We start from the raw sequence: 57671 nt of genomic DNA on the forward strand, positions 1-57671 counted from the left end.
CCCGTCGTGATCCCCAACTCAGAGGGCGGACGGACGACCCCCTCGGTCGTCGCCCACACGAAGGACGGTGAGCGCCTCGTCGGTCAGATCGCGCGTCGCCAGGCGATCACGAACCCGGAAAACACGGTGTCCTCCATCAAGCGGTTCATGGGTCGCAAACACGACGAGGTCGCCGAAGAAGAGAAGCTCGTCCCGTACGAAGTCGGCCACGACGCCAGCGGTCGGGTGACCGTGAAGATCCCGAACGCGGACAAGACGTTCACGCCGCCGGAGATCAGCGCGATGATCCTCCAAAAGATGCGGCAGACGGCCGAAGACTACCTGGGCACGAAAGTGAGCCAGGCGGTCATCACGGTCCCTGCGTACTTCAACGACGCTCAACGCCAAGCGACCAAGGACGCGGGCAAGATCGCGGGCCTCGATGTGCTGCGTATCATCAACGAGCCGACCGCAGCCGCGCTCGCATACGGCCTCGACAAGAAGACCGAGGAGAAGATCGCGGTCTTCGACCTCGGAGGTGGTACGTACGATATCTCGATTCTCGAGCTCGGTGACGGCGTCTTCGAGGTGAAGTCGACCAACGGCGACACGCACCTGGGTGGTGACGACTTCGACCAGCGCGTCATCAATTGGCTCGTGCAAGAGTTCAAGAAGGATCAGGGCATCGACCTCGCGAAGGACTCGATGGCGCTTCAGCGTCTCAAGGAAGCGGCAGAGAAGGCGAAGATGGAGCTGTCCACCACGTTGACGTCGGACATCAACCTTCCCTTCATCACCGCGACGCAAGACGGCCCGAAACACCTGAACTACAGCCTCTCGCGGTCCAAGTTCGAGCAGCTCGTCGACGACCTCATCCAACGGACCATCCCGCCCATGAAGATGGCTCTCGAGGACGCCGGGCTGACGACCGACGACATCGACGAGGTCATCCTCGTGGGCGGCTCGACCCGGATTCCGAAGCTGCAGGAGATCGTGACCGACTTCTTCGGCAAAGACCCGCACAAGGGCGTGAACCCGGACGAAGTGGTGGCGGTCGGTGCCGCGATCCAGGGTGGCGTGCTGGCCGGTGACGTTACCGACGTCCTCCTGCTCGACGTGATTCCCCTTTCGCTGGGAATCGAGACGCTGGGCGGCGTCATGACGGCGCTCATCGAGCGAAACACCACGATCCCGACGAAGAAGGCCGAAGTTTTCTCCACGGCGGAGGACAACCAGACCACGGTCGAGATCCACGTGCTCCAGGGTGAGCGGAAAATGGCGGTGGACAACAAGACCATCGGCAAGTTCCAGTTGACCGGCATTCCGCCGGGGCCGCGCGGGATGCCCCAGGTCGAAGTGACCTTCGACATCGATGCGAACGGCATCCTGCACGTGTCGGCGAAGGACCGGGCAACGGGCAAGGAGCAGAAGATCCGGATCGAGGCGTCGAGTGGCCTCTCCGACGCCGAGATCGACCGCATGGTCAAGGACGCGGAGGCCCACGCGAGCGAGGACGAGGAGCGGCGGGAGAAGGTCGAGTCCCGCAACCAGCTCGACTCGCTCGTCTATCAGGTCGAGAAGGATACGGGCGAGTGGGGCGAGATGGTCTCCGAGGGCACGAAGGAGCGTCTCGACGGGGCGGTCGAACAGGCCAAGGAGGCACTCAAGGGCGATGAACTCGCCACCCTCAACTCTGCCCGCGACGAGTTGATGCAGGCGTTCAGCGCCGCGGGACAGGAGATGTACCAGTCTCAGGCCGCAGAGGCAGAAGCCGGTGACGGCGATGCAGAGGGCGAAGGAACGGAGAAGGGCGCCGACGAAGACGGTGGATCCGAAGCCGCTGCCGACGACGTTGTCGAGGCCGACTACGAGATCGTCGATGAAGAGGCGTAAGCCGCGTCCAGCGCCAATCGGGGGACGCCGGGGCAACCCGGCGTCCCCCGAGGCGCATCTCAAACAGGTGTAGAAGGGCCGGACCCGGGTCCGGCCTTCCCGTGTAACAACTTTATCGGCTCGCGACGTGGGCCGATCACCATATTCAGAATGCTTCGGGAGGGCGCCGAGATGTACGACCCCCTTCGTACAAAGACCAAGGTCGTTTTCTACAGCGCAGTCGCGTTCGTCATCGGTCTGGGGATGGCGAGCGGACTCGGCTGGACCAGTCCGACCTACGCGATGCCAACGCTCATCGAGACACCACAGGTCGCCGCTGAGGCGGTGCAGCCGGCGCTGGATCTCAGTGAGGCGTTCACCAACCTGGCGGATGCGGTGACGCCTGCGGTGGTGCGGATCGAGGCTCGCCGTCCCCCGACCCAGGCAGCGCAGCAGCTTCCGAGGGGATTCCGGGACTTCTTCGACATGCCTCAGGATCGGCGTCGACCCCCGTCGCAGGGCATGGTCGCCGGCGGCAGTGGCTTCGTGGTGTCCGCGGACGGCTACATCCTGACCAACAACCATGTGGTCGAAGGCGCGGACCAAGTGACGGTCTACTTCCCGGACCGTCAGCACTTCGAGGCCGAGATCGTCGGGAGCGATCCGTTCACAGACGTTGCGCTGCTCAAGATCGACGCCGGTGAGCCACTACACGCGATGTCGCTCGGCGATTCGGACGAGACCAAGGTCGGCGAATGGATTCTGGCGATCGGCAACCCTGGCTTTGGCCGCTCGGCGCAGCTCGACTTCACGGTGACGGCTGGAATCATCAGCGCCCTCGGACGGGGGCTGCGGCTGCTCCAGAACGACCTGCGGAACGATCCCCGATACGGCCCCGAGGCAGCCGGTTTCGCGATCGAGGACTTCATTCAGACCGACGCGGTCATCAACCCCGGTAACTCGGGTGGCCCCATGGTGAACCTCAGGGGCCAGGTCATCGGCATCAACTCCGCCATCGCCTCCACGACCGGCGCGTATCAGGGCTACGGCTTCGCGATCCCGATCAACCTCGCGCGGCGCGTCATGGAGGACCTGATCGAGTACGGGCATGTGAAGCGGCCCCGCATGGGCGTGGCTATCACGGACGTGAGCGCGGAAGACGCCGAGCTGTACGAACTGCCGTCCGTATCGGGCGTTCTCGTGCAGACGGCCAACCCCGGAGGCCCCGCCGAGGGCCAGCTCGAGAGCGAGGACGTGATCGTGGCGCTCGATGGGAAGCCGGTCGGTTACGTCGCCGAGCTCCAGGCGCGCATCGCGCAGCACAGGCCTGGAGACAGAGTAACCGTCACGGTGTATCGGGACGCCCGACCGATCGATGTCAGGATCACGCTGGACGAGGCGCCGATCAATGAGATCGCGACCGTGGTCGCGGCGCGTGCGGTCCACGCCGAAGAGCGCCTGGGTATCAACGTCGAGACCATGGACCTCGAGCTCGCACAGATGTGGAGATTCCAACGAGCCGGTGGAGTGATTCTCACCCAAGTGGCTCGCGGTAGTCCTGCGGATCGGCGCGGGGTGGGGACCTATATCGGATCCAAGCTCGTCCAGGTCCAGGACAAGTCGATCGCTAACCCGGACGATGTGCGCCTGGCGCTCGACGGGGTCAACGGCGGCCAGATCGTCTCACTACACTTCGAGGACAATGTCGGCGCCGTTCAAGTCGTGAACGTGCGCATGCCCAACTAGCACTAGCGCTAGCGCTAGCTGCTAGACGCGGAGAAAATCGGCCGGGCTGTGGGCGCGGGCGGCGGCTGGTCGCCCGCGCTTGCTATTGGGGAGAAGAAGCGCTGCCGTTGAACGCCTCTCGGCCCCGGGTTTATCTTTTGCCGGGCCTAGCGAAAGTGGCGGAATTGGTAGACGCGCGGGATTTAGGATCCCGTGGCTAAGTGCCGTGGGGGTTCGAGTCCCCCCTTTCGCATTTCGGGGCTCTTTAAGGCCGGCTTTCGACCCCCCTGAGGGTATGACCGTAGACGCATCGAACCTGCAGGTTTCCGTCGAGAAGCAAGAGCGGTGGCGCCGTAGTATGAGCGTGACCGTTCCCGCCTCCGTGGTCCAACAGGAGGAAAGACGTGCGGCCAAGCAATTGGCGTCGCGCGCTCGCTTGAAAGGCTTCAGAAAGGGCCGCGTGCCCACGAAGGTGATCGAGTCCCGTTTCGGCGGCGCGCTCCGCCAAAAAGCCCTCGACAAGCTGATCGGAGAGGCCTACCGCACCGCGCTGGCGGCTCAGGACCTCAAGCCGATCAGTGAGGGAGAGATTCAGGTGCTGAGCTACGAGCCTGAGCAGGATCTCGTTTTCTCGATCTCCTTCGACATCCAGCCGCGGATCGAGATCGCCCGGCTAGGTGGGTTCGCCGTCGAGCGCCCGGTGACCGAGGTGAGGGACGAGCACGTCGACAAGGTGCTCGCCCGGATCCAGCAGCAGAACGGGGCGTGGAAGCCTGTGGAGCGGGGTCAGCCAGAGGATCGCGACCTGGTCTCCGTGCTGATCAAGAAGCTGCAGGGAGAAGCGACGGACGAGGGCAAAGAGAAAGAGTACGAGTTCCTTCTTGGTCAGGGCGACGCGCCGCCCGATATCGAGATCGCGATCAAGTCGCTGGAGGCCGGAGCGTCCGGCGAGTTCGACGTCTCTTTCCCGGAGGACTTTCCGGATGAGGCCCGAAAAGGGGATAGCGAGCGCATCCGGATCACCCTCGTCGCACGCAAGATCCAGGAACTTCCACAACTCGACGACGATTTGGCGAAGCAAGTCGGCGATTTTGAGACGTTGGATGACCTGAAGACTCGGGTTCGGGAGGACCTCGACAAGGAGGCCGGGCAGGAAGCCGACAACGTCGTCCGCGGTCGCTTGCTCGACATGCTGCTCGATGCGAATCCGTTCGAGGTTCCGGCATCGATGGTCGACCGATACGTCGACGGCGTCATCGGAGATCAGCCCGATCTCGACCCCGAGCGGCTCGAGGAGATTCGCGCTTCGATCCGAGTGGAGGCGGAGCGTGCGGTCAAGCGCATTCTATTCATCGAAAAGGTTGCCGAGACTCAAGGCTTGGTGGCCACGGAAGACGACATCGACGCTCGTGTCGAGGAGATCGCCGAGGCCAACGCCAGCACGGCCGCGAAGGTGTACGCGAATCTGCAAAAAACCGGACGCCTCGAGATGCTCGAACGGGAGCTCACCGAGCGGAAGGTGTTCGACTTCCTGAAGGAACAATCCGAGATTACTGACAGTTCGGCCCCCTGACCTAGCTCGACGAGAGAGCACTGATATGCCGATTTTCCCACCGTACGTGATCGAGCGGACGAGCCGCGGTGAGCGCAGCTACGACATCTTCAGCCGGTTGCTCATGGACCGTATCGTCTTCCTGGGCAGCGGCATCAACGAAGATGTGGCAAACATCATCCTCGCCCAACTGCTCTTCCTCGACGCCGAGGACCCGGAACGCGACATCTTCATGTACATCAACTCGCCCGGCGGCAGCATCTACGCGGGAATGGCGATCTACGACACCATGCAGCACCTGCGGGCACCGGTGTCCACCTTCTGCGTAGGCATGGCGGCCTCGATGGGCGCGGTGCTGCTAGCGGCGGGCGCCGAAGGCAAGCGGAATGCTCTGCCGAATGCGCGTATCATGATCCACCAGCCCTCCGGCGGCTTCCAGGGCAGCGCAGCCGACATCGAAGTCGCGGCCAAAGAGATTCTGCACATGCGGCGACGACTCAACGAGATCATCGCAAAGCACACCGGGAAGACCGTGGAAGAAGTCGAGAGCGACGTCGACCGCGACCGCTTCATGGATCCCGTGGAAGCGGTCGAGTACGGTCTCATCGATCGTGTCCTGGAAGGCCCCGTTTCGCAGACCAATGGAAAACCTGCGGACTCGGATAGCGGCGAGTAGCCGAACACGTGATATTTAGCCATGACGAGTGACAAACACCTTCGCTGCAGCTTCTGCGGAAAGTCCAAGGAGAGCGTCAAGAAGTTCATCTCCGGACCGAACGTGTATATCTGCAACGAGTGCATCTCGCTTTGCAACGAGATCCTCGCGGAGGAGGAGGAGCGGGAGGCTCAGGAACAGACTGCTCCCAGCCCGACCCCCGAGGAGATCAAGACGGTCCTCGACCAATACGTCATCGGTCAGGAAGCAGCGAAGAAGACGTTGGCCGTCTCCGTCTACAATCACTACAAGCGCGTAAACCATCAGGGCGTTCTCGACGACGTCGAGATCGACAAGGCGAACATCCTGCTCATCGGTCCGACGGGTGTGGGAAAGACGCTGCTCGCTCTGACTCTCGCCCGCATGCTGGACGTGCCCTTCACCATAGCGGACGCGACCACGCTCACTGAAGCCGGGTACGTCGGCGAGGACGTCGAGAACATTCTCGTCCGGCTGCTCCAGGCAGCCGACTTCAACGTCGCCGAATGCGAGCGCGGCATCGTATACATCGACGAGATGGACAAGATCGCGCGTAAGTCGGAGAACCCCTCCATCACGCGCGACGTCTCCGGCGAGGGTGTGCAGCAGGCGCTGCTGAAGATCCTCGAAGGCACCGTCGCGAGCGTGCCGCCTCAGGGCGGGCGCAAGCATCCGCAACAGGAGTACATCCAGATCGACACCCGCAACATTCTCTTCATCTGCGGGGGAGCCTTCGACGGGCTCGAAAAGATCGTCGAGGGTCGGATCGGCAAGCGTCGCATAGGCTACACCCGTGAGGACGTCGAGCGGAAGGAAGGCAACGTCATGCAGTGGCTCGAGCCGGAGGACCTCCAGCGCTACGGCTTGATCCCTGAGCTCGTGGGTCGTCTCCCGGTGAGCGTCTACCTCGACGAGCTCGACGAAGATGCGCTGGAGCGCATCCTCGAAGAGCCGAAAAACGCCCTCGTGAAGCAGTACAAGAAGATGTTCGAGCTCGAGGGAATCGGGCTCACCTTCGACCGCGAGGCAATCAAGGCGATCGCGACGAGGACGATGGCGCGGAAGACGGGCGCGCGCGGCCTTCGGTCGATCATTGAGCTCATCCTGCGCGACGTCATGTTCGAGATCCCATCCCGGAACGACGTGCGGGAGGTGGTGGTCACCCCGGAGAGCGTCGAGCACGGCGTGGCGCCCCTGCTCGTCCTGCACCCGGAAGAAGAGAAGCTCGAGGCGTAGAGCCACTTTCCGGTCATCGACTTGTTGTCCGCACGACAAAAAAATCCGTGACGTCGATCTCCGGGGCGCGTCCCTGTTGCGGGAGCGGCACAAGGGGTACGATAGGCGCTGACGCCCCTCGCTGCACAAGCTGCTTCGCATGGCGAACCTCATCAGGGTAGAGGACCAGGTCGACCTGCCCGACCGCCTTCCGGTGATCCCGCTGCGGGATCTCGTTTTCTTCCCCTACATCGTGCTGCCCCTGCTCATCGGGCGGCAACGTTCGTTGGCCGCGCTCGATGAGGCTCGTGATCGAGACGATTTCGTCCTGCTGGTCGCGCAGCGCGATGCGGCGATCGACGAGCCTGGCAGCAATGACCTCTTTCGCGTCGGTACCGTCGCGCGGGTGGTGCAGGTTTCCCGCCTGCCGGACGGCACGCTGCGTGTGGTTCTGGAGGGTCTCGGACGGGCACGGATCCGCCGGCTGACCACAACGACGGCGGCTCTCCGCGCATCCGTGGAACTGCTGACGGACCGGGAAACCGAAGAGGAGGGTCCAACGTCCAACGAGTTGCAGTCGCTCACGCGAACCGTGGTGAGCCTCTACGCGGAATACGCGCGCCTGCACGAACGAGTTCCGGAAGTTCTCTCGGGTATCCTGTCGGCCGAGGGCGACCGAGTGCGCTTCGCCCATCTCGTCGCCGGGCACTTGATCCTGCCGTCGCTGGAGAAGCAGGAGCTGCTGGAAGCAACCGGTGCGATGGACCAACTCGAGCTGCTGCGGCAATGCCTGGTACGGGAACTCGAGATCATGCGCATCGAGGCCAAGCTCGACCGCCAGATCCGGCTTCAACTGGGCAGCGAGCAAACGCCCGACTTTGGGCCTGCCTTCAGCACGATCCACCGGGAGCCCACAGAGACCGACGACGACGAGTGGCTGGAGATCGAGGACGCCGTCCGCAACGCCGACCTGCCTCCGCACGCCCGAGAGCGGGCGCAGAAGGAACTCTCGCGCCTCAAGAAGCTGAATCCGATGGCGCCCGAGGCAGCGGTCATTCGATCACACCTCGACTGGATCGTAGCGCTGCCGTGGACGGCACGCTCGGACGACAACCTCTCCGTCGAACATGCGTCGGACATCCTCGAGTCGGAGCATTTCGGCCTGGGTGAGGTCAAAGAGCGGATCCTCGATCACGTGGCGGTGCTGTCGCTGGTCCAGGAGATGCGGGGGCCGATCCTTTGCCTGGTTGGCCCACCCGGCGTCGGAAAGACCTCCCTGGGCCGAAGCATCGCTCTGGCGCTGGGACGCGAGTTCGTCCGAGTGAGCCTTGGTGGCGTGCGAGACGAGGCCGAGATCCGAGGCCATCGACGCACCTATGTGGGAGCACTGCCCGGCCGTGTCGTGCAAGGCATGCGGCGGAGCGGGACCCGGAACCCGGTCTTCCTGCTCGACGAAGTCGACAAACTCGCCCAAGACTTCCACGGGGATCCCGGCGCCGCACTGCTAGAAGTGCTCGATCCGGAGCAGAACCGCACCTTTTCCGACCACTATCTGGAGCTGGAGTACGACCTGTCCGAAGTCCTGTTCATTACCACCGCGAACACGCTCCAGGGGATCCCGGAGCCGCTTCGCGACCGCATGGAGATCATCCGCCTCCCCGGATACCTGGATACCGAAAAGCGTGAGATCGCGAGTCGGTTCCTGTGGCCGAGGCAAGTCGAGCGGCACGGGCTCACGCCCGGTCAGCTTTCGTTGTCAGGGGCGGCGATCCACGCTGTGATCGAGCGATACACCCGAGAGGCAGGCGTACGCGAACTGGATCGCCGTCTCGCGCGTATCGCACGTAAAGTGGCACGACGCGTGGCCGACGACGTGGCGGTGGAGGCGACTCTCGAGCCGGAGGGGCTAAAGGAGCTGCTAGGCCCGCCGCCCTACTCTCGGCCCGACCGCGACCGGGACAGCGACCGCATCGGTATCGCCAACGGTCTCGCCTGGACGGCGGCGGGAGGCGAGGTTCTCGACGTCGAAGTCGCGGTGATACCGGGGGGCGGCGATCTGCGACTTACTGGCACTCTCGGTGATGTGATGAAGGAGTCGGCCCACGCCGCCGTCACCTATGCCCGCTCCAGATCGGAGGTGCTCGGACTCGATCCCCACTTCCACTCAAAGATCGACGTGCACATCCACATCCCTGAGGGGGCAACACCCAAGGACGGACCTTCCGCCGGTATCACGATTGCGGTCGCGTTGATCTCTGCGCTCATCGGCACGCCCACCCGAGCCGACGTCGCGATGACGGGTGAGATCACGCTCCGCGGTAGGGTGCTCGGCGTTGGCGGAATCAAGGAGAAGGCGGTCGGCGCGCTCCGGAGCGGCATACGCAGGGTCGTGCTTCCCGCCGCGAACGCGTCGGACCTAGAGCTCCTGCCCGAGGAGGTGAAGGAGAGCGTGGCGTTCGACCTCGTACGTACCATGGACGAGGTGATGGACGCCGTACTGCTCGAGAGTCCCCTCCGGCGCCGCCGCGCGCCTCACCCGGTCGGGCTCGGATCGCCACTCTCGCACGGATGAAGATCAAGACGGTCGAGTACGCGGGTACGATCGCTCAACCGGGCGGAACATCGCCCGGTACTCTTCCTCAAATCGCGTTCTCCGGCCGGTCCAACGTCGGGAAGTCGTCGCTCATCAACACGCTGCTGCGCCGTACGCGAAAGAAGATCGCGCGAGTCTCCGCAAGTCCAGGAAAGACGAGAACGATCAATTTTTTCCTGGTGAACGAGCGGTTCTTCCTCGTCGACCTGCCGGGGTATGGGTACGCGAAGGTGCCAAAGGGCATGCGCGACACATGGTCCGAGCTGATCGAGTGGTACCTCGGTGCCTCCGGTAGGGTGCACGGCCTCGTGCATCTGATGGACGCACGGCGAGACCCCACGGATCACGACCTCCATATGATCTCATATCTTTCAGAGTTGGGCGTGCCGACTTTGTTCGTGCTCACCAAGATGGACAAGCTGAAAAGGACTCAACGTGAGAAAGCCATCCACCGCACGTGCGAGGGTCTGAGCATCGGGGAAGACCAGGTCCTACCCTTCTCGTCGAAGACGGGAGAGGGACGAGAGACGCTGCTCGAAGCTCTCGACGAGCTCGTCGTGAAAGCGGAGGGGCGAGCGGAAGGGACAACCCCAGGAGAAGAGGCGTGATGCGGCCCGCTTCGCGCGCATTGCTGGTCTTCGCACTTGTCGCGCTCTTCCTCCTGAGCGGCTGCGCGGTTCCGCCGGGCATGGAGGGCGGCAGTGCGACCAACACGGATTCGTTCGAAACGCTGCCTCCTCCAGGATATGGTACGCTCCGGCAGGACGAGATCTCACTCTCGCTCACGAGCGGCGCGCTGCGAATTCTCGTCACCCCTCTCGAAGAGTCCGCGACGCGGGTGACGGCACCGGACACGTATCGCCGCTTGTCCAGCATGTCCAACGCCCATCGGAATGCTCCCGGCATCGGAGAGTCCGCGACACTCTTTCTCGTCTCGTTCTTCTCCGAACAGCCCGACGAGCGATTCGTGCCCGAAGAGGTGCAACTGGTGTCGCGCGGCATAAGGCTCCGGCCCAGTGCGATCATCGCGGTTACACCCAGTTGGGGCGAACGCCGCCTCCGCCAACGCGTCACCGAAATGGCCGTCTACGCCTTCAGCAGCACCGTCGATCTCGAATCGGACCTCACGCTGGTGTACGGCCTGGACCAGACGTCGGCGTGGAGTGTGATCCTTCGGCGTATCCAGGCCGAACGAGCACGTGCGCGCGCCCGAGCCGGCGGACGGGGAAACGGGTGAATCGACCGTCAGTCGTCCAGTTCGTACTTGGAGATCTTCCGATACAGCGTGCGCTCGCCGATGCCGAGCAGCTCCGCAGCTTTCCGACGATTCCCGTTCACCGACGAGAGCACTGCGGCGATCGCCTGACGCTCGAGGTCCTCCATCGTCATGCCGGGACGGAAGACCACAACGTCGTCTGAGTCGGAGGACGATACGCTCTGTGGCACGGGTTCCGCCGAGATGACCACATCGTCGAACCCGCTGGAGTCCGCGCCGGGAGAGTACGCCCCGATCTCGATCCCCCGGCCGGGGGGGAGCACCGGACCCACGCGTCCGACCACGGCCTCACCGGGCAGCGTGATGCCCTCCCCCCGCCGATACACGTCGAACTCTCGGCGCAGATCGTCCATGTCGACTCGGAGGTCGACGAGAGTCCGGAATACGAATTCGAGTTCGGGTCTGAGATCCGACGCGCCTTTCCGGTTACCGGTCACCCTGGAGATCGGCGCCGGCAATAATGACGGGCCCCGGCCCAGGCGGACCTCATCCGGAATGTCTTCGGGTCGAATGATCCGACCGGGCGCGAGCACGACCATCGACTCGACGAGGTTACGCAACTCGCGCACGTTTCCCGGCCAGGAGTACGCGGTGAGCATCTCCATCGCCTCGGACGAGATCCCCGGGAAGTCCCGGTCGTGACGCTCTGATACTTCCTTGACGAATGACTGGATCAGGAGCGGGATATCATCACGGCGGTCCCGGAGCGCTGGAAGCTCGATACCCAGGACGTTCAATCGGAAGAAGAGATCGCGCCGGAACTCCCCGATCGCGACGAGTTGCCTCAGGTCCTGGTTGGTCGCCGCAACGATGCGGACGTCGACCTTGATGCTCTGCTCGCCACCGACACGGTGAAACTCCCGTTGCTCCAGCACCCTGAGTAGCTTCGTCTGCGTGGAGAGCGGCATGTCGCCGATTTCGTCCAAGAATGTCGTGCCGCCGTCGGACAGCTCGAACAGGCCCTTGCGCGTGGCGATCGCGCCCGTGAAGGCACCTTTCTCGTGCCCGAACAGTTCGGACTCGATGAGCGTGTCGGAGAGTGCCGCGACGTTGACCGCGATGAAAGGCTTGTGCCGCCGTGGCGAAAGCAAATGGATGCCGCGGGCGACGAGCTCCTTCCCGGTGCCAGACTCGCCCGTGACGAGCACGGTCGAAGCAACTGGTGCGATTTGCACCACGCGCTCCAACACCTGACGGATCGCGTCGGTCTCACCGATGATGCCCGTCAGAGCCTGCAGCCGCCCACGCTCGATGAGTCGACTGCCCACGAGCACCACGTCGTCGACGTGCGACGTGTTCGGGAAGACCTCGTCGAATCCGGGTCGCAGAGCCGGCACCAACTCCGCGGCCGAGGCGATCGCGAAGATCGGAATGTGGAGCGCCTGCCTCGCTTGTCTCGCCAGTGCTCCCCCGCCCTCGGCGAGCCCTCCAGTGAGCACGAGCAGGACCGCGCCGTCGTCGGTCGTCAACTCTTCAGCCGGTGTCACCAGATCGGTCGAGTAGCCAGCGGACTTGAAGCCGTCCCTGAGTTGCCCAGCGCGCGCTAGGTCGTGCGTCGAGATGAGAACGCGATCCTCCGTCATGACCCGTCCGGCGGAGGCTCGTGGGTCCCACCTCCACCGCCAAGAAGGTCCACGGCATGCGCGAGCAGGGGATCGAGCACCGCCAGACCGTCTCGGACGCCCCCGGGGCTTCCCGGCAAGTTCACGATAAGGGTTCGCGCTCGGGTGCCGGCGACCCCCCGAGACAGCGCCGAGTATGGCGTGTTCTCGAGCCCTACCGCGCGGATCCGCTCTGCGATTCCCGGCGCCTCGCGATCGAGCACGGACCTGGTCGCCTCCGGCGTGACGTCGCGGGGTGTGAGACCCGTGCCTCCCGTGGTCAGGATCACATCCAAGCCGAGATCGTCGCACCAGGACACGAGACAGCGGACGATGTCCGTGGTCTCATCAACGACGACGTCTCGAGCCACGGTCTCGTGTCCCTTCTCAGCACACCATGAGCCGATGAGCGCGCCACTCCGGTCCTCGCGCTCACCACGCGCGCATCCGTCGCTCACCGTGAGGATACCGATGCGGATCACCGTTTGATCGAGCCCCCGGTATAGAACGGCGGGCGCTGCACGACCACGTCGATCAGGCGGCCCCGCACGTCGATCTGGAGCCCGGTGCCGGGCTTGGACAGCTCGGTGGGCACATACCCCATCGCGACTCCGACTCCGAGCGTGGGGCTGACCGTACCGCTCGTGACGTTGCCGACCACCTCACCCTCATGCCTCACGTCATAACCCGGTCTCGGGAAGCCCCTTGCCTCGAGGCGCATCGCAACGAGCCGGCGCGCAACTCCAGCCTCCTTCTGAGCGGCGAGCGCATCGCGACCGACGAAGTCCCCCTTGCCCAGCTTCGTGACCCAGCCGAGGCCCGACTCGAACGTGGTATGCTGCTCATCGAGATCGTTGCCATAGAGCGCGTATCCCATCTCCAGGCGCAGCGAGTCGCGTGCTCCGAGCCCGGCAGGGATGAGACCGGCGCCGGCGCCCTGTTGCAGCAGAGCGTCCCACAACCCCGGCGCGTCGTCCGCGTCGACGTACAGTTCGAACCCGTCCTCACCCGTATAACCGGTCCCGCTGATGACGGCGGGAACCCCGGCGACCTCCCCCACGGTGAAGCGGTAGTACTTCACACCATCGACGTCGATGCTCGTGAGCGGTCGGAGGATTTCCCGTGCGGCAGGGCCCTGTAGCGCGAGCAGTCCGGTGCGGTCCGACACGTCTTCCAGCTCGCACTCGAACGCCTCCGACTGGCCCTCGATCCAGGCCCAGTCCTTGGCGAGGTTCGAGGCATTTACGACCAGCATGTAGTGGTCCGGGAAGCGATAGATCAGGAGGTCGTCGACGACGCAGCCGTCCTCCAGGCACATCGCCGAGTACTGCGCCTGCCCGACCTCGAGTCCGGCCGCATCGTTCACCGACACGTGCTGGACCAGCTCGAGCGCCTGAGGGCCCCGTACGACGAACTCACCCATGTGCGAGACATCGAAGAGGCCTGCAGCCTCTCGGACTGCGCGGTGTTCCGCGGTAATCCCCGTAGGGTACTGAACAGGCATCTCGAAGCCGGCAAAGGGAACGATCTTCCCGTCGGCAGCGACGTGACGGCCGTAAAGAGGAGTGCGCTTGAGCGCGGCGGTCATCCCATGAGCTCCAGCAAGATCGCCTTCTGAGCGTGCAGGCGATTCTCAGCCTCGTCGAAGATGCGGGACTGGGGGCCGTCGATGACGCCCGCGGTGACTTCCTCCCCGCGGTGCGCCGGCAAACAGTGCAAGAAGATGGCCGACTGCGCGGCCTGACCCATGAGAGCCTCATCCACCACGAAGCCTTCGAACGCCGCCATGCGCTCCGCAGCCTCCTCCTCCTGGCCCATCGAAGCCCACACGTCGGTGGAGACGACGTCCGCGCCCTGTACCGCCTCTGAGGGGTCACGGGTCAACACGACGTCGGCTTCGCCCTGTGCCCTCGCCAGAATCTCGGGATCGGGGTCGTACCCCTCGGGACACGCCAAGCGCACCGAGAAGCCCAGGCGGTACGCGGCATTCAGCCACGAGTTGGCCACGTTGTTGCCGTCCCCGATCCACGCCACCGTGCGCGATGCGTGCTCGCTCCCGAATTCCTCGGCGATCGTCTGCAAGTCGGCGATGATCTGGCACGGATGCAAGAGGTCCGTGAGCGCATTGATCACCGGAACCGACGCGTACGCCGCGAACTCCTCCACCTCGGCGTGGGCGAACGTGCGAATCATGATGCCCTCGACATAGCGCGAGAGCACCTTGGCGGTGTCGTGCACGGTCTCGCCACGACCGATCTGGCTGTCCCCATCCGAGAGGAAGAGCGCGTGCCCCCCGAGTTGGGTCATGCCCACCTGGAACGACACTCGTGTGCGCGTGGAACTCTTGCGGAAGATCATCGCCAGGGTCATCCCGGTCAGCTGCGCTCTATCGACGCCCGCCTTCAGTAAGCGCGCACGCTCGAGCAGCTGAGTGAGCTCGTCACGACTGAAGTCCGCGATCGCGAGGAAGTCTCGCTTCTTGGCCACGTCTCAGAAGGCTGTTGAAGGAGTACAGCGGGCCGCCACCCGTGGTAACGCACGGGTCCCCGGGACGCCACGGCCCCAGAGGGCACCCGCGCATCGCGCGGGTCGCGGAGCTTCGAAGTCATAGCCGTCGCGGGCACCGCCGCCGAAGGCGGTGGTCCGAGGAGCTCCAACGACGGAGATGGGGCCGTGCCACCCCAACCCGCAAACTCGTCTGTTCATTTCATTCCGGTGTTGGGCACATGGCGACCAACGCTTTCGCGTCGGTGCCCGCGCGGTTGATCCAGCGTCTCTCCTCGTCGGACCACCGCCTTCGGCGGCGGTGCCCGCTCGGCTACGACTCCTCGTCGTTCCTTGCCTGAACGCGCGCAAGCACGGGGCACCCACGCCATGGCGTGGGTCGCGCGGCCCACTGTACTTCTTCAACAGCCTTCACAGGATGTAGCGGATGAGGTCTTCGTCCTCGGAAATCTTGGCGAGTCGGTCATGTACGAAGGCGGGGTCGACGAGGATGGCGTCGGTTCCCGCTTCCGGGAGATTGAACAGCACTTCTTCCAACAGCGTCGTCATCACGGTCTGCAGCCTGCGGGCACCGATGTTCTCGAGGCGCTCGTTGAGCTGCATCGCAATGCGCGCGATCTCCGCTATGGCGTCATCGGTGAACTCGATCTTGGCGCCTTCCGTCTCGATCATCACCCGGTACTGCTCCAGGAGCGCGTTCTTCGGCTCCTGCAGAATGCGCACGAAGTCCTCTTCCCCGAGACTCCGCAGCTCCACGCGAACCGGGAAGCGACCTTGCAGCTCCGGAATCATGTCAGACGGTTTCACCACGTGGAAGGCACCGGCAGCGATGAAGAGGATGTGGTCCGTCCGCACGAGGCCGTACTTGGTGGAGACCGTGGAACCCTCGACGATCGGTAGCAGATCTCGCTGCACACCCTCGCGGCTCACGTCGGGACCCTGCACACCCCGCTGTCCCACCACCTTGTCGATCTCGTCGAGAAAGACGATCCCCATCTCCTCAGCGCGGTACAGCGCTTCGTTCACGACCTCGTCCATGTCGACGAGCTTGTCGAGTTCGTCTTGCAGGAGGATCCGCCTCGCCTCGCCGACCGACACGGTCCGTCGCTTGGTCTTCTTCGGCAGCATGTCCTGCAACATCTCGGTGAAGTTGTGATCGAGCCCGTCGCCACCACCCAACGGGAACATCATCCCTTCGATGTTCGGGGTCTGGCTCACTTCGATCTCGATCTCGCGGTCCTCCAGTTTCCCGTCGATCAGGAGCTTGCGGAGCTTCTCCCTGGTGCGCTGCCGACGCTCGATCACGCCCTCTTCCTGTTCCTCGGCTACGCCACTCGCGTCCGTGACGAAGACATGCGGCCGCTCACCGTCCGGAGCCGGCTGCGGGTCTGGGTTGGCCACGGGCAGGAGCAGCTCCAGGATGCGTTCCTCGGTCCGCGCCTCGGCAGTCTCATTCACCTCATACTCGCGATCCGACCGTACCAGGTTGATGGAGATGTCGACCAGGTCGCGGATCATCGACTCGACGTCTCGACCGACATACCCGACCTCTGTGAACTTCGACGCCTCCACCTTCAGGAACGGCGCGCCCGCAAGACCTGCGAGGCGGCGTGCGATTTCTGTCTTCCCCACGCCGGTGGGACCGATGAGAATGAGGTTGTTCGGCGCGATCTCTTGCCGCATCTCCTCCTCGACGCGCTGCCGCCTCCAGCGATTCCGGAGCACGACCGCGACCGCCTTCTTCGCATCGTCCTGCCCGATGATGTACTTGTCGAGCTCGGAGACGATCTGGCTCGGTGTGAGTTCGTCGAGCCAGATGGGGTCTTTTGACTCGTCGTCAGCTGTCGCCGGATGTACAGGCTGATCCTGGGACTCGAGCGCGTTGCTCGTCATGCCTCCCCTCCATCACCGTCTTCACCCAGCTCGAGCACGACGATGTCGCGATTGGTGTAGATACAAATGTCCCCGGCGATCTCCAGCGCGCGCTGGACGATCTCGGGGGCTTCGAGGTCCGAGTTCTCCATGAGCGCTCGGGCTGCGGCGAGCGCGAAAGAGCCACCGGATCCGATCGCGAGCACGCCGTCGTCGGGTTCGATGACGTCACCGGTGCCGCTCAGCAAGAACAAGTGATCCCTGTCCGCTATCGCGAGCAAGGCGTCGAGCCGACGTAGGTAGCGGTCCGTGCGCCAATCCTTGGCCAGCTCGACCACGGCCTTGCGCATGTTGGCCGGAAACCGCTCGAGCTTCTCCTCTAGCTTCTCGAAGAGCGTGAACGCATCGGCAACCGCACCCGCGAAACCCGCGAGGATCGTGCCGTCCTTCAGCGCTCGAACCTTGCGCGCCCTGCCCTTCACCACGGTGTCACCCATTGTCACTTGACCGTCTCCACCCATGGCGACCCGCCCGTCCCGACGGACGGCGAGAACGGTGGTCGCTCGAATTTCCGGTAGACTCATCTATCCCAACTCTCGTGGAATTCCATCGCCGCACGGTTGAACGGAGTGGCTAGGTGCAAGCGCGGGGCCACGAATCTAACGCTGGCGCTGCCGAAATGGCAGTCCGGACCGTCCGACGCTACTCGCCTCGCGGGTGCGCGTCCCTGTAGACCCGAAGCAAGCGGTCTTTCGTCGTGTGGGTGTAGATCTGGGTCGTAGACAGCGAAACGTGGCCGAGCAGCTCCTTGACCGCGAGCAGATCGGCTCCCGCTTCCAACAGATGGGTTGCGAAGGAGTGTCGCAGCGCGTGAGCGGAGAGTCCACGCGCGCCGGCGGCCACGTCGAAACACGCGCTCACCGAGGTCTGGATGGAGCGGCGCGAGAGCCGTCCACCGCGTGCGTTCACGAGCAGCGCGTCGTCCGTCCGGTTCGGTACCTCTGCGCGCCGTGGCTCGTAGTGAGCGATCGCCCTGAGAGACGCATCGGAAACGGGAACGATGCGTTCCTTCCTGCCCTTGCCCATCACGCGGACCAGCTTCGAGCCCCGATCGATCGAATCAAGGTCCACAGCGTACAACTCGGAGAGCCGTAGGCCGCTCCCATAGAGAAGCTCGAGAATGACGAGGTCGCGGGCGCTACTCAGCGTGTTCTGTGCGGCTCGCTTCTCCGCCTCAGCGAAGACGTCTCGCACGTCCCCACGGGTCAGATGCCCAGGGAGCGTTTTCTCGGTCTTGGGAGCTCGCACGGCGCTCGCCGGGTTTCTCGGTATGCGGTCCTCGCCGTGCAAGAATCTGAAGAAGGATCGAGTTGCCGAGAGCTTTCGACCGACCGTGCGTTTGCTCAGTCCCTTGCGACCGAGCCAGCCCATGAAACCCCGCAAGGCAAGACGATCTACGTCCTCGTCGGCCCAGCGCCAATCCGCGTGGCCGAGGTACCCGGTCAGGAATTCGCTCAGCTGGCGTAGGTCGAGCTCATAGGCCTCGACCGTGTGGCCCGAGAGTTGCCGTTCGTCGGCGAGGTGTCGTAGGAAGTCTCGAACCTCGGTGCTCGCCGGGTGACCCTCCAGGAGCCCGCCCTCAGTCACCAGCCGCTGGTGCGACGAAAGCCCCGGGCTCGGCACTCACCGACGCGGCCAGCTTTCCCATGTCCGCAACGGAAAGTCCGTGTCCCACCATCCAGGTCAAAAAATCCTCCTGGGCACGCGCGGCGAGCATCTGTCGCCTCTGCTTCTTGCCCTTGATCCGCCTTTCGAGCGGCTCGACCAAACCCCAGTTCGAGTTCATCGGCTGAAAGTGACCTGGTTTGGCCTCCCTCAGGTATTGGAAGAGCCCGCCGAGCATGGTCGTCGGGGGCGGCACGATCGCCTCTTCGCCAGCGAGAACTCGAGCCAGGTTGATGCCCGCCAGGATTCCGCTCGCCGCCGACTCGGTGTATCCCTCGACGCCAGTGAGCTGCCCTGCGAAAACGACGTCCGGACGAGACGCCGGGGCCCCGTACCGCGAGAGCCGCTCGGGGAAGTTCAGATAGCTATTCCGGTGAATCGAACCCAGGCGTAGGAATTCCGCGTCGGCAAGCCCCGGAATCATGGTGAAGATTCGGCGCTGCTCACCAACCCTGAGACGAGTCTGAAAACCGACCATGTTCCACATTTGGCCAGCGCGATCTTCGCGGCGGAGCTGGACGACCGCCCAGGGTCGGTCGCCCGTCCGTGGATCGGTGAGACCGATCGGCTTCATGGGTCCGAAGCGAAGGGTGTCGAGACCACGGGACGCCATGACCTCGACGGGCAAACACCCCTCGAAGTACGGCACCGCATCCCAATCGTGGCCCTCGCGGGCTTGACCGGTGTTCAACGCCTCGATGAACGCGGCATACTCCTCCTGGTTCATCGGACAATTCAGATAGTCGGAGTCCTCGTCGAAGCGGCCCGCTTCGAAGACCACGCTCTCGTCCACGCTGTCGCGGTGCACGATCGGAGCGATCGCGTCGAAGAATGCGAGGCCGCCATCGCCGAGAGCCTCCTGGATCGCGCTCGAGAGCGCGTCCGAGGTGAGAGGGCCCGTGGCGATGATCGCAGGACCTTCGGGCAGCGCCGTGCACTCCTCCCTCACGACCCGGATTCGTGCCTCGGCCTCCACCGCGGCGGTCATCGCCCGCGAGAAGAGGCCCCGGTCCACCGCGAGCGCCGATCCGGCCGCCACACGCGACTGATCGGCCGAGCGCAGAAGAACCGATCCGAGCGCTCTCATCTCCCGCTTGAGCTGGCCGTGGGCGTTCTCGGGGCCCTCGCTCTTGAACGAGTTCGTGCACACGAGCTCGCCGAGGTCCTCGGTCTGGTGTGCCTCGGTGTTGCGCACGGGACGCATCTCAACGAGGTGAACGTCGTGCCCCCTCTGAGCGAGCTGGAGCGCGGCTTCACAACCGGCCAGCCCTCCTCCGACCACAGTGACCGTCACTTCTTTCCCCGCCGCCGGCCCTTCTTTCCGCCCTTCCGTGCCGCTTTCTTGGCAAGTAAGTCCACAGCGAGGTCGAGGTCCACGTCCTCCGGCTCGGTGCCCTTGGGCAGCGTCGCGTTGATGCTTCCGTCGGTCACATACGGGCCGTACCGGCCGGAAAGGATCACCAGGTCGTCGCCGGAGTCAGGGTGCTTCCCGAGCTGCTTGAGTGCCGTTCGCTTCCCGGAGACCTTGGCTCTTATCAATTCGACCGCCTCCTCCAAGGTTACCGACCACATGTGATCGTGATCCTTGAGGCTCGCGAACGTCTTGCCCCTGCGTACGAACGGGCCGAAGCGGCCGAGGCCGGCGACGATCTCCTCGTCGGTCTCGGGGTCCACGCCGATGGGACGCGGCAGCTGGAGCAGCTTCACCGCGTAGTCCAGATCTACGTCCTGTGGCTGCATGCCCTTGGGCAGGCTCGAGCGCCTCGGCTTCTTGCCTTCCGCCTCCGACTCGAGTTCTACGTACGGACCATAGGGGCCGTACTTGAGTCGGACCATGCGTCCGTCCTCAGGATGCGGACCGAGTTCGTCACCCTCGGGATCGAAGCCGTCCAGCGAGCGAGTGCTCTTGCACTCGGGGTATCCGGAGCAGCCGAGGAAGCGACCGAACCGATTCCAGCGCACGAGCATGGGCCGGCCGCACTTATCGCAGTTCTCACCCTCTGCGGCCAGAATCTCCCTGATGATCGCGTCGGAGTTGGCCTCGCCCGCCTCGATGCTCTCGCGAAGCCGCGGGTAGAAGTCCTCGAGCAGGCTACGCCACTCGACCTCACCGTCCTCGACACGGTCGAGCTCGGTCTCCATCCGGCTAGTGAACTCGACGTCGAACAGGTCCGGGAAGAGGCGGACGAGCAGCTTCAAGACGACCTCGCCAAGGTCAGTCGGGTGGAAGCGGCGCTGCTCGAGCTCGACATAGTCACGGTCGATGATCACCGAGATGATCTGCGCGTACGTTGAGGGACGCCCGATGCCGAGCTTCTCCATCTCCTTCACGAGGCTCGCTTCCGAGTACCGCGGCGGAGGCTGCGTGAAGTGCTGGTTCGGCTCGATGCGCCCCAGCTCTGCGACGTCTCCGTCGTTCAGGTCAGGCAGCGGCTCCAAATCGTCGAGGCGCCGATGCTCCCCGGCCTCGGTCGCCTCCAGGTAGAGCCGGGTGAAGCCCTGAAACTTCACGATCGAGCCGGTCGCCCGAAACAGGAAGTGCCGCCCTGAGCCGCCAGCGAGGTCGAAATCCGCCGTCGTCGTGTCGTAGACTGCTGGCGACATCTGGCTGGCGACGAAACGGAGCCAGATGAGCTCGTACAGCTTTGCCTGATCCAGCTCGAGGTATCGCGAGGCTTCCGAAGGGAGGATCGTGACATCCGTCGGACGAACGGCCTCGTGCGCGTCCTGCGCCGCGCGCTGCTGCTTGCCGCCATACAGTCGCGGCACTTTCGGAATGTACGAGTCCCCGAACTCGCCCGTGATCCACATCCGCGCTTCATCGACCGCGGTTGAGGAGACCCGAGTCGAGTCCGTCCTCATGTACGTGATCAGACCTATTTGGCCCCGGCCGCCGATCGTCTGACCCTCGTACAACCGCTGGGCGTTGGACATCGTCCTGCGGGCCGAAAAGCGCAGCCGCTTCGCCGCCTCCTGCTGCAACGTCGATGTGGTGAACGGCGCAGCCGGATTCTTCCGCCGCTCGCGTCGCTTGACTTCGGTGACCGCAAACGGCACGTCCGCTACGTCGCGAACCACGCCGGCAGCAGCCTCTTCGTTGTCGAGAGTGAACTTCTTGCCGTCGATCTGGTGCAGCTTGGCCTCGAACGCCTGATCGTCGCGGCTCAACTGCGCGGTGATCGACCAGTACTCCTGCTCGACGAATGCGCGGACCTCGTCCTCGCGCTCGCAGATGAGCCGGAGCGCCACGGTCTGCACTCTACCTGCCGACAGCCCCGGACGGATCGGCTTCCAGAGCATGGGGCTGACCTGGTACCCGACGAGCCGGTCGAGAATCCGACGCGCCTGCTGGGCCTCGATCTTTCTACTGTCCAGCTCCTCAGGAGCGTCCAGAGCAGCCTGAACCGCACGCTTGGTGACTTCTCGGAAGATGACCCGCTGGAAGCGCCCTCGGTCTTTCTCATACCCCAGCTGCTCCGCGACGTGATACGCGATCGCCTCACCCTCACGGTCGGGGTCGGTCGCGAGGATGATCCGATCGGCGCCCTTGGCCTTCTTCTTGAGCTCCGAGATCACCTTGCCCTTGCCCCGGATCGTCACGTACTTGGGCTCGAAACCGTTCTCGATGTCGACGCCCAACTCCTTGGTGGGCAGGTCCCGGACGTGGCCCACGGACGCCACGACTTCATACCCCTTGCCGAGGTATTTTCCGATTGTGCGCGCCTTCGCCGGGGACTCGACGATGACGAGATGCCTACCGCCGTTGTCGCTCATTCAGTGTCTGTTGTGGGTTGATTCAGCCTCAGAAGCTCCATGACTCGGATTGACACATCTTCTACGGAGAAGCCCTCCGTGTCTACCTCATACTCCGATCGCGCATAGAGCGGCGTTCGCAGAAGCAACAGTTCTTGTGTCGCCGCGAGAGCGTCCGGCCCCCTCAACAGCGGCCGGTAGTGCGGCTGAGTCCCCGCACGCCGAACCGCCTCCTCGGCGCTCACGCGGAGCCAGACGGTAGTGGTGCCCCGAGAGAGGTCGTCCAGTCGGCCGGGCACCGCTGCCCAGCCCCCGCCACTCGCGACGACGACATGCTCCTCCATCAGGAGGGCCTGGGTTACCTCGTGCTCGAGCTCCCGGAATCGAGGCTCACCGAGCTTCGAGAAGATGTCCGGGATCAGAATGCCCTGTTCTCGCTCCACGACGTCGTCCGCATCAGCGAAGCGCCAACCCAGACGCCCTGCCAGGTCCGCACCGACGCTGGACTTGCCCGACCCCATGAATCCCACGAGCAGTATTCGGAGGAGGTCGGACCCAGTCACCGTTCGCCGAAACCGCGCTCGGCCAGGTACGCGAGATAGCCATCGAAGTTTCGACGGATCTCGCTGATCGAGTCTCCGCCGAACTTCTCCAGAAACGCGTCCGCGAGCACCAACGCGACCATGGCCTCTGCTACGACCGCAGCGGCCGGTACCGCGCAAACGTCGCTGCGCTCGACGGCCGCGTCACCCTCGGAGCCGTCCCGCAAGTCCACGCTCGGCAGCGGCTTCCTCAGCGTCGAGATCGGCTTCATCGCGCCACGAACAATGAGCGGCTCACCGGTCGTAACTCCACCTTCGAGCCCCCCGGCCCGATTCGATGCCCGGCCGAAGCCACCCGTGCGCGGCTTCTCTTCCGCTCGCACGATAGGGTCGTGAACCTCGGAACCCGGACGTCGCGCGCCCTCGAACCCAAGGCCGAGCTCGACCCCTTTTACCGCCTGAATCGACATCACGGCTCCGGCAAGCCGGCCGTCCAGCCTCCGGTCCCATGAGACGTAGCTCCCGAGCCCTACGGGCGCGCCGGTAACGACCACCTCGAAGATCCCTCCAAGCGTATCACCGCGCTCCTTGGCCTGATCGATCTCCTCCATGATCCGCGTCGCCGCACCGTCGTCGAGGCAGCGTACCGGGTTGGGGTCGGCGGCCGCGTTGATGTCCTCGGGTAGCTCGCCGATCTCCGCCTGCACCGGGCCGATCGAGACGACATGACTCCCGATGGAGATGCCGAACTCACCGAGCAGGCGCTTCGCTACCGCTCCACATGCGACGCGCGCGGCGGTCTCCCGTGCGCTGGCCCGCTCGAGGATGTCACGCACGTCCCGCCGATCGTACTTGAGCGCACCGACCAGATCCGCGTGTCCCGGGCGTGGTAGGTAGTGGGGCCGCAACGCCTTGGGATTCGCGTCCTCGGCAGGCGAATGGTGGCTCATCGCGGTGGTCCAGTTCTTCCAGTCCCGGTTCCAGATCGTCATGGAGATCGGGGATCCGAGCGTCTCGCCCAGGCGGACTCCACTGAGCAGTTCCGCCTGATCGGACTCGATCTGCATGCGCCGGCCCCGACCGTACCCACCCTGTCTTCGCTTGAGCTCGGGATCGACGTCGCGGGACATGTCGAGCTCCAGTCCCGCGGGTATGCCCTCGATGAGGGCGGTAAGCCCCCGGCCGTGGGATTCGCCTGCGGTGCGGAACGAAATGCGCGTCATGCTCGTCTACGAACTCACTGTTCGAGTGCACCGGATGATGCTTGAGCATATATAGACAAGGTGCTCAGGCGCACCAAGGGCGAACGTCGCTCTAAGAAGGAAAACGCCCGGTGAGTCCGCAGACCCGCCGGGGCGTCCCATCGCGTTCGGTCGCTTCAATTCCGGGAGGGGTGATCCCGCAGGATGTCGCTCTTGCGCACGTTGATCACGACCACGCCGCCGGCGTCCGTCGTACCGTACAGTTTGAGCACCACGCAGCGGTCTTCGGTGCCGCCTGCGCCACCGTCTTCCGGCCATGGGCTGTTGAAATCCCCGCCCTGGAAAACCTCGATCGCGGAGCCGATGGTTCGACCCGCTTGATCCGTAACCGTGGTCGAAACGCACTGGAACGGTGCCCCCGAGGGATCCTGGTTGTCCTTCGGGAACGGGAGCGACGCCCGCAACGGACCCGAGATGACGTCTCGGATGAAGATGCGCCCGGAGCGGAAGAAGTGGAACGTGTCGTAGATGTCGATCGTGCGCTCACCCGTACCCACCAGCGCGATGTGGGTGTTCGGCCGGTACTCGCCGGTGAAATTGGTGAGTGAGACGGCATTCGCGTGCAGTGGATGGAGGACCGCACCCGAGCCACCCGAGAGCGACAGCGACGGACCACCTTGTAACCTCAGGTCGGTCGTGAAGAACGAGACCTGGTTCGTGCCACGTACCACACCCAGGGTCCCGTCGTAGTTGAGGCCGATGCCCTTCACGGTCTCACCGGCATTGGTGATGAGGTCCGTGACCTCAATGAAGCGGCTGATGGCGTCCGTGGCGGTCTCGTACATGATCACGCGGCCAATCGGGTCGATCGCACCCTCGCCGAACACCACCCAACCTCCATCACCCGAAGCCGCCACTAAGGTCGTGTCGGTGAATCCGAGGTTCTCGATGTTCCATCTGCTCCCGGTGACCGAATAGATGTCCGACGTCGTATTCGCGACGAGGTCCGCAACCGCCAGGTCCACTGCGTCGGTTATGCTCGTGATCGGCATGGTGATGTCACCCGGAATGTGATCCGTGATCGTCACCAGGTCGTCAGCACCCGTGTTGCTCACGACGATGTTGTCTACGTGCGCGATCGCAGTGAAATCCTCGGCGTCGTCCAGGCGCGCGTGCTCCACGAAAATCACGACCTCGGGCCGGAGACCGCCCGTGGGATGGAAGGCCTTTCTGATCGTGCCGACCTGGTCGAGCGCGGGCACGACCTTCGTCGAGAAGAGGGAGCGGCCGGTCGAATCGCGAGCGATGTATTGGGGCCGATCGGAGAAGCCCAGCGCGTCGGGGTCGGGCAGTACGGTCACGGTGAAGCGGATGACGCCAGTCTCGTCAATCACGCGCTCAACCTCGAACAGGACGACGTCCGGTGTCAGGAAGCGACGCGACGCATCTTCCGCGGCGGGCCCGAGTCCATCATCGGGTCCGAGGTATACCATCGAGAGGTTGGTTCCTCCGGAGTTCGCCACGATCAGTGTGTCGCCACACCCTGCGGCAGGGCTGAGGGGCGCGCAGCTGTTCAACGTGATGCCCCAGGGCTCCGAGCCCACCGGAATCGAGGTCAGGAATTCCTCGTCTTGCAGACGGAAGACCTCGATGCGATCACGCCCGACGTTGGAGAGCAGCAGGTTGCGCCGCAGCGTGTCCACGACGGCATCCAAGATCTTGCCACCGGAGGGAAGCAGGACCGTCGTGCCCGCCACGATGGGGCGGATTACGCGGTCGCCGGGTCGACCGTCAGCCACCGTTTGGCCACCCGAGAGCGTAAAGCACGGGTTCGCCGCCAAGGAATCGACTCCGAGCGCGGAGGCGCAGTTGCCGTCCGCGTCGCGCAGCCAGCTGGTGATCTCGAAGATCAACGTGTCGGGCAAACTCAAGGAATCGACGTTGAAGACCGGGAACGAGAAGCTGGTCGTCACCGTGCCAGTACGCGGTGGACTGAAGGTGGCCGAATCCGTCCGGAGGATCGTGTCCCCGCGAGTCGCGGAGATCGCGAGAACCGTGTAGCCGGCCACCGCCACGCCCCCGCCCTGGGTATCGTCACCGCCCGAAACAGTGACGAGAATCTCGTCCTGCAGCTCCAGCCGCTCTGCCGCGACGGACTCGTGCGTCAGGCGCGGCGCGATTGTGTCGCCGACGTCCGCGGCGATGACAGTGAGCGTCAGCGGGCCATCTCCGCCAAGGACGCCCAGGCTGTTCCGGGCTGATGCGGAGAGGAAAATCTCACCTACAATCCCAGCCGGGATCGCGACCACGGTATCGAGCGCCACCGAGTCGCTCGCGGGCGTGATCGTCTTCACGATCGAAGCCTGGAAGACGCCCGTGATCTGCAGGGATATTTCGATGATCCCGAGCGGATCCTGCGCCAGGACCCGCGCGCTCAGGTTCAAGCCCGCCTGAACTGTCTGTCCGTCCTCGATATCGAGCAGATCGACGTCGGGACCACCGAGGATCAGGTCGACGGTGTCCGTTGTAATGTTCCCTGCTGTGTCTGTCGCCTCAACGAGGATCTGCACGGTCTCCTTCACGTCGTCCGCGGTGGGAAGCAGATAGCGGGTGAGGGTCGTATCCTCCACGTCCGGGAGGGTGATCGTTTTTTCCTGGAAGCGTTGGATCACCACGTCGGTGCCGAGATCAACGTCTCCGCGCTGCGATATTCCGAAGAACCGTACAAAACGCACAGCTACGTTGTCCGTCACACGGACCGAGACGAACACAGAATCGCCGATCGGCTTGGCGGACAGCGAGTCGCCCCTCGGGACGGTGATCGTCACCGTCGGGGCCTTGATGTCGTCACCTACGCGAGGCCCGCTGGGCACGCTGAACAAGTTCTCGCCGTCGCAAGCGGCGACCAAGAACACACCGGCCATCGCGGCAGTGGTGACCAGCAAGCGCAGTCCGAACGATCCATTCCGACCCATGATCTCGTTCCCGATCGACTCGATCAGTTGGTGCCGCGCACGATGTGCGGCGTCACGAGGATGATCAGATCACGCTGGAACTCCTGCATCCGTGTCACGCGAAAGAGCTTTCCAATGACGGGCAGGTCCATCAAGAGCGGGATGCCCGAGCGGACCTCGGTACGCTCCCTCTGAGTAAGTCCCGCAATGACGACAGTCTCACCGTCCGCGACGAGCACCCGCGTCTGGGCCCGCTGCGTGCGGAAAATGAAGCCCACGTCGGACTCCGCGAGCTCCGCCGCCGAGCGCTCGGCTTCGACTTCTAGCAGAATGTGGCCATCGTCCGTCACGTGAGGCGTCACTCTGAGGATGATACCCGTCTCTTGTTGTGAAACTTGAGCCCTCGGGAACGTCCCGCCTGCGCCGCCGCCGGCACCGGCGTCGATCGTACGGATCGGGGTGAGCTCACCGACGAGGAGCTCGGCCCGGTGGTTGTCCAGCGTAGTGATCTGGGGCTCTGCCTCGATATCACTGAGGTTCACGGACTGTAGCGCGTCGATGAAGCTGATGAGCTGGTGCCGGCCCACGACCAGCGAGGTCAGTATCTGGAGCGTAGGGCTAGCGACCCGGGCGGCGGCGTTTCCGAGCGCAGCGATGGAGTTCCCGCCGAGCGCAACCACCGCGGTCCCCTGCTCGACCGTTTCGAGCACACCGTCACCGTCGAAGTCGACGGCGCCGTCAGACAACTGGTTGATCTGGTTGCCCCGAGAGTCCTTGATCTCGTAGGTGACGCCAAGCTCGGCGAGGTCCGTCCGGTTCACGAAGATGATCTTCGCGGAGATCGAGACCTGCGCAGTCTCGACATCGAGCTCACTGAGTAGCTGGGTCACACCGGCTTGGACACGCTCGATGTCCGACACGATGATCGTGTTGGTGCCCTGTGCGACAGTGATCTGGCCTCGCTCGGTTAGCAGCGGCGTGAGAGCCGCCGACACTTCGGTGGCGGTCGCGTAGTTGACCGGATACGCGACCGTCCGGAGGCGCTCGACCTGCTCCGCGGCGTCCATGTCCGCGATGTTGTTGATCCGGATGATCCCGTGCTCGTCCTCCTGAGCTATGAGACCATTGGAGAAGAGGATCGCGTCGAGCGCGACGTCCCAGGGCTGACCGTTGATCTCGGCGGTGACCGAGCCCATCACACCCGCGCCAGCTACGATCGATTTCCCCGAGAAATTGGCGAACGCCAGGAGAACCGAGGTGATCGGCTCCTGGACATAGGTCAGGTAGATCGGCTCGGCCTGACTCTGCTGAGGCGGCGCAGCAACGGTCGCGAGCGTCAGGCTCGTCGGGTCGAATGCGCTCATGGACGTCCCGGACGACCACGGCTCGAAGTCCGCGACCTCAGGGGTTTCCAACGTGACGCGCACACCTCGCGGGTCTCGCGTCACCGAGTAGCCGACTTTGTCCGTCAATTCGAGCACGACGCGAACGATGTCCGCGGAGTACTGGCTCGCCTTGACGGTCCGGATGCCCCCTCGGTTGACCAGGGAGAACTCGTCGCGCGGAAGTGCGTTCTGAGCCCCGATTAGGTCGATGACCAGGCGGTAGGGTCCTTCCATCAGGAAATCGCGAAACTCGACGTCTCCGTCGATCGCAATAAGGACGCTCGTCTGTTCGTTCATCGGAGTGATCGCCACCTCCGTGACGGGCCCTCCGAAGGAGAGGAGCGCGCCCGCCCACAGGGCGAACATCGAGGTCATTGGTTGCCTCCAAGGACGCTTAGGAGCCGCATGGTCCTGCGATCCGTGATGCCGAATTCTTCGACCTCCACCTCGATCGACTTGCGATTGATCACGACGACGGTGGTATTGCCGATCGTCTGGCCAACCTTGAGGTGGTAGGAATCGCCGATGTCAGCCGAGATCGTGCCGTCGGCCGCGATGGTGGCGATGCTGGTGCTGACCGTAGCAACGCTTCGGCCCGGGGTCTCAAAGTATATGATCCCCGACAGGCGCAACCGTTCGTATCGCGGACCGCCACTGTCCGTCGCGAGCAGCGGCCGGAAGGGGTTCAGCCGCTCGAAGGACGGGTAGACAAAGATCTCACGCTCGAACGCCAACTCGGTCTGCGCCGGAGGTCCATCAGGTGGAGGAGGATCCTGCGCCGTCGCTGCTTGTGGCCACAGGATGAGCATGCCGACGAGCAGCACCACGGGAGCGGATCGTTTCATCATCAGCCTCCAGAAATCTCAGCTGCAGGGGGAGCTGCGGCCCGATCTGGGACGACATACGTCTCGATGCGAAACGTCGCGATCACCGGCGACACCATGTCCGGGTAGCGTCCGGGCTGGTCATACAGCCGAACGTCTACCTCGACCGACGTGACGATTCGAGACAAGCTGGCGACACCGGTCAGGAACCGACCCACGTCGTGGTACTCGCCTACGACCGCCATGCCGTAGGACGTCTTGTCGTAGAACGTGCCTGTCTCGGCGGGCTCCGGCACCATGCGGTCGATACGGACGTCGGTAAGTCTCCCCACGTTGCTGATGTCGTTCGCGAGGGTGCCGACCTCTTCTGCTGCGGGGATCAACTCCTCGAGCTTTTGCACGTGACGCTCGTAGATGCGGTTCCGCTCCTCCAAGTCACCGCCCCCACGAGCCGCCTGAACTCGAGCTCGACGGTTCTGGCCGTCGAGCGTCTCGACGTGTGCCAAGACCTCTGCGTTGTCGGCCTCGACGGGGGCCAGCAAATACATGTGGAACGGCACGATCGCTACGAGGAACGCGACGCCTCCAAGCATCCAGTTGCGCTGCCTCGGATCGGTTGGGTAGTACCAAGCCATTCGTCAATCCCCCCCAGTGCTGCCCGGAGCGGCTTCCTGCGCCACGCCCGTCTGGTCGTCGAAGAGCGGCACCGTCTCCAGTTCATCGAGCGGCGGGTTTTCGTAGGTGGCGATCAGCTCGAATTCGTAGATCACATCTGCTGGATTCTCCGCAGACGTCGTCTGCTGCATCAGCTCCGGAAACACTAGGCGCAGGAACGGAGACGCCTCCAGGTTCGCCATATAGGCCGTGATCGCCGGAATGCTGCCCGCGCGACCGTTGATGCGGACCTCCAGCGGGTCCTGGCTGACATACAGGACCTCTCTGAGCCATGTGTACTCAGGAACGGCGCGCGCGATCTCGTAAAGAAGGTGCGGCCAGACGTAGCGATCGACATCGATTTCCTGAATGATCGCGACACGCTGAGCGATGGAATCACCTCGCGCGATGAGTTCGTTGGCCCGTGCGATCTGGTCCGCAAAGAGGGTCGAATCCTGTAGGCCTTCCGTGAGCAGCACCGCCAAATCGTCGGCCTCGACGATCTTGGCGTCGTAGTAGGCGTAACCCATGTAACCGAGAGCGACGATCCCGGCTGCGACACACCAGAGGGTGTACCGGTCCGGCGTCCCTCCAGTAGGAAGCCCGGGCAGCTTGAACTGGAAGCCGCGCGAGCGCCCTTTCTTGGCGCCGGGTAGTAGATTGACTTCGATCACGGCTCAGCCGGTTCTCATCATCTAGACGCGCAGTGCCAGCCCGAGCGATAACAGCAGCATCGGGGCGGCCTCGTCGATAGACATGTTACGCGCTGCGTCCGGGTGAACCGGAACTCGTTCGAACGGGTTCACCAGCTCCGTTTCCACGTTCATTCGCGTTCCGAGCGCCTCGACCATCCCGGGAATACGGGCGCCACCTCCACTCAGGAATACGCGCCCGATGGTCTCGCCGTCCTCACGGGTCATGAGGAATGCACTTGCACGTTCGATGCCAACCGCCACTTCGTCGGCGGAGGCCTCGACGATCTGCTCGAGGTTCTCGACGGTTTCCTTGCCTTGCACCACGTCTTCGGCCTGCTCGGCAGTCAGCCCCCGCTCGCGCTGGAGGTCCTCCCGGATCTTGCGCGAACCGAAAGGAATGTCGCGCGTCAGGATCGGCACGCCGTTCTCGAGGATGTTCACGTTCGTCGTCTCATGGCCGATGTTGACGAGGCCGATGATCCCATCCAGGGCATCCGGATAGTTGTGCTCGAAGGCGTTGTGGAGTGCGAATACCTCGATGTCGATGACGACGGGGTTCACCCCTGCGTCCTGCAGCAAGCCAACCTTGTTGTCCACCAACTCCCGCTTGGCCGCGACGAGTAGCACCTCCATCTGAAGCCCGTCGTCGTGAGGGTTCAGAATCTGGAAGTCCAGCTCGACGCTCTTGATGTCGAAGGGTACGTGCTGCTCCGCCTCCCACCGGATCACGTCGCGAGCGTCCGACTCCTTCATCCGATCCATCTCGATCTTCTTGATGATGACGTCGTGGCCACCCACAGCGGTCACGACTTCGGCACCCTTGAGGTCCATTTCCTCGAAGAGCCCCATGACGGCATCGGATACGAGACCGTAGTCCATGACCTCCCCTTCCACGATCGCGTCGGGAAGCAGCGGGCACATGGCCACTCGCGTCACTTCGGGTTGGTCACCCGAGTGATCGACCTCCACGACCTTCACGAACCCGGACCCGATGTCCAGACCGATGGAAGATCTCTTTCTTCGTCCAAAGAGCGCCATGCGGTGCCTTCACCAGGAGAGACTGAAAACAAATTTCCCCAAGAATGTTGATTGAGCTTACCACCAAAAGTTAAGTCTTGTCAAGAACAATGTGCCGATCGGGCTTAACAAAGTTTTGGTAAACATTTGGCGCCAAAATCCTGCGGCGAGAGCCGGTGACTCCGTTCGGCCGGCGCGTCGTTTAGCTGACGCTCTATCATTACAGGGTTGAAACTCTCCGTGACAGCTTCGGCTCGGTGCCAGCTTTAGCTGTCGGCGCAGGGACTGCCTGCATCGGAGTCTTGGAGATGGATCCCCAGATGGCGACATGGAGGCCGCGTCACTCGACTGGCGTCGAGGGGGTGCAGTTTCTCGACTAGACCAGGCACCTCGGGAGACGTCGGATCCTCGGCTTGACACGGCCGGTGCGACTTTACGGAGCGCACTTCCATTCAGGTGGGACTACCGCCGCTTCTGGAGATGGCAAGGAGCGCGCCAACTATCGCTCACGGTGCGGTGCGAGGCAGAAGGTGGCCGAAGAAGCAGGAAAACAGGGATGTTCGGCGTTTGTGACATTACGTTGCACGGGCGGCTGTGGCGCGGAAAACTCTGCGTGTGAGGGAAAAAACTACTCGGATCAAACCGCTTGGCTTGGTGACGACCAATGGACGCAAGCTCGCCGAGCGTCCGAGACGGCTACATGGTTGGATGCTAGCGCGGTCCCAGAGACCGAGGACCTCGGATTGGAACCGGCCTGGCGAGATCCGGAGACTCGAGAGCGGCGGCAGCCCAGCACGTCGACCCGACGATCGACGCGCCGGTCTCGACGCTCGCGCCGCCGGCCGAACGGACCAACCCGCGCACGGTGGCCACGCCGCGAAGCGTGAGCCGACCGCTCACGATGATCAGCCCGTAAAACTGCGTGTCGAGCATGTCGGCATCTCCCGTGACCACGAGCAAGCCCTGGCCGGCACCACCTACCGTGGCGAGGTCACCCTCTGCGAGGATCGTCACAAAATGGTGCCCGCAGGGTCGGGTCGGACGGTCGGGGTCACCCCAGTTCCAGGCGTCCTCGGTGACGCAGACACCGCCCCGTTCCCGTGGTGCCGGCGTGCCCGTCCCAGCGACGTGGACCCGAATCCGGGCGCGTAGCGAGTCGATGTCCAGGAGACCCAGGGCCGATACGACATCAAGAGGCTCGGTTGCCGTGGGCGGAAGCGCACCGGTCGTGATGAGCGAGTCCAAAGCCGCGCTCCACGGCTCGCAGCGGTCGAGCTGCTCTGGCGTCAGAGACCGGTTCACGCGGCTGCCGTCGATTGTTCCATCGACTCGAACGAGGCTCCCCTCCCCGTAGACCAGGACGGCACCCATCGCTGCGACACGGGCGACCGGATCAAGGATCCATATGGGCCGCGATACCGTCGCTGGGGCCACCTGACCCCGCTTGCCCCACCCCTCGGCCAGCCACACTTCGCGTGAGAGGCGCCGGATCCATCGCGAGTAGCGCGCGTCGCGTACGGTGCCGCCGGCGGAGTCGGTCGACTGCCACAGCGGAGTCGAGGCGCGTCCGGGTCCGACATCCAGTCCGAGAGCGGTATTCACTGCGGCTTCAGCGGCCAGACGCGCTCCGAGCTGGTCAACCCCCGCCCGGGCCGCGAGATACTCGAATCGAGCGAGGAGCAGTAGGCCGTGCGCCACCGCGGTGATGGCCATCATGAGCAGCACAACGATGATCAGCGCTGCGCCCTCCCTGGCGCGCGGCCCGCCCCCCTTTCCGATCACCCCCCTAGGTAGCCGAGCCAGTGCCACGCGCCGCCGTCCTGCAATCGAATCCATTCGAGCGCCAGGGACCCTCCTCTCTTCACGAAGCCGCTCGGCGGCGTGTCGAACACTTCCGGTGTCAGCGGCTGCCGCCCGCCGCGGCCTCGGCGGTAGCGGAGCGCTGCGCCGGAAACGTGATACGAGCCGCGCTCGAATAGCCTGGCGAGCACGATCGACTCCTCGGGGGTGACCGAGATCTGCCACCGCTGCAGCTCTGTCCGAGGGTCCGTGGCACAAAGGTCCGAGGTAGGCCGAACGCTCAATAGATCGGCTCGAATCCACGCTCCCTGCCCGGTCAGCAGCAAGACTGAGTCCTTCTCGGGCGCAGGAGCGCGCATTCCCGACCAGGCGACCATGAGATCCGGCGCCAGTGCCCCATCGGGACACACGACACCCACACCCCGGAAAGCCCGCAGGCTAATCGAATCTGGTGCGAAATCCACCCAGTCGACGCCTCGAACCCCGAATCGCAGCTCTCGACGCAACACGACTCGAGAGACACGCAACGCCGCAAGGATCTCTGACCTCTGCGTCAGGCGGAGCCCGACCGACCGGACCCTGGCGAGTCCCGCGAGTGAGAGCTGGACTACGAGAAGCCCGCATATCAACGCGATCAGGACCTCAGCGACCGTCGCCCCATTTCTCACGAATCCGTCACAGGCACGACGCCAGCCACGCGTAAGAAAACGTGCTCGTCGCGACTGAACTCCACGGTGAAACCACCGTCTGGCTCCACGCTCCAATGGATTCGCCCGCCGGCCACGTCCTTAGACCCCTGGCCGGGGGTCGCGGTCAGCGAGAGCGAGTCGGCGGTGCCCTCGAGCGCCGACACGGCCCGCTCGATCGCCTCGGCCTCGGCCATCGTTCTCGATGCCACGACGACGATTCCCACGGCACCCAAGATCGCGACCTCGAGCACGACGAGTGCGACGATGACCTCGACCAACGAGAAGCCGGACTTCACCGCCTCCGTACCCTTCCGTATCCGGAAACGACCAGTGACCGCTCCGCCTCACCACGCCGGAACGTGAGCGTCTCGCTCGCTACCCGTCCCAAAGCCATCGCATCATACGCGAGCTGGGTCTCAGTCCGTCCACGAGCGAGTTCGAGAGTGACGCCGAGGTCGCTTCCGAGCGAGAGAACGCGCACGACCGAATCGGTCTGGGTGACCCATGCCCGGAAGGGATCGCCCCCAAAGTGAACGATGATGCCCCCCTTTCCGAGCGCCCGGACACGGGCTTCAGCAATGAGACCGACGACCGACTCGCGTGCGGCGACGACCGTAGACGAGTCGCGGTACCTACGCGCGGCCGGTGCGAGAGACGCCACCGTCATCGCGAAGATTGCGACGACCATGATCGTTTCGACGAGGCTGTATCCACGGGACATGGACACAAGCTCGCCGGGCGTCCGAGACGGCTACATGGTTGGATCGGCCCTTCTAGGACACCACTCGAACTACTCGACCCCGTACTCTTGGATCTTGTAGCGAAGCGCGCGCGGAGACAGCTCGAGCAGCTCGGCGGCGTGAGTCTTGTTACCTCCCGTTCGATCCAACGCGAGCTGGATGAGGTGTTTCTCCATCCTCGCGCCGTGCCGCTTGACCGACAGGTCGTCGGAGTCCACGCCGATGCCAAGTCCCTCAGGCGCCGGGCGACGGACCGCCTCCGGCAGGTCGTCGAGCGAGATGCTCGGGCCCTCGGTCAGAACCAACGCCCGCTCCAAGACGTTCTCAAGCTCGCGGATATTCCCCGGCCAGGCGTACGTGAGGAGTACTGCCATCGCATCCGGGTCGACGCCCTCAACCTCCACCCCCAACCGCGCACTCTGTCGCGCGAGCAGATAGGTCACCAGCTTCGGGATCTCCTCGCTTCGGTCCCGCAGTGGCGGCAGGTGAATCGGCACGACCGCCAAGCGGTAGTACAGATCCTTCCGGAACCTCCCATCCTCGACAGCCGCTTCTAGGTCCAGGTTGGTCGCTGAGATCACGCGTACGTCCACACGCTGGATCTCAGTGGCACCGAGTCGGCGCACCTCCCCTTCCTGAAGCGCCCGCAATAACTTCACCTGAAGCGCCCCCGGGAGTTCACCGACTTCGTCGAGGAAGAGCGTCCCCCCGTCAGCCGCCTCGAAGAGCCCCTCCTTGTCTCGGTCGGCTCCCGTGAAGGCACCCTTCACATAGCCAAAGAACTCGGACTCGAGCAGCTGCTCGGGGACACCACCACAGTTCACCGGGACAAACGGCGCCGCAGCCCGAGGACTCTCGCGGTGCAGCATGCGTGCGACAACCTCCTTGCCGGTACCGCTCGCGCCGGTCAGGAGGACAGGAGAATCGTGCTTCGCGACTCTCTCGACGACGTGCAGCGCCTTTCTCATCGCCGGAGAGCCGACGACAAGCTCTCCGAAGCGCGCATCCGCTCTCACCTCCCGACGAAGGCGGCCGACCTCCTTGCGCAACTGTTCCCGTTCTTCAGCCTTGCGTATCGTGAGTAGGACTTCGTCGGCACCGAACGGCTTCGCCAAGTAGTCGTATGCACCCCGCTTCATCGCCTCGACCGCCAGCTCCATGCTGCCGTACGCGGTCATCATGAGGACGAGCGCCTCACCACCTGCCTCCCGGTACGACTCGAGGAACGCGAGCCCGTCGACCCGTGGCATGCGCACGTCGCAAAGGATGAGATCGGGCTTCTGTGCGTGCGCCGTTCTCAGCCCGCTCTCACCATCCTCGGCCAGCACGACCTCGTAGTCGGCATCCCCTAGGATGAGCGAAACTGACTCTCTCAATCCGGCGTCATCATCGATGATCAGGATCTTCACAGCGTCTCCACCAGTCTGGCAGCCCGTGGTAGAAGTACAGCGGGCCGCGTTACGGTGCCACGGCTCCAGATCCTAGGCGGGGCGACGACGCCATAGCCGTCGCTACGGATAGGAGCCCCAACGACGGAGATGGGGCCGTGCCACCGTAACCCAAGAACCGGTAAGTATTGTCACACTCGGTGTTGGGCGCAGGGGGATCGCGGCCCTGGAGGTCGTTTCTCCTCCTCGCCGTAGAACAACTACGACTCGTCGTCGTGCCTACTCCAGATCTCGCGAGACCCCTGCGCTCGGCCCACTGTACTTCTACCACGGGCTGCCTGCCTCATGGGACTTCTCGGGGGCACCCGGAAGCCGAACGGTAAACGCCGCGCCCCCATCGTCGCAGTTCGCAGCAAGGATTTGACCGCCCATTCCGTCGACTAGGCGAGCACAGATAGAAAGACCCAACCCACTCCCCTCGCCGGGCTCCTTCGTGGTGAAGAACGGGTCGAATATGTCTTCGAGGTCGTCTTCGGCGATGCCGGGCCCGTTGTCCTCGACGCGGATCACCGCGACACGCGGGGAATTGAACACGAGGTCGATGCCATAACCTGCACCGTCCTTCGACACGCGCCGACGGTGCATGTAGTTGATGCCCTTCGGGTCATCCGCGCGCTTCGCCGGGAGGCGCATCACCTCACCCGAATCCCCGAACAGTTCCACCGAGATCCGTGGATTCTCAGTCGACTCGACAGCGGCGAGAGCGTTCAGGAGTAGGTTCACCATGACCTGCTCGAGCCGATGACGCCCCATGACCACGTCGGGCGCGTCGCCCGACAGGGTCCACGTCATCTCGGTGCGGTCCAACTTCCCTTGGGACTCCAGCAGGTCGCGGACACGGGCCAACACCTGTGCCGGGGCGACGGGCGCGACCTCATCGTCCCGTGGACGGGCGTAGTCGAGCAGACCTCGCACGATGCGATCGATCCTTTCGGCCTCTCCGCGAACGGAGTCCAGCAAGGCGACGTCGCCGCCCACCTTCTCGGCTCGTGCCTTGGCCACGTCGACGAACGCCATGATCGCTCCCAGCGGGTTGCCGACCTCATGCGCGATACCCGCCGCCAGGGTGCCCACAGACGCGAGGCGCGCAGTGTGGATGATCTGGTTCCGAGCTTCGATGAGGTCCTTGTTGGTCTCCTCGAGTGATTCGACGTTCTCGGCCAACAACTCCTGGTCGGCGATGAGCCGATCCGCCATGTCGTTCACGCTCGACTGCACCTGTTGGAGCTCGAGGCTGTCCAAGGTCCCGATGCGGTGATGATAGTCGCCTCCGGCGATTCGGCGCGCGTCTTCGGCCAGTAACTCCATCGGCTTCACCATGAACTTTCCCAGAATGGCACTTCCCAAAACGAAGAGCGCCCCGAGGTCAATCGCGACGAGCACACCAATGATGAGAGTGCGCCGGGCCGTCGACTCGATTCCAGGCAACAGTACGACGATCCCGAACAAAGCGAACAGGAGGGCAAGCACGAAGAGAAAGCCGAACCGAAACAACAGCTCTCGCCTGAGTGGGATCTGTCGAGACATGCCGGAGGGCTAAAAGGGCTATGACGTTCGCACAAGGTGCGAAGGGCAGTCGGGCTTCGGCAAGGCGGCGACACGTCCTTGCGACCCTTACGGCGTGCTGTTGGGATCGACGCGTAGGGTCAAGCCCGTGCGAGGTTGTGGGCCTCGCCAAACGTGACCGTGACCCCTATCCGTGCCCGAGAATTCGCGCGATGGTGTTGGTCGAGTACGAATAGTGCTGGGGCTGCTGTCGCCTCGCTGGGCGGCCCAGGCTTGACGGCCCGGACCGCCCACGAGCAGCTGTGCTCATCACAACGTCGCGGAGGAGATCCGCTGGTGCATCAGCGTCATCAACTGGTGCAGGCGAGCTCACCTGGAGCGGTCGATGTCGTCGGTGTGGCCGGACTGGAAGCCGTACCGTAGTAGATGACGCAACCTTCGCTGGAACCGAGCGCGGCGTGGACGACGCTCGCAGACCAGCCGGAGCTGGAAGCGGCCGAAGACACGGTGACACCACTGGAGCTCGTGAACGAGAGATCCGTGGTTACCGTCGTGTAGGAATACGCGTCGGAGTAGTAGATCTCCTGCTGGCTGGCCAGGTTCTTGAGATCCGACTTCATCGCTGCGAAGTACGCCTTCTCCCGAGTGGCGGAGAACTTCGGAATGGCGATGGCCGCCAGGATTCCGATGATCACGACCACGATGAGGAGTTCAATAAGCGTGAACCCCTTCTTGTCTCGCATGATCTGAAACTCCAGAAATGAGTGAAACAGGGCCCTCCAACTACGATGAGAAACGGCAAGCCTGGGCCCAAAATGAACTCCAATGGCCTAAGATATTGTCTGACAACGTGTTATGGTTGATAACGAGGGCTCGGTGGAGCCCTTGGGACAGGGAGTGGGAGTGGGATTTTGCAAATAACGAGGCCGTTTGCAAGACCGGGGACCCGTGCGGCAGCACGCGTGGTGGCCCGCCCCCCTTTCCGATCACCCTTCTAGTTCACCTGCCCAAGCACCTCTGCGCGCAGGGAATCGACTAGCGCACGCTCGACCGTCGAGAGGTCCAGGGCGAGCGCTGCGTCAAACGCCATCTGCACGCCTGCCGAGTCGCCGGCGTGGGCGTTCAAATACCCTAGCGTTACCCACTGCTGCCAGAAGTTCTGCAGTCCAAAACGCTCGATGGTGGCTTGTCGGAGTAGTTCTGCCTCCTCGAACCGACCGCGCGACGCAAGGGACCAGGTGATGATGTTGGGACGGAGCGGATCTCGATCGTCGATCGTGAGCGCCACGCGGCTGAGACGTTCCGCCTTTGCGGGCTCTCCCCAGATCGAGTAGATCTCGGCCAGAAGGCCAGGTGCGAGGGCAAAGCTCGGCTCCCTTCGCCACGCGTGCCGCAGGAGACCCTCAGCGGACTGGTACAGCTCCTTGTTCATCAGAGTCTGCCCGATGTCGGTGATTATCTGGTAGTGCGAGTCCAGCAGATCGACCGCGGCTCGATAGGAGCGCAGCGCGTCCGAGGTGAGACCGCGGTTCATGAAGGCGTCTCCGAGAATCCATTGGGCGCGACCCGAGTAGGGGTAGTCCGCAACCAAAGTGTTCCACACGGACTCGTTGTCCTTCCAGGTCGGGTTCCGGGTCCAGGTCCGGACGCTGGCGAGCACCAGAATCACCATGATCGCGACCAGCGCCCCGCGCGGCCGTGCCTGCCAGAAGCGGACGAGCATCCAACCCGTCGCCGCCGCGAGCCCGACCGAGGGCAGATAGAGCGTCCGTTCCGCGAGCAGCACGCCGGCGAGGAAGAAAACGTTCGACACCGGCGACACCGTGATCATGAACCAGACGACACCGAAACCGGCGACGCGGGCCGACGCCCGACCCACGGCCATGACACCTCTTCGCCACGCCACCAAGGCCAGAGCCAGCACGCCGAGCGCGAGGGTGATGCCGACCAAGTTGCTCGGGCCCCAGCCTAGTGAGATCGGGATGACGTTCGGCGCGTAGTCAGCGGAGAGGTCCATGGGGAAGACCCACAGGCGCACGTAGTTCCCCCAAACCTCCGAGACCGTCCAGATCCGCGGGATCTCGAGCAGCAGATCCGCTCCGAGTGGGCCCAGAGGCTCAGCAATCGTGCCCAGGATCTCCCAGCGCGCGACGAACATGACCGTCGCTGCCGCCACGAGCGCCACATAGACCCTCCACCGTTCGGCCAGGTACCGTGGAATGTCCTTGACGGAGAGATCCCTACGGGCGGCATCGAGCAAGAAGACGATGCCCGGCAAGGTCACCGCCCCCTCCTTGGCGCCAAACGCAGTGGCGTACAGCAGCCCGATGGCCGCGGCCCTTCGCCACGAGGTCTCGGTCGGTCCCCGCACATGAACCAGACACGCCGTCAGGAAGCACATCGCGGAAAGGACTTCCCCCATGCCAACGATGTTGGCTACCGCTTCGACATGCACCGGATGGACCGCGAATACGAGCGCGCCGACCAGGGCTCCTGGCAGCGACATCAGCTCGGCGAGAAGAAGAAGAACCAGCGCCGTGACGGCGGCATGCCCGACCAGGTTGGTAAGGTGGAATAGCCAGGAACTTCCATCCGAGACAATCCACTGCAGCCCGAAAATCAGCTGGGTCGTGGGCCGCCACAAGCCGTTGTCACGCCCGTAGATGCCCGGCCAATAGGGTGAGACCACCGCCCGTGGAAGCGTCTCCAGACTCTGGATCGCCTCGTTGTTCGCGACGATGTGGTGGTCGTCGTACGCAAAGCCGTTCGGGATCGTGTTCGCGTACACGAGTGCCGCCAGCACGGTCACGAGCAGCAGCGCAGCGCGGCGGTCCCTCAGCACGACTTGCAGCGCCAGCGCGAGGCGCTTCATACCCCTCCCCCACCGTCGTGCGAGGCGAGGATCTGAGAGGCCCGCTCGCGAGCAGCGCGCGCCTCGTTCTCCTTGCCGTCGAGTGCGAGCAGCTCCGCCAGGCGGCTCCAGCCGGGCTCGAAGTCGGGCTCCTGCCCTAGCGAGGCCCGGCCGGCGCGGATCGCCGCAGTAAGGTCACCCTTCACGACGTACGATTCCGAGACCAACGACCAGAGCTGCCGGTCGGAGCCGGCGCGAGCCAGGCCGCTCAGCGCCGCGGCGTGCGCGGCCCGCCCCTCACCACGCAGCAGCCGCTGCTTCGCCAGCTCTGCGTACGCAGCCGGATGCGTCGGAAGCAGGCTGATGGCGGACGCAAAGAGCTGCTCGGCGCGCTCGTGCTGCCCTAGCCCGGAGTATAGGACGCCCACCTCTACAACGAGCTGGTAGTTGTCCGGAGCGAACCCCAGCGCGAGCTCATACGCTTGCCGCGCTTGCTCAATCTCGCCCACCCGTTCGAATCCATGCGCCCGTGCACGGAGCGCGAGTGAGGATTCCGGGTGCTCGACCGCAAGCGTGTTGAGCATCGTGAAGGTGTCCAACCAAGTGGGGTTTCTGGTAACGGTGCGGACGGTCATCGCCGCAAGTGCCACGCCGACGAGCCCCGCGAGTACGCGTCGTCTCGAGAGTGGTATCGACGGTACGAGCTCGTGCGCGAGGCCGGCAAGCACCAGAGCAAGGCCGACCGACGGGAGATAGAGCGTCCGTTCGGCCAGAAGGACATCGGAGCGGACCACCAGGTTCGAGACGGGAAGAACCGCGACGAAAAACCACGCCAGCCCGAGCGCTAGCGTTCGTGAGCGATCTCGCAGCAGCCACGCGCCAGCCACCACGCCGAGCAGCAGCGCAGTACCCACGACGACTTCCACCGTGAGCGAGGTCGTGACGAGGAAGACCCCCGGTGCATAGTCGGCACTGAGATCCAGCGGAAAAACCATGAGCCTCAGGTACTGCGGCCACACCGTGAGCGCGGTCAGTAGCCGCTCCCCGAGTGAGAGGCTGACGAGGCCCGCGGCTGGACTCTCGCCAGTCAGGCCACCGATCACCGCAGCGCGCGTCAGAACGTAGATCGCCAGCGTACCCGTCAAAGCCACATACGTAGGCGTCTCGGATCTCAGCCTGGTCAGGAGGGCGACGTCGCTCCGCCTGTACACCTCGAGGACGAGCAGCACGCCGGGGAGCGTGATCGCGATCTCCTTGCTGCCCAGCGCGACTAGGAAGAGCGCGATGAGGCCGAGCAATCTCGCCGGCGAACGGGGCCGCGTTCCGCCCCCCGTGTCGAGATAGAGCAAGCAGGCGCCCAGATAGGCCACGGCCGTATAGAGTTCCGCCCGCCCGACGACGTTGGCCACCGCCTCCACGTGCACTGGGTGCACAGCGAAGAGAAGCGCTCCAACGAGCGCCGTGGGGATCGGCACGAAACGACTGAGCAGCGCGAGCACGAGCAGGCACACGAGCGCGTGCGCAAGCACGCTCACGATGTGAAAGCCGAGCGGCCCCCCGTCGAAGGCGGCCCACTCGAGTCCGAAGCTCGAGAGCGTGATCGGACGATAGTTGCTCGCTCCGGGACGCGCGCCGGGCCAGGAGGGAGCCATGAACGCGTCCACGACCCTGCCCTCCGTGACCACTGGATTCTCGACGATGAACCAGTTGTCGTCGTAGGTGAACCCATTCCCGAGCGAGTTCGCATAAACCGAGATGGCGACGAACAGCAGGAGGACTCGCGCCCTCGGGAGCGTAGTCGGCACGTGCCTTCTAGCTGTCCTCGGGGGACTCAGGGTCTCCCACCCCGGCGCCGGGGTCCGCTCCACCCTCGGAACCGGACGTAACCCGATCCGGCTCGTTCCACGGATCCGTCAACGGCGGAATCCACTTCGGTACCCGCGGTGGCAACATGTTGTACCTGAGGATCGACCAGAACGCGGACACGCCGTCCTTCCAGCCGATCTTCTTGCCCTCTGCGTACGAACGTCCGTGGTAGCTGATCGGCAACTCGTAGATGCGGGCACCCGCCTGCGCGAGCCTGGCCGTCAATTCCGGCTCGATCCCGAACCGGTGCGCGGAGAGCGGTAGCGACTGCAGGAGCTCCGTGCGAACCATCTTATAGCACGTCTCCATATCGGTGAGGTTCAGGTCGGTAAGCATGTTGGAGAGCAGCGTGAGCAAGCGATTGCCAACCGAGTGCCAAAAAAAGAGCACGCGGTGCGGCCCGCCCAGAAAACGGGAGCCGTACACCGCGTCGGCCCGTCCGCTCAGAATCGGCTCGAGCAGGATCGGGAATTCGTAAGGGTCGTACTCGAGGTCTGCGTCTTGGACGACGACGACGTCTCCCGTCGCTCTGCGGAAGCCTGTGCGCAGCGCGGCACCTTTGCCCGCATTCTTCTCATGGAACACGAGGTGGTCGATCAACTCGCCCTCGAGCTCCGTCAGCAGATCGCGGGTCCCGTCGGTAGAGCCGTCGTCCACGACGATCACCTCGAGGTTGAGCGGCACTTCGCGCACCCGGCGCAGAAGGCGCTCGACGGTCGCACTTTCATTGTACGCGGGAATCACGACGGACACCGTGACGCGATCCCAAGGGAGCTCCGTCAGTGGGGCGCCAGGGAAGTTGACGCCAGAGCTTTGATGATTGGACATGTCAGTCGAGCTCGTTGGAGTCCGAGGATGAAGCCAGCGCGAGTCGTGCAGCCCGAATCGCGTCGAGGTCCGCGGCAGAGCCGGTGCGTGCCTCGGCCGAGTCGAGAGCCGCGAGGGCAGCCAATGTGTCACCTGCGCTCGCGTGATCGCCGGCGAGAAGGAACCACGGTCGAAACTGCGAGCCCAGCCCGGACTCGAGGGCCCGAATCCGGGACGCGATCGCGTCCTCGTGCCGCCCCAGACGCGACAGGGACTGGGCAAGCAGGTGGTGCAGGCTCCCGTTCGACGGTTGCGCGAGCGTGGCGGCTCGGGCGGCCGCCTCCGCCTCGGAGAAGCGTCCCGCGGTCAACTCGACCGACGCGAGCAGCCCGGGGGCCGTGGGCCACTCGGGCTTCTCCCGCCACGCGCGCTCGAGGAACAGGCGTGCCGAATTCGGGCGACCCATGGCCATGAGATGCGACGCAATCTCGGTGCTCTCTTTGTACTCGGAGTTAAGGATGCCCACCGCGTACGAAAAGGCCCGCCGTGCCTCCGACTCTCGGCCTTCCGCGAGCAGCCGCTGTCCGAGCGCGAGCCACCCCCGTCCCGACTCCGGATGATCTTCGATGAGCGCGCTCATCACGGATTCGGTGCTGTCCCAAACCGGTACCCGCGCCGCGCTGCGCGCCGCGCCGGCCACGACGAGCACGGTCGCGAGGACTTTCGCATGGCGAGGGCGCACGCGATGGAACTCTCCGAGCAGCCATCCGCTCGCGATCGCCAGGCCGACCGAGGGGAGATATAGGGTTCGCTCCGCGATGAGCACGGGACCGAGGTAGAACACGTTCGCGACGGGGAGCAACGCGACCGCGATCCACAGCACGCCCAGCCCGAGTAGCCGCTGAGTGCCCGCCGGGCCACCCCGACGCCAAGCGAGCCCCGCCAACACAAGAGTCGAGAGAACGAGGGTCACCCCGAGAACTCCCTCCGCGGTCCAAGCGAACGCGATCGGAATCACGTCTGGCCCGTAGTCCGCCGACAGGTCGAGCGGGAAGAGAAGGAGCCGGAAATACTCCGGCCAAACCGCGGCCAGAGTCCAAATTCTCGGAATCTCTTCGAGAACCGAGCCGCCGGGAGGCGGCGTGGCGGTCGTCACACCGCCCACGACACCCACTCGAGCGACGAGCAGGCCAGCGAGCGTCGCGAACATGAGGCCGAAGACGATCCCTTTTCGCCGGAGCCACGGCACGAGCGTCCCATACTCCCACTCTCCTCTCGCGGCATCGATCAGCAAGAGCAACAGCGGGAGGATCGCCGCTCCCTCCTTGGCGAGCACGGCGAGCGCGTAGCACGACGTGACGACGATCGCTCGCCTGACCCCGTAGCTGCTCCGGGCTCTCAAGTGCACGATGGCCGCAGCCAAAGCGAACGCCGTGGCCAGCGGCTCCGCCGTACCCGCAATGTTGGCGATCGCCTCCACGTGAACGGGGTGCACCGAGAAGACGAGCCCCCCGAGCAGCGCCGCGGGCAACGACATCAGCTCGGCCAGCAGGAGAACGACGAGCCCGCATGCACACGCGTGAAGCAAGATCCCCAGCAAGTGGAAGCCGACCGTGCTTCCGCCGGTCGAGATCCACGTGACTGCCCACAACGCCGTGGTGAGGGGCCGCCACCCACCCACCTGGTCTCCGAAGGAGCCGGGCCAGGACGGTTCTCCGAGGCGATGCAGGAGCCCATCGAGTGTGCGGATCCCTGGATCGCCTGCTATCAGGACCACGTCGTCGTAGGCGAACCCGTTCCAAAGAGCGCCCACATGAACGAGTGCGCCGAGGCTCGCCGCGAGCAGCGCGGCGCGGCGCACCGAAAGCGCCGGTGCGCTCAATCGCCGATCCCGTACCGGCTGAGCTTCCTGTACAACGTCGACGGGTCGATGCCCAACAGCTCCGCGGCGCGCTTCTTGTTTCCACCCTCGGCTTGCAGGACCCAGTGAATGTACGCGCGCTCCACGACCTCCATCGTCGGATTCTGGGCAAGGTCCTCAGAGCCCAGGCGCCGAGGCGGAGCTTCGCGGACTCGCTCGGGCAACGAAGCGGGCGTGATCTCCCCGCCCCCGGTGACCACGACGGCGCGTTCCAGCGCGTTCTCGAGCTCGCGCACGTTCCCGGGCCAGTCGTGCTGCATCAGAACGTCCATCGTCTCCTCGGAGATGTGGGGCGCGGGACCGTCACCACGGGCATGAGACTCCAGGAAGTATTGCGCGAGTATGGGCACGTCCTCAGGCCGCTCCCGAAGAGGCGGAAGCCGGAGTTGGATCACGTTCAAGCGGTAGTACAGGTCGCTGCGAAATGCCCCTCTCTCGATCTCCTGCTCGAGCTCCCGGTTCGTCGCCGCCATGATGCGCACGTCGAGGCGCACGGTTTTCGTCGCACCCACCGGGATCACCTCTCGTTCCTGCAGTGCCCGCAACAGCTTCACCTGGGTCGCCGCACTCATCTCGCCGACTTCGTCCAGGAAGAACGTGCCACCGGCGGCCGCGGTGAGGAGACCTTCCTTGTCCTTCACGGCACCCGTGAACGACCCCTTCATGTGCCCGAATAGCTCGCTTTCCAGCAAGCTCTCAGGCAGCGCGCCACAGTTGATCGACAGGAACGGTCCCTCGGCGCGATTGGAGAGCCGGTGGATGTAGCGCGCCAGAACTTCCTTGCCGGTACCGCTCTCGCCTGAGAGCAGTACCGTGGAGTCCGTCGGCGCAACCGTTTCCGCAAGTTCGAGCACCTCTATGAAACTGGGGGCCGTCCCGACTGGTCGACCTTCGGCGGACGTGGTTCGTTTCCGAATCTCCTTTTTCAGAGCCCTGTTCTCGACTCTCAGCTGACGAGCCTCAGCCGCTCGCTGGCAGATCGCGAGCAGCTCGTCGTTCGCGAACGGTTTCTGCAGGTAGTAGTAGGCTCCCTCGTTCACCGCCCGCACCGCGGACTGAAGAGAAGCCTGGGCCGTCATGAGAATCACAGGTATCTCGGCGTCCACCTCACGCGCCTTGGCGAGCACCTCGAGCCCGGAAGCGCCAGGCATGCGGATGTCGGTGAGGACGATGTCCGGTCTCTCTTCACTCAGCGCGGTCAACGCCTTGGCACCAGAGTTCGCGACCGTCACGTCGTACCCGGCTCCGCGGAAGAGAATGCTGAGGGTCTCGAGGATGGCCGCCTCGTCGTCAACCAGAAGGATCTTCACATCCTGACTCACGTGTCGCCTCCGACCTGCTCCCCCGGAATCCCCGGGAGAAAGATGACGAACTGGGCCCCCCCCCCTCGAGCCCGATCCACGAACGTCACGCCCTGGTGCGCCTCGACCGCGCGGTGGACCATCGCGAGACCCAGGCCACTTCCCGACTTCTTCGTCGTAAAGAACGGGTCGAAGACCCGGCTCGCTGTTTCGGCATCGATCCCAGGGCCATTATCGCGGACCGCGAGCCGCACCGGGTATTCCAGGCCGGTCCCGCGAGGGTCGCGGGCACCCGTTGCCGCGGTGAGCGACACGACGACCCTGCCACCGGCTCCCGTGGACTGCGCACCGTTGAGCACCAGGTTCAACAAGGCCCGATGCAGCAGATCCCCATCCCCCATGACGCGCACGGGGCCTTCGTCGATCTCAGTGACCAGATCAACCGCGTACAGGTCCGGATGCTGCTTGCTCAGCAAAATACAGTCGTGGACCAGTGCCTTGAGGTCCAACTCTTCTTTGTCCCCGATCTTCATGACCGAGTAGTCGAGAAACTCGGAGAGAAGCCTGCTCAAGCGGTCCGACTCCGTAAGGACGAGCCGCTCCAGAACGGTGCGATCGTCGGACTCGAGGGAGTCGCCGCTGAGCTGCTCGACAGAACTGCGGATCGACGCGAGAGGATTCTTGATCTCGTGCGCCAGGGAAGCCGAAAGTGCCGCCACGGCCTCGAAGCGCTCGGTGCGAACATGGAGTTCGTCGATCCGTTCGAGATCAGTGATGTCCTGAAAGATCGCCGTCGCCGAGTTGGCTTCGCCACCGGAACGCTCCAAGACAGTGGTGCTGACGCCCAGCCGAACCTTCCGAGAGTTGGGAAGCGTCGCGGTGGTTCGGAAGCGCCCGACGGACCGCCCGTGGTGGATCGATCCCTCCAGCACCCCGCTCAGGCCCGGGGCGATGCGCTCGACCTCCGCGAGGACCGGCCTTCCCATGAACGCGTCGCGATCAAGTCCGAGCAGCCGTTCCGCCGCGAGATTGGCGTAGACCAGGCGACCCTTACCGTCGACCGTCAAGACGCCGGTGGCGAGGTTGGCCAGGATGTCGCTGGTGTCCAACCGCAACTGTTCGAGCTCGGACTTCATCGCACCGAGCGCGAGCCCTGTGTGGCGGAGGCGGTCCCCAATCACTCCGGTGATGAGCGCCACCAACGTGAAGAGTCCGATCTGGAGCACCAAGCTCAGGCTCAACGTCTCCTGGAAGCCCCACACCAGGTCGGCGAAGTACGCGATGCTGGCCAGGGCACCGATCAGTACACCCCCCGGCAGGGGCAGCAGTAGCGCGCCAACGCTGATGACGAGGATGTAGAGCGGGGCGAAGGTGCTCTCCGGGCCCAGCGTCACGTGCACGGTGGCCGTGACCAAGGCTACATCGAACACGACCTGCAAGTAGAGGAAGTTTTCCCCGCCCCCGGCACCTTTGAGGTGAGTGTGCCAAAAGGAGGCCGACGTCACGAACAGCGTGACCAAGAACATCACGACCGTTACGAGCAAGACATCCGGCTGTGCCTCGAACCACGTCCAGAACGCGCCCGCGAGAATGCCCGTGACGAGCGTGAGCCGTGCGACGTACACCCACCGTAGCAAGTCGATGCGCACTACCTGGTGCTCACCGGTGTTCAGCGGGGCGGAGGTCGGTTCAGCCACAGTGGTCGTCTCCCGGGGTCCGGGGGGAGCGTGCACACGAGCGTCCGCCCCCGCTTGCCCTCACAGAAGGTATAAGCAGATTCGCAACCTGCAAACGCCGACGTTTCGCAGAATGCGAGACATGACCAGCCGCGTGCGGGTCTCATCTGGGTAGATCGTGAGCGGCATCGGAGCCTCGGGGCTCTGTTGGTGCTGGCCGGAAAGTTGGGTCCTGGACAGATTGTCGTCCATGCCCAACCGAGAGCCCGAGCTTGTGGCCTCCGACAACACCCAGGCAATGCTGCTGCTGGCCCGAGTGCGCCTGATCGCGACGCGGGCACTCGGTACAGCGCTGCTGTTGCTCGCCTACCTCCCGCTCCATCGATTGCTGGATCCGACGGTCGCCGGAGCTGCCGGAGCTTCCACTCGTGCGGCGGCCGAATCCGCCTGGAAGGTAGGCCTCCTGGGCACGTTGATCGTCGTGGGGCTTGCTCTCCCGCTGTCGCGCTTCGTCCCAGCTGATCGACTCGCCCGGGCTGTTCGCCCTCTCGTCGGACTTCTCGAAAGACCGGGCCGCTCCGCCTATGCGCTCTCCCTGGGATTGGCATCGTTCGGGCTTTCGGCCTGGATCGCGGTGTCCCTGTTCGGCGCGTTGCCCACGTCGGTCGACGAGATGGTTCAGTTGCTACACGCCCAGACCCTCGCTGGTGGACGGCTCGCGCGCCCTCTCGGGGTCGCCGAGGCAGCGTGGGCCGTGCAGAACGGGCTTCTGACACCCTCCGGGTGGACCTCCGTGTACCCGCCCGGACACACCGGCTTGCTTGCCATCGGGCTCATCGCGGGGGTCCCTTGGCTCGTCGGTCCGGTCGCAGTCGGGGTCGCTACAGCGGTGTTCGCGGCAGCGCTGGAGCGTCTGCTCAGCGGCGTGTGGGTCGCTCGTCTAGCAGCGCTGCTCGTCGCGTTGGGCCCGTTCTGGCTCCTCCTTGGCGGTACGCATCTGAGCCACACGACCGCGGCGGCCGGCGCAGCGCTCGTACTGTGGACCGCACTGCTGACGCGGGACGGCTCCGCGCAGTGGGGACTGGCTGTCGGCGCATCGGTCGGTCTCTTCGTGCTCGCACGCCCTTGGGTCGGCATCGTGGTATCGACGGCCGTGATACTGTCGGTGTGCTTGCCCCCGATCCTGACCGGACTCGAGACTCGCGGCTGGGGGCTCCGCCGCCTTGCTCTCACCTTCGCAGGCGGGGCGCCTTTTGCTATCCTGCTCCTAGCCTGGAACCAAAGGCTCTTTGGCAACCCGTTCGCGCTGGGTTACACGGCGGCGTTCGGCCCCGCCCACGGTCTGGGATGGCACGTCGACCCTTGGGGCAACCGGTATGGATGGGTCGAGGCGTTAGCGTATACCGGCGCAGACGCGGTCCAGTTGGGTGCGCACCTGCTCGAGACACCACTCCCCGCCCTCGCGCTTATCGGCGCCGCGCTTCTGCTCGGCGGCCTTCCAAGGGGAGCGGGGGTTCTGTGCACGTGGGCAGGCGCGGCGCTCGTGGCCAACGCGTTGTACTGGCATCACGGTGTCCACATGGGTCCACGCATGCTCTACCACAGTTCGCCCGCGTGGGCGTCCCTCTTCGCGATCGCCGCAGTCTCCTTGGTCGGATCGGAGACAGCCCCACTCCGGCGCTATCGAGACTTCCGGGCGTGGGTCGTACTCCTGGCCCTGTTCGGAGGCCTGGCGCTCGCCCCGGGGGTTGTCCGTGGCCATGCGCGGGTTTCGACCGCAGCCACTATGCTGCCCAGCGGCGTCGGAGAGTCGAGCGTACTGTTCGTGCACGGAAGCTGGGCATCCCGGGTCAGCGCGCGGTTGGCGAGCAGCGGCATGCGGAGGGACTCGATAGAGACCGCGCTACGCCGAAACGACATCTGTGCAGTGGACGGATACGCGCGGGGTCGCGCCCGGAGTCTTGGAGAGTCCACGGACCGGCTCGACTTCGACGCCTTGCCGGGCACGCCGGGCTCGCTCGAGCGGCGAGAACTCTCGCCCGGGAACGTGATCCGTGTCTCGCCGTCTCTCACCCCCACGCCATCCTGCTTGCGTGAGGCGCGAGCCGATCGCCTGGGTGTGATCGAGTTGGAGCCTCTGTTGTGGCAGGCCCCCCCGGGCTCCGGCGAGCGCATGGTCGTGGCGCGGGACCTGGGACCCGTCGACAACGCCAGATTGATCAGCGTTCTGCGCCGCACACCGTATCTGTACGTCGACTTCGAAGGGGAGCCCCGCCTCATGGAGTACACGGCCGGAATGGAACTGATTTGGGGCGGCGCTGTCCGATCACCCTTCTAGTCCGGCCGGGAGATAGAGATCACGGTGCCCAGCGTAGCGTAGCTGGCCCCCCAAAGCCTCCCGACAGGTCGAAGCGCTTTCGGGTCGATCGCGGACGTGCCCGCGACGCGCTCGAGCTCAGGGTCCAAACGCAATCCGACTACACGCCCGATCATCAAGGTGTTGGGCGCATCGCCAAGGGAGACTTCTTGCTCAAGCTCGCACTCCATAACCGCTGGGCAGCCATGCACGAACGGCGCGCTGACCCGCTTCGACGGCACTGCCTCGAGACCGGCCAAGGTGAACTCGTCGACGTCGGGCGCCACGTTTGCGGACGTGGAGTTCATCGCCTCCAGGAACGGCTCGGTCACGACGTTCACACAGAAAGCGCGGCGGCTGCGAATGTTGACGAGGGTGTCCTTCGGACCGCTTGGGCGGTGCCCGATCGATACGCCGACCAGCATGGGGTTGGAAGAGAGAGCGTTGAAGTAGCTGAACGGAGCCAGGTTCGGCTCCTCGTTCACACCCCAGGTCGAGATCCAGCCGATCGGCCTCGGCACGACGAGTGAGGTGAGCAACTGATACCGGTCGCGACCCGAGATCTCGTCAGGGTCGATGGTACGTACCGCAGTCACCGGCTCCCTGGGAGGTCCAGGACCTGTCCCACGTAGATCGTGCTCCCCCGCATCCCATTCGTCCGCTTGAGCACGTCGACCGTGGTGCCATGCTCGCGGGCGATCGTCCACAGCGAATCGCCGGACCGGACGGTGTATGCCACCTGTTGGACTCGCTGGGCCGACCGGGTCGACTTGCGCTGCACGTACGCCGCATACGGTTTCGGGAACACCGCCACATGGTAGTGGGCCGGGTACCGCTCTCGGGTCGCCTCCAGAACGCCCGCACCCTCCAACTCTGTGAGCACACGCTCCAGCCAGGCGCGGCAGTTCCGATTTCGGCTGTACCTCAGGTCGACCGCCATTCCCGTCGGATGAACTGAACGCGAAGACGCATTGCGCGGCTGCCTGGTCGTGGGCCGCGTGAGGCTCGTCACAACCAACTGCTCACCGCAGGCGGCACGGTATTGGACGGCAAGCCGCTCGACGAAGAGCGCCACCTCGGGTCTCGCGTAAGGGAACGAGACCGAGTATAGCTGGAAGTCTCGGCCGGGTCGAACGCGTACCAACCAACCCTCAGACGCGAAGTAACGGACGCGGTCGCCGGTATCGATGAACGTGAAGTCGTGCTGAAGCGCGACGCGGTTCTGAAGGTCGAGCGACGCGGTGGAGCCCCTGAGGCTCTGACTCGACGCGGGCGCGGACGAGAGCGCCACCAGCAAGGTCACCGTGACGAGGCCCCGCACGATCGAGTTGCAAGTACGTTGAGTCACTCCGGCTCTCGTCATTCGGGTCCTATGGACAACTGCCACCGTGCGACCGGCCGCTCGCCAGACACCCACTCAACATATGTAAACATACGTTTCGGATTATACAAGCAAGTCTTTCCGGCAACAGCTGAACTCAGCTTCGTGCCGCACCGTAGCGTGCTCCCACGACGTCCCAATTCACGACGTTCCAAAATGCCGAGAGGTAGTCGGGGCGCCGGTTCTGGTAATTCAGATAGTACGCGTGCTCCCAGACGTCTACCCCCAGAATGGGGCTCATCCCCTGCATGAGGGGGCTGTCCTGGTTCGCTGTCGAGAAACATTGCAGCTCTCCCTGCCCATCGACGCAAAGCCAGCCCCATCCGGAGCCGAACTGCGCTCCCGCATTCGCTTGGAACTTGGCTTTGAAGTCGTCGACGGAAGCAAAGGCGGCGGCGATTGCAGCCGCCAGGTCCCCCGAGGGCGCGCTGGCACCACCCGGAGTCATGACGTCCCAGAAGAAGTTGTGGTTCACGTATCCGCCGCCGTGGTTACGGACTGCGCCCTGGATGGAGTCCGGGAGCGAGTCGAGCCCGCCGAGCAGCTCCTCGGCGGACTTGTCGTGGAGGTCCGGATGCCCCTCGAGGGCGGCGTTCAGATTGCTGGTGTAAGCTGCATGGTGCTTGCCGTGATGGATCTGCATCGTGCGCGCGTCGATGTGTGGCTCGAGCGCGTCGTGAGCGTAAGCGAGGTCGGGAAGCGCGAAAGGATAGGCCATCTGCCGGGCTCCTTGGCATTGTTGTCGTGGGCGCGGACATTGTACGTCACAAGATTGCCATCAGCAATCCGACCAGAGCCGACGTCATCTTGCCGGAATCAGCGCCCGTCAAACGCATCCTCCTCGTGGACTGCGATGCCTTCTTCGTTCAGGTCGCGCGACTGGAAGACCCGCAGGGGGCGGGCAAGGCACCGCTCCTCATCGTAGGGGGCTCTCCGAGCGGGAGAGGCGTCGTGACCTCCGCTTCGTACGAGGCGCGGGCGTACGGCGTGCGCTCCGCGATGCCAACGGCTCACGCGCTGCGCCTTTGTCCCGAGGCTACCGTCGTCGGCGTGCCGCGAGGCGCGATCAGTGCCAGAAGCCGGTCGGTGAAGGAGGCTCTCGTGGAGCTGTCTCCGGTCGTGCAAGCCGCGTCGGTCGACGAGTTCTATCTCGACCTGACGGGCACCGAGCGTCTCTTCCAGAACGAGAGCTTCCCCGAAACCGCGTGGCGGATCCGCAAGACGGTGCTCGAGCGGACGCAGGTCTCCGTGTCGCTCGGCGGTGGAACGCGCAGGGTGATCGCCAAGTTGGCTAGCAACTTCGCCAAACCCGCCGGCGTGCATATCGTGCCGGCCGGTGAAGAAGAGGTTTTCCTGCGCGGACTGGACTTGGCCGACCTGCCCGGTATCGGCCCTTCGTTGGTCGCAGCGCTCGGGAAGCGGGGCCTGGTTCGCGTCGAGGACGCTTACGCAGTGCAGATCGAGTGGCTACAACGCTGGTTCGGAGACCGACGAGGGGCGTGGTTATACCGGCGTATCCACGGAGTCGACTCGAGCGAGGTGGACCCGCATGAGCGTCGGAAGTCGATCTCTTCCGAGCGCACCTTCTTCGAGGATATCGATGACGACGAGGAATTGGAGCGGCGGTTGATGCAACAGGCCGGGTCGGTGGCGGGTACTTTGCGACACCAGTCATTCCGGGCCAAAACCGTAACGGTCAAGCTGCGTGACCACGACTTCAAGACGCGTCAGCACAGTCGCACGGTGCCGGAACCGATCGAGTCGGACCAGGCCATATACAGCATTGCCAAGACGTTGCTCGCGGAGCTCCGGCGGAAGAGACGGGTCCCCGCCCGTCTGCTGGGCATTGGCCTGAGCGGCCTCGTGGCATTGAGCGACGCATCCCAGTTGGGCCTGTTCGCGGTACCGGTCGTGGGCGAGACGGAACGGGAACGTACGGTCTCCCGCACGGTCGACGAGCTGAGGAGCCGATTCGGGCGAGAAGCCGTCATGCCCGGCCGACTCGTCGAGGCCGACCGTGCGCCGGGGGCCCGCAAAGGAGAAGTAAAGTGAGCGGCAGCGCGCGCGTGCAAGGAATCGCCGATATCTGGCCCGACATCAAGCCGCTCATCGGGATGGTGCATCTGCTCCCCCTCCCCGGAGCACCGCGGTGGGACGGATCGATGGATGCCGCGCTTGATCGGGCGGCACTCGACGCCCGCGCGTTGCAGGAAGCGGGCTTCGACGGGGTCCTTGTCGAGAACTTCCTCGACGCTCCGTTCTTCGCCGACTCCGTCCCGGCCGAGACCCTCGCCGCGCTGACCGCCGCGGTACTCCGAGTCATCGGCACAGTCCCACTACCCGTCGGCGTGAACGTGCTGCGAAACGACGCTGCCGCGGCGATCGCGATCGCCGCGGTGACGGGAGCTGCGTTCATTCGTGTCAACGTGCACACCGGCTCCATGTACACCGACCAGGGGCTCATCGAGGGAAAAGCGCATGACACGCTCCGCCGTCGCTCCGACCTGGGAGTGGACGTCCGCGTCCTCGCCGACGTGCACGTCAAACATGCGTTCTCGCCCGCTGGATCGACGCTCACCGACGCAGCAGCCGACAGCTGGCACCGAGGCCTGGCGGATGCGCTCATCGTAAGCGGGTCCGCAACGGGTCGCCGAGCGAGCGCGGACGACCTGCGCATGGTCAAGGACGCCGTAGGCGAAGCGCCAGTGCTGATCGGAAGTGGGCTAGCGCCGGAGTCCGCGTCTGAGCTGCTCGCACTGGCGGACGGCGCGATCGTCGGCAGCGCGGTCATGAACGAGGGACGGCCCGGCGCCGGAATCGATCCGGGCCGAGCCACCGCCTTCATCGAGGCTGTGAGGAGCTGAGACCAAGCAGCTGCTAGTGCTAGTCGCTGCCGCCAGCCTTCTTGGCTTGCATCGCTTCCCAAGGCTTCCGCCCGAAGTAGCTCTTTGTCTCCTCCACCACAACCGGCGCCAGCAGCAGCAACGCGATCAGGTTCGGCCAGATGACGATCGACAGAGCGACATCACCCAGCGCCCAGATCACTGCGACGGGGAGTGCCGCGCCCAGGTAGTGCGCCCCAAGGAAAACGATCTTGTACGGCACGAGCGCGCTCTGCCCGAAGAGGTAGTGCGCACATCGATCTCCGTAGTAGCTCCACGAAATCGCCGTCGAAATACCGAAAAGCAGCACCCCGAACACCACGATGTAGTGGCCCCAGTCCCCGAGCGGCTGCAATCCCCGGTTGAAGGCGGCTGACGTGAGCGGAGCACCGCTCTCGACCGCGTCACCGTACAGCGACGTGAACGTACTGCCATCGGCGGCCACTGCCTCTGCCCGGTCCGGAAAGACCGTCCCTGTGAAGAGCTGGGTCTGGGCCTCGTCCGTGTACAACGGCTCGACACTCGCCTCGTGCCAGGAGATGAGCGCCGCGCCGGCACCGGAGTCGGCGTGTCGACCGTCGGAGATCGCGATCTCCGCGGGGGGCGTGACGCCTTCGGACCGATTGTCCGCGGTCATCGTCGTATACGTGATGTCGCCTCCACCCAGCGTCAACTCGGTGGGGAAGCGCTCCGTGTAGACACCCGTCATGACGATGACGATACCCGTGAACGAGCAGATGACGATGGTGTCGATGAACGGCTCGAGCAGCGCCACCACGCCCTCTGAGACCGGCTCGTCGGTCTTCGCCGCCGCGTGCGCGATCGGAGCGGAGCCCTGCCCCGCCTCGTTCGAGAACAGACCCCGGCGGACACCCCACATGAGCGTCATGAGGAAGACGCCAACGCCGACGCCGGCGACGCCGGCTTGCGGGTTGAAGGCCTCAGTGAAGATCGTCGCGATCGCGTCCGGGAGCGCTCCGATATTGAGTACGATGATGAGCAACGCACCGGACACATAGATGGCTGCCATGAGCGGCGCCAAGAACGCGGTCACCTTCCCGATCCGACTGATGCCGCCCAGGATCACCGCCGCGACGACGGCCATCGTGAACCCACCGGTGAGCCAAGTCGGAATCAAGAACGAGTCGAACATCTGGTCGGCCACGGTGTTGGCCTGCACCGCGTTACCGGTGAGGAAGGCGGTGAAGCCGAGCATGACGGCGAAGAAGATCGCCATCGGCTTCCAGCGCGGACCGAGGCCCTTTTCGATGTAGTACATCGGTCCACCCGCCACCTTCCCGACCTCGTCCACGACGCGGTATTTCTGCGCGAGCGTCACTTCCGAGAACTTGGTGGCCATCCCTAGGAAGGCGGTCACCCACATCCAGAACAGCGCACCCGGGCCACCGTAATGAATCGCCATGGCCACGCCTGCGATATTGCCGATGCCGACGGTGGCCGACAGGGCGGTGGTCAGCGCCTGGAAATGCGAGACGTCGCCGGGGTCGTTCGGATCGTCGTACTTCCCGGAAGTCACGCCGAAGCCGTGGCCCAGCCGGGAGAGCTGCACGAAGCCGGTTCGGACCGTGAGGTAGAAGCCGGTGCCGAGCAGAAGGATCACCATCAGCGGGATGTTCTCGTCCCCGACAGGGATCCCGATGTCGATGACCCACTTTTGGGCGAAGCCGATAACGGCCTGTAGCCAGTCCATGCGCGCGTCCGTTTTGGGCAGTTGATGTCCCGGGTCCAGATCGTCCCGAGAGCGAGGGCGACGAAGAATGTGCCACGCCGCCTACGGGGGCAAGCGAGGGGAAGCCGCGCCGGCGTACCCTCTCATTGCTGACGGACGTTGATATATGTTTATATTCGAATGCATGAATACGAACTCGACTTCAATCCTGGACCACCTGAGTGCGCTCGGCGACGAAACTCGCACGCGCATCCTCACTCTGTTGGAGCAGAGCGAGTTCACGGTTTCTGAGCTCTGCAACGTGCTTCAGATGCCCCAGCCCAACGTCAGTCGGCACCTCAAGACGCTTACGTCCGAAGGGTGGCTGCGCGCGCGCGCGGACGGTCGCAGCCGTCACTACCGTCTCACCCCGACGCTGGATCGCGGCGCGGAGCAGCTCTGGGCGCTCGTCCGGACCGAAGTCGCTGGGCACGGCATCTACGCGATCGACGCCGAGCGCGCTGGCACGGTTCTGGATGCCCGGCGCCTCCGATCGGCTGCCTTCTTCGCCGACGCGGCTGGCCGATGGGACGACCTTCGCACCGAGCTGTTCGGCCCTTCCGCGTCGTTCGCCCCACTGCTGGGCCTCCTGAACCCCGACTGGGTCGTCGGCGACCTGGGCGCGGGGACGGGCTCGTTCTCCGAGACGCTGGCCCCCTTCGTTCGCAGGGTCGTCGGTATCGATCGTTCCGCGGAGATGCTCGCGGCTGCCCGGCTGCGGCTCGAAGGGGTGGGTAACGTCGACTTGAGGCAGGGAGATCTCGAAGAGCTACCGATCGCGGACGGCGAGCTCGACGTCGCTGTCCTCGCTCTGGTCCTGCACTACGTCGTCGATCCGGCCCTCGTCTTGAAGGAAGTGCACCGTGCGCTCAGACCGGGCGGCCGGGTCATCGTCGTCGACATGCGCGCTCATGAGCGCGGCCACGGATACGCCGAGGAGATGGGCCACGTGTGGCCGGGTTTCGAGCTCGGTCAGGTCGAGCATTGGCTCGCAGATGCCGGCTTCGACGCTCCCCGGACTCAGCCGCTTCGCCCCGACCCGATCGCGTCGGGTCCCCTGCTCTTTCTTGCATCCGCGGCACG

At 64.5% G+C, this 57671-nt stretch carries 46 protein-coding genes and 1 tRNA gene (1 of these 47 running past the window's edge); 13 read left to right on the top strand and 34 right to left on the bottom strand.

The window, feature by feature from the left end; translation table 11 throughout:
• From dnaK to IIB36_13005, 9 genes are all read left to right on the top strand, one after another.
• On the top strand, positions 1-1872 hold a 1872-nt coding region (gene dnaK / locus IIB36_12965; GenBank protein ID MCH7532652.1), incomplete at its 5' end, for a molecular chaperone DnaK.
• 171 nt (positions 1873-2043) lie between these two features.
• Positions 2044-3597, top strand: a complete 1554-nt coding sequence (locus IIB36_12970) for a trypsin-like peptidase domain-containing protein (GenBank protein ID MCH7532653.1) — start codon at positions 2044-2046, stop codon at positions 3595-3597.
• A gap of 149 nt (positions 3598-3746) precedes the next feature.
• Positions 3747-3829: transfer RNA gene (locus IIB36_12975), tRNA-Leu, on the top strand.
• 42 nt (positions 3830-3871) lie between these two features.
• The gene (gene tig / locus IIB36_12980; protein MCH7532654.1) at positions 3872-5149 is read left to right on the top strand and encodes a trigger factor; all 1278 of its coding nucleotides are present in this window, start codon (positions 3872-3874) and stop codon (positions 5147-5149) included.
• A gap of 25 nt (positions 5150-5174) precedes the next feature.
• A complete protein-coding gene (locus IIB36_12985) occupies positions 5175-5804 on the top strand; it encodes an ATP-dependent Clp protease proteolytic subunit (protein ID MCH7532655.1) in 630 nt (209 codons plus the stop codon).
• Between the two features lie 21 nt (positions 5805-5825).
• Complete coding sequence (clpX, locus tag IIB36_12990) at positions 5826-7058, top strand: ATP-dependent Clp protease ATP-binding subunit ClpX (GenBank protein MCH7532656.1); 1233 nt, start codon at positions 5826-5828, stop codon at positions 7056-7058.
• A gap of 139 nt (positions 7059-7197) precedes the next feature.
• The gene (gene lon, locus IIB36_12995) at positions 7198-9609 is read left to right on the top strand and encodes an endopeptidase La (protein MCH7532657.1); all 2412 of its coding nucleotides are present in this window, start codon (positions 7198-7200) and stop codon (positions 9607-9609) included.
• Complete coding sequence (locus IIB36_13000; GenBank protein MCH7532658.1) at positions 9606-10238, top strand: YihA family ribosome biogenesis GTP-binding protein; 633 nt, start codon at positions 9606-9608, stop codon at positions 10236-10238. The genes lon and IIB36_13000 overlap by 4 nt, the downstream gene beginning before the upstream one ends.
• The gene (locus tag IIB36_13005; protein ID MCH7532659.1) at positions 10235-10867 is read left to right on the top strand and encodes a hypothetical protein; all 633 of its coding nucleotides are present in this window, start codon (positions 10235-10237) and stop codon (positions 10865-10867) included. The genes IIB36_13000 and IIB36_13005 overlap by 4 nt, the downstream gene beginning before the upstream one ends.
• Before the next feature lie 8 nt (positions 10868-10875).
• On the opposite strand, the gene IIB36_13010 is transcribed toward IIB36_13005, so the two are convergent.
• The 30 genes from IIB36_13010 to IIB36_13155 form a co-directional block, all read right to left on the bottom strand.
• Entirely contained in the window at positions 10876-12489 is a 1614-nt protein-coding gene (locus tag IIB36_13010; protein MCH7532660.1) for a sigma-54-dependent Fis family transcriptional regulator, read from the bottom strand.
• Positions 12486-12989 (bottom strand): MogA/MoaB family molybdenum cofactor biosynthesis protein, encoded by a 504-nt coding sequence (locus IIB36_13015; protein MCH7532661.1) that lies wholly within the window; start codon positions 12987-12989, stop codon positions 12486-12488. The genes IIB36_13010 and IIB36_13015 overlap by 4 nt, the downstream gene beginning before the upstream one ends.
• Positions 12986-14095: a glycine cleavage system aminomethyltransferase GcvT gene (gene gcvT / locus IIB36_13020; protein ID MCH7532662.1), complete on the bottom strand. Its 1110-nt coding sequence runs from the start codon at positions 14093-14095 to the stop codon at positions 12986-12988. The genes IIB36_13015 and gcvT overlap by 4 nt, the downstream gene beginning before the upstream one ends.
• Positions 14092-14994, bottom strand: a complete 903-nt coding sequence (gene argF, locus IIB36_13025; GenBank protein ID MCH7532663.1) for an ornithine carbamoyltransferase — start codon at positions 14992-14994, stop codon at positions 14092-14094. Before argF ends, gcvT begins: the two co-directional genes overlap by 4 nt.
• 429 nt (positions 14995-15423) lie before the next feature.
• The gene (gene hslU / locus IIB36_13030) at positions 15424-16905 is read right to left on the bottom strand and encodes an ATP-dependent protease ATPase subunit HslU (protein MCH7532664.1); all 1482 of its coding nucleotides are present in this window, start codon (positions 16903-16905) and stop codon (positions 15424-15426) included.
• Positions 16902-17468 (bottom strand): ATP-dependent protease subunit HslV, encoded by a 567-nt coding sequence (gene hslV, locus IIB36_13035; protein ID MCH7532665.1) that lies wholly within the window; start codon positions 17466-17468, stop codon positions 16902-16904. Before hslV ends, hslU begins: the two co-directional genes overlap by 4 nt.
• Positions 17469-17586: 118 nt before the next feature.
• A complete protein-coding gene (locus tag IIB36_13040) occupies positions 17587-18531 on the bottom strand; it encodes a tyrosine-type recombinase/integrase (protein MCH7532666.1) in 945 nt (314 codons plus the stop codon).
• Positions 18524-19903: a methylenetetrahydrofolate--tRNA-(uracil(54)-C(5))-methyltransferase (FADH(2)-oxidizing) TrmFO gene (gene trmFO, locus IIB36_13045; protein MCH7532667.1), complete on the bottom strand. Its 1380-nt coding sequence runs from the start codon at positions 19901-19903 to the stop codon at positions 18524-18526. Before trmFO ends, IIB36_13040 begins: the two co-directional genes overlap by 8 nt.
• Positions 19900-22383 (bottom strand): type I DNA topoisomerase, encoded by a 2484-nt coding sequence (gene topA, locus IIB36_13050; GenBank protein MCH7532668.1) that lies wholly within the window; start codon positions 22381-22383, stop codon positions 19900-19902. The genes trmFO and topA overlap by 4 nt, the downstream gene beginning before the upstream one ends.
• Complete coding sequence (locus IIB36_13055; GenBank protein MCH7532669.1) at positions 22380-22925, bottom strand: shikimate kinase; 546 nt, start codon at positions 22923-22925, stop codon at positions 22380-22382. The genes topA and IIB36_13055 overlap by 4 nt, the downstream gene beginning before the upstream one ends.
• Positions 22922-24127 carry a chorismate synthase gene (gene aroC, locus IIB36_13060; GenBank protein MCH7532670.1) on the bottom strand — a complete coding sequence of 402 codons (1206 nt, stop codon included), beginning with the start codon at positions 24125-24127 and terminating at the stop codon, positions 22922-22924. Before aroC ends, IIB36_13055 begins: the two co-directional genes overlap by 4 nt.
• Before the next feature lie 155 nt (positions 24128-24282).
• On the bottom strand, positions 24283-27081 hold the full coding sequence (locus IIB36_13065) for a hypothetical protein (protein MCH7532671.1): 2799 nt from the start codon (positions 27079-27081) through the stop codon (positions 24283-24285).
• A 23-nt stretch (positions 27082-27104) separates the two neighbouring features.
• On the bottom strand, positions 27105-28820 hold the full coding sequence (locus tag IIB36_13070) for an AMIN domain-containing protein (protein ID MCH7532672.1): 1716 nt from the start codon (positions 28818-28820) through the stop codon (positions 27105-27107).
• Positions 28817-29293 (bottom strand): hypothetical protein, encoded by a 477-nt coding sequence (locus tag IIB36_13075; GenBank protein ID MCH7532673.1) that lies wholly within the window; start codon positions 29291-29293, stop codon positions 28817-28819. Before IIB36_13075 ends, IIB36_13070 begins: the two co-directional genes overlap by 4 nt.
• A complete protein-coding gene (gene pilO, locus IIB36_13080) occupies positions 29293-29904 on the bottom strand; it encodes a type 4a pilus biogenesis protein PilO (protein MCH7532674.1) in 612 nt (203 codons plus the stop codon). The genes IIB36_13075 and pilO overlap by 1 nt, the downstream gene beginning before the upstream one ends.
• A 3-nt stretch (positions 29905-29907) precedes the next feature.
• Positions 29908-30597 carry a PilN domain-containing protein gene (locus IIB36_13085; protein MCH7532675.1) on the bottom strand — a complete coding sequence of 230 codons (690 nt, stop codon included), beginning with the start codon at positions 30595-30597 and terminating at the stop codon, positions 29908-29910.
• 21 nt (positions 30598-30618) lie between these two features.
• Positions 30619-31656, bottom strand: coding sequence for a type IV pilus assembly protein PilM (gene pilM, locus IIB36_13090; protein MCH7532676.1), 1038 nt, complete (start codon positions 31654-31656; stop codon positions 30619-30621).
• A 690-nt stretch (positions 31657-32346) separates the two neighbouring features.
• On the bottom strand, positions 32347-33444 hold the full coding sequence (locus IIB36_13095; GenBank protein MCH7532677.1) for a hypothetical protein: 1098 nt from the start codon (positions 33442-33444) through the stop codon (positions 32347-32349).
• A complete protein-coding gene (locus IIB36_13100) occupies positions 33414-34103 on the bottom strand; it encodes a hypothetical protein (protein ID MCH7532678.1) in 690 nt (229 codons plus the stop codon). Before IIB36_13100 ends, IIB36_13095 begins: the two co-directional genes overlap by 31 nt.
• Positions 34100-34420: a type II secretion system protein gene (locus IIB36_13105; protein ID MCH7532679.1), complete on the bottom strand. Its 321-nt coding sequence runs from the start codon at positions 34418-34420 to the stop codon at positions 34100-34102. Before IIB36_13105 ends, IIB36_13100 begins: the two co-directional genes overlap by 4 nt.
• Positions 34417-34845, bottom strand: coding sequence for a type II secretion system protein (locus tag IIB36_13110; protein MCH7532680.1), 429 nt, complete (start codon positions 34843-34845; stop codon positions 34417-34419). Before IIB36_13110 ends, IIB36_13105 begins: the two co-directional genes overlap by 4 nt.
• Positions 34846-34914: 69 nt before the next feature.
• Entirely contained in the window at positions 34915-36273 is a 1359-nt protein-coding gene (locus IIB36_13115; GenBank protein ID MCH7532681.1) for a sigma-54-dependent Fis family transcriptional regulator, read from the bottom strand.
• 303 nt (positions 36274-36576) lie between these two features.
• Entirely contained in the window at positions 36577-37839 is a 1263-nt protein-coding gene (locus IIB36_13120) for a HAMP domain-containing protein (protein ID MCH7532682.1), read from the bottom strand.
• A 329-nt stretch (positions 37840-38168) separates the two neighbouring features.
• Entirely contained in the window at positions 38169-38561 is a 393-nt protein-coding gene (locus tag IIB36_13125) for a prepilin-type N-terminal cleavage/methylation domain-containing protein (GenBank protein ID MCH7532683.1), read from the bottom strand.
• A gap of 251 nt (positions 38562-38812) precedes the next feature.
• Positions 38813-40690 (bottom strand): hypothetical protein, encoded by a 1878-nt coding sequence (locus IIB36_13130; protein MCH7532684.1) that lies wholly within the window; start codon positions 40688-40690, stop codon positions 38813-38815.
• Positions 40687-42474 (bottom strand): tetratricopeptide repeat protein, encoded by a 1788-nt coding sequence (locus IIB36_13135; protein ID MCH7532685.1) that lies wholly within the window; start codon positions 42472-42474, stop codon positions 40687-40689. The genes IIB36_13130 and IIB36_13135 overlap by 4 nt, the downstream gene beginning before the upstream one ends.
• Positions 42475-42481: 7 nt before the next feature.
• Entirely contained in the window at positions 42482-43363 is an 882-nt protein-coding gene (locus tag IIB36_13140; protein ID MCH7532686.1) for a glycosyltransferase family 2 protein, read from the bottom strand.
• A gap of 1 nt (position 43364) precedes the next feature.
• Complete coding sequence (locus IIB36_13145) at positions 43365-45224, bottom strand: tetratricopeptide repeat protein (GenBank protein ID MCH7532687.1); 1860 nt, start codon at positions 45222-45224, stop codon at positions 43365-43367.
• Complete coding sequence (locus IIB36_13150; GenBank protein MCH7532688.1) at positions 45221-46585, bottom strand: sigma-54-dependent Fis family transcriptional regulator; 1365 nt, start codon at positions 46583-46585, stop codon at positions 45221-45223. Before IIB36_13150 ends, IIB36_13145 begins: the two co-directional genes overlap by 4 nt.
• Positions 46582-48261, bottom strand: coding sequence for a PAS domain-containing protein (locus tag IIB36_13155; GenBank protein ID MCH7532689.1), 1680 nt, complete (start codon positions 48259-48261; stop codon positions 46582-46584). The genes IIB36_13150 and IIB36_13155 overlap by 4 nt, the downstream gene beginning before the upstream one ends.
• A gap of 229 nt (positions 48262-48490) precedes the next feature.
• Here IIB36_13155 and IIB36_13160 point away from each other — a divergent pair, with 229 nt between their 5' ends.
• Positions 48491-50578 (top strand): hypothetical protein, encoded by a 2088-nt coding sequence (locus IIB36_13160; protein MCH7532690.1) that lies wholly within the window; start codon positions 48491-48493, stop codon positions 50576-50578.
• On the opposite strand, the gene IIB36_13165 is transcribed toward IIB36_13160, so the two are convergent.
• From IIB36_13165 to IIB36_13175, 3 genes are all read right to left on the bottom strand, one after another.
• The gene (locus IIB36_13165) at positions 50575-51192 is read right to left on the bottom strand and encodes a flavin reductase family protein (protein MCH7532691.1); all 618 of its coding nucleotides are present in this window, start codon (positions 51190-51192) and stop codon (positions 50575-50577) included. The genes IIB36_13160 and IIB36_13165 overlap by 4 nt on opposite strands.
• The gene (locus tag IIB36_13170; GenBank protein ID MCH7532692.1) at positions 51189-51536 is read right to left on the bottom strand and encodes a LysM peptidoglycan-binding domain-containing protein; all 348 of its coding nucleotides are present in this window, start codon (positions 51534-51536) and stop codon (positions 51189-51191) included. Before IIB36_13170 ends, IIB36_13165 begins: the two co-directional genes overlap by 4 nt.
• A 538-nt stretch (positions 51537-52074) precedes the next feature.
• Positions 52075-52695 (bottom strand): superoxide dismutase, encoded by a 621-nt coding sequence (locus IIB36_13175; protein ID MCH7532693.1) that lies wholly within the window; start codon positions 52693-52695, stop codon positions 52075-52077.
• Positions 52696-52784: 89 nt separating this feature from the next.
• On the opposite strand from IIB36_13175, the gene IIB36_13180 reads away from it, so the two are divergent.
• The gene (locus IIB36_13180) at positions 52785-54029 is read left to right on the top strand and encodes a DNA polymerase IV (GenBank protein MCH7532694.1); all 1245 of its coding nucleotides are present in this window, start codon (positions 52785-52787) and stop codon (positions 54027-54029) included.
• A gap of 62 nt (positions 54030-54091) precedes the next feature.
• Positions 54092-54841, top strand: coding sequence for a BtpA/SgcQ family protein (locus IIB36_13185; protein ID MCH7532695.1), 750 nt, complete (start codon positions 54092-54094; stop codon positions 54839-54841).
• A 19-nt stretch (positions 54842-54860) separates the two neighbouring features.
• Here IIB36_13185 and IIB36_13190 read toward each other — a convergent pair whose 3' ends face one another.
• Entirely contained in the window at positions 54861-56483 is a 1623-nt protein-coding gene (locus IIB36_13190; GenBank protein MCH7532696.1) for a sodium:alanine symporter family protein, read from the bottom strand.
• A 250-nt stretch (positions 56484-56733) separates the two neighbouring features.
• Here IIB36_13190 and IIB36_13195 point away from each other — a divergent pair, with 250 nt between their 5' ends.
• On the top strand, positions 56734-57671 hold the 5' portion of the coding sequence (locus IIB36_13195) for a metalloregulator ArsR/SmtB family transcription factor (protein MCH7532697.1). Its footprint extends 7 nt past the window's final position; only the first 938 of its 945 coding nucleotides appear in the window; its start codon is at positions 56734-56736; the stop codon falls past the right edge of the window.

It is taken from the genome of Gemmatimonadota bacterium (assembly GCA_022560615.1).
Classification (GTDB): Bacteria; Gemmatimonadota; Gemmatimonadetes; order Longimicrobiales; family Gaopeijiaceae; genus UBA1138.

What these genes read in the sequence shown, in the direction of transcription:
- IIB36_13140 (MCH7532686.1), bottom strand. Translation starts at nt 43,363, where the DNA reads ATGTCCAATCATCAAAGCTCTGGCGTCAACTTCCCTGGCGCCCCACTG.
- topA (MCH7532668.1), bottom strand. Translation starts at nt 22,383, where the DNA reads ATGAGCGACAACGGCGGTAGGCATCTCGTCATCGTCGAGTCCCCGGCG.
- pilM (MCH7532676.1), bottom strand. Translation starts at nt 31,656, where the DNA reads ATGGCGCTCTTTGGACGAAGAAAGAGATCTTCCATCGGTCTGGACATC.
- aroC (MCH7532670.1), bottom strand. Translation starts at nt 24,127, where the DNA reads ATGACGCGCATTTCGTTCCGCACCGCAGGCGAATCCCACGGCCGGGGG.
- IIB36_13065 (MCH7532671.1), bottom strand. Translation starts at nt 27,081, where the DNA reads ATGGGTCGGAATGGATCGTTCGGACTGCGCTTGCTGGTCACCACTGCC.
- IIB36_13110 (MCH7532680.1), bottom strand. Translation starts at nt 34,845, where the DNA reads ATGTCCCGTGGATACAGCCTCGTCGAAACGATCATGGTCGTCGCAATC.
- IIB36_13190 (MCH7532696.1), bottom strand. Translation starts at nt 56,483, where the DNA reads ATGGTGATCCTTCTGCTCGGCACCGGCTTCTACCTCACGGTCCGAACC.
- hslV (MCH7532665.1), bottom strand. Translation starts at nt 17,468, where the DNA reads ATGAGTCTACCGGAAATTCGAGCGACCACCGTTCTCGCCGTCCGTCGG.
- IIB36_12970 (MCH7532653.1), top strand. Translation starts at nt 2,044, where the DNA reads ATGTACGACCCCCTTCGTACAAAGACCAAGGTCGTTTTCTACAGCGCA.
- IIB36_13120 (MCH7532682.1), bottom strand. Translation starts at nt 37,839, where the DNA reads ATGTCTCGACAGATCCCACTCAGGCGAGAGCTGTTGTTTCGGTTCGGC.
- IIB36_13130 (MCH7532684.1), bottom strand. Translation starts at nt 40,690, where the DNA reads ATGAAGCGCCTCGCGCTGGCGCTGCAAGTCGTGCTGAGGGACCGCCGC.
- pilO (MCH7532674.1), bottom strand. Translation starts at nt 29,904, where the DNA reads ATGGCTTGGTACTACCCAACCGATCCGAGGCAGCGCAACTGGATGCTT.
- IIB36_13010 (MCH7532660.1), bottom strand. Translation starts at nt 12,489, where the DNA reads ATGACGGAGGATCGCGTTCTCATCTCGACGCACGACCTAGCGCGCGCT.
- IIB36_13175 (MCH7532693.1), bottom strand. Translation starts at nt 52,695, where the DNA reads ATGGCCTATCCTTTCGCGCTTCCCGACCTCGCTTACGCTCACGACGCG.
- IIB36_13125 (MCH7532683.1), bottom strand. Translation starts at nt 38,561, where the DNA reads ATGCGAGACAAGAAGGGGTTCACGCTTATTGAACTCCTCATCGTGGTC.
- tig (MCH7532654.1), top strand. Translation starts at nt 3,872, where the DNA reads ATGACCGTAGACGCATCGAACCTGCAGGTTTCCGTCGAGAAGCAAGAG.
- IIB36_13160 (MCH7532690.1), top strand. Translation starts at nt 48,491, where the DNA reads ATGCCCAACCGAGAGCCCGAGCTTGTGGCCTCCGACAACACCCAGGCA.
- clpX (MCH7532656.1), top strand. Translation starts at nt 5,826, where the DNA reads ATGACGAGTGACAAACACCTTCGCTGCAGCTTCTGCGGAAAGTCCAAG.
- IIB36_13000 (MCH7532658.1), top strand. Translation starts at nt 9,606, where the DNA reads ATGAAGATCAAGACGGTCGAGTACGCGGGTACGATCGCTCAACCGGGC.
- IIB36_13170 (MCH7532692.1), bottom strand. Translation starts at nt 51,536, where the DNA reads ATGGCGGTCGACCTGAGGTACAGCCGAAATCGGAACTGCCGCGCCTGG.
- gcvT (MCH7532662.1), bottom strand. Translation starts at nt 14,095, where the DNA reads ATGACCGCCGCGCTCAAGCGCACTCCTCTTTACGGCCGTCACGTCGCT.
- hslU (MCH7532664.1), bottom strand. Translation starts at nt 16,905, where the DNA reads ATGACGAGCAACGCGCTCGAGTCCCAGGATCAGCCTGTACATCCGGCG.
- IIB36_13185 (MCH7532695.1), top strand. Translation starts at nt 54,092, where the DNA reads ATGGTGCATCTGCTCCCCCTCCCCGGAGCACCGCGGTGGGACGGATCG.
- IIB36_13070 (MCH7532672.1), bottom strand. Translation starts at nt 28,820, where the DNA reads ATGACCTCGATGTTCGCCCTGTGGGCGGGCGCGCTCCTCTCCTTCGGA.
- IIB36_13075 (MCH7532673.1), bottom strand. Translation starts at nt 29,293, where the DNA reads ATGATGAAACGATCCGCTCCCGTGGTGCTGCTCGTCGGCATGCTCATC.
- IIB36_12985 (MCH7532655.1), top strand. Translation starts at nt 5,175, where the DNA reads ATGCCGATTTTCCCACCGTACGTGATCGAGCGGACGAGCCGCGGTGAG.
- lon (MCH7532657.1), top strand. Translation starts at nt 7,198, where the DNA reads ATGGCGAACCTCATCAGGGTAGAGGACCAGGTCGACCTGCCCGACCGC.